55 protein-coding genes (1 of these 55 running past the window's edge) are annotated in these 55167 nt (G+C 73.0%); 24 read left to right on the top strand and 31 right to left on the bottom strand.

Going from position 1 to position 55167, the window contains the following annotated elements:
* The 7 genes from pafA to arc form a co-directional block, all read right to left on the bottom strand.
* Window positions 1-1078 carry the 5' portion of a Pup--protein ligase gene (pafA, locus tag AB0B02_RS23945; RefSeq protein WP_107155591.1) on the bottom strand. The gene continues 281 nt to the left of window position 1, outside the view, so the window shows 1078 of its 1359 coding nt (coding positions 1-1078); it begins with the start codon at window positions 1076-1078; its stop codon lies off the left edge, out of view.
* A gap of 123 nt (window positions 1079-1201) precedes the next feature.
* Window positions 1202-2035, bottom strand: a complete 834-nt coding sequence (gene prcA / locus AB0B02_RS23940; protein ID WP_281940763.1) for a proteasome subunit alpha — start codon at window positions 2033-2035, stop codon at window positions 1202-1204.
* Between the two features lie 63 nt (window positions 2036-2098).
* Window positions 2099-2938: a proteasome subunit beta gene (prcB, locus tag AB0B02_RS23935; protein WP_199199544.1), complete on the bottom strand. Its 840-nt coding sequence runs from the start codon at window positions 2936-2938 to the stop codon at window positions 2099-2101.
* Window positions 2857-3525: an endonuclease VII domain-containing protein gene (locus tag AB0B02_RS23930; protein ID WP_281940761.1), complete on the bottom strand. Its 669-nt coding sequence runs from the start codon at window positions 3523-3525 to the stop codon at window positions 2857-2859. Before AB0B02_RS23930 ends, prcB begins: the two co-directional genes overlap by 82 nt.
* Before the next feature lie 5 nt (window positions 3526-3530).
* Window positions 3531-3737: a ubiquitin-like protein Pup gene (locus tag AB0B02_RS23925; protein WP_073836803.1), complete on the bottom strand. Its 207-nt coding sequence runs from the start codon at window positions 3735-3737 to the stop codon at window positions 3531-3533.
* Window positions 3738-3843: 106 nt separating this feature from the next.
* A complete protein-coding gene (gene dop / locus AB0B02_RS23920; RefSeq protein WP_357303636.1) occupies window positions 3844-5361 on the bottom strand; it encodes a depupylase/deamidase Dop in 1518 nt (505 codons plus the stop codon).
* A 141-nt stretch (window positions 5362-5502) separates the two neighbouring features.
* A complete protein-coding gene (gene arc / locus AB0B02_RS23915) occupies window positions 5503-7284 on the bottom strand; it encodes a proteasome ATPase (protein WP_107155587.1) in 1782 nt (593 codons plus the stop codon).
* Window positions 7285-7460: 176 nt separating this feature from the next.
* Between arc and AB0B02_RS23910 the strand changes: the two genes are divergently transcribed.
* Entirely contained in the window at window positions 7461-7754 is a 294-nt protein-coding gene (locus AB0B02_RS23910) for a ferredoxin (RefSeq protein WP_107155586.1), read from the top strand.
* A 130-nt stretch (window positions 7755-7884) separates the two neighbouring features.
* Here AB0B02_RS23910 and AB0B02_RS23905 read toward each other — a convergent pair whose 3' ends face one another.
* The 3 genes from AB0B02_RS23905 to AB0B02_RS23895 all read right to left on the bottom strand — a co-directional run bounded on the left by AB0B02_RS23905 (window position 7885) and on the right by AB0B02_RS23895 (window position 10606).
* On the bottom strand, window positions 7885-8457 hold the full coding sequence (locus tag AB0B02_RS23905; RefSeq protein WP_281940757.1) for a hypothetical protein: 573 nt from the start codon (window positions 8455-8457) through the stop codon (window positions 7885-7887).
* Window positions 8458-8606: 149 nt separating this feature from the next.
* The gene (locus AB0B02_RS23900; protein ID WP_281940755.1) at window positions 8607-9551 is read right to left on the bottom strand and encodes a tRNA (adenine-N1)-methyltransferase; all 945 of its coding nucleotides are present in this window, start codon (window positions 9549-9551) and stop codon (window positions 8607-8609) included.
* Entirely contained in the window at window positions 9548-10606 is a 1059-nt protein-coding gene (locus tag AB0B02_RS23895; protein WP_281942644.1) for a M50 family metallopeptidase, read from the bottom strand. The genes AB0B02_RS23900 and AB0B02_RS23895 overlap by 4 nt, the downstream gene beginning before the upstream one ends.
* A 166-nt stretch (window positions 10607-10772) precedes the next feature.
* On the opposite strand from AB0B02_RS23895, the gene AB0B02_RS23890 reads away from it, so the two are divergent.
* The 4 genes from AB0B02_RS23890 to AB0B02_RS23875 all read left to right on the top strand — a co-directional run bounded on the left by AB0B02_RS23890 (window position 10773) and on the right by AB0B02_RS23875 (window position 16297).
* On the top strand, window positions 10773-11690 hold the full coding sequence (locus AB0B02_RS23890; RefSeq protein WP_281940752.1) for a PD-(D/E)XK nuclease family protein: 918 nt from the start codon (window positions 10773-10775) through the stop codon (window positions 11688-11690).
* A gap of 352 nt (window positions 11691-12042) precedes the next feature.
* The gene (locus AB0B02_RS23885) at window positions 12043-12726 is read left to right on the top strand and encodes a response regulator transcription factor (RefSeq protein ID WP_107155581.1); all 684 of its coding nucleotides are present in this window, start codon (window positions 12043-12045) and stop codon (window positions 12724-12726) included.
* Window positions 12727-12983: 257 nt separating this feature from the next.
* Window positions 12984-13751: an ABC transporter ATP-binding protein gene (locus AB0B02_RS23880; protein WP_107155580.1), complete on the top strand. Its 768-nt coding sequence runs from the start codon at window positions 12984-12986 to the stop codon at window positions 13749-13751.
* Complete coding sequence (locus AB0B02_RS23875) at window positions 13751-16297, top strand: ABC transporter permease (RefSeq protein WP_281940747.1); 2547 nt, start codon at window positions 13751-13753, stop codon at window positions 16295-16297. The genes AB0B02_RS23880 and AB0B02_RS23875 overlap by 1 nt, the downstream gene beginning before the upstream one ends.
* Before the next feature lie 52 nt (window positions 16298-16349).
* Here the strand turns inward: AB0B02_RS23875 and AB0B02_RS23870 are convergent, their stop codons facing one another.
* From AB0B02_RS23870 to AB0B02_RS23860, 3 genes are all read right to left on the bottom strand, one after another.
* Window positions 16350-16988 (bottom strand): HAD family phosphatase, encoded by a 639-nt coding sequence (locus tag AB0B02_RS23870; protein WP_281940745.1) that lies wholly within the window; start codon window positions 16986-16988, stop codon window positions 16350-16352.
* Window positions 16989-17103: 115 nt separating this feature from the next.
* Entirely contained in the window at window positions 17104-17853 is a 750-nt protein-coding gene (locus AB0B02_RS23865; protein WP_281940743.1) for a neutral zinc metallopeptidase, read from the bottom strand.
* Window positions 17854-17938: 85 nt separating this feature from the next.
* Window positions 17939-18436 (bottom strand): hypothetical protein, encoded by a 498-nt coding sequence (locus AB0B02_RS23860; protein ID WP_281940741.1) that lies wholly within the window; start codon window positions 18434-18436, stop codon window positions 17939-17941.
* A 56-nt stretch (window positions 18437-18492) separates the two neighbouring features.
* Here AB0B02_RS23860 and AB0B02_RS23855 point away from each other — a divergent pair, with 56 nt between their 5' ends.
* Window positions 18493-18909 (top strand): hypothetical protein, encoded by a 417-nt coding sequence (locus AB0B02_RS23855; protein WP_281940739.1) that lies wholly within the window; start codon window positions 18493-18495, stop codon window positions 18907-18909.
* 4 nt (window positions 18910-18913) lie between these two features.
* On the opposite strand, the gene AB0B02_RS23850 is transcribed toward AB0B02_RS23855, so the two are convergent.
* Window positions 18914-19093, bottom strand: coding sequence for a hypothetical protein (locus AB0B02_RS23850; RefSeq protein WP_281940737.1), 180 nt, complete (start codon window positions 19091-19093; stop codon window positions 18914-18916).
* Window positions 19094-19354: 261 nt separating this feature from the next.
* Between AB0B02_RS23850 and AB0B02_RS23845 the strand changes: the two genes are divergently transcribed.
* The 3 genes from AB0B02_RS23845 (at window position 19355) to AB0B02_RS23835 (ending at window position 21425) form a co-directional block, all read left to right on the top strand.
* Window positions 19355-20014 (top strand): HNH endonuclease family protein, encoded by a 660-nt coding sequence (locus AB0B02_RS23845; protein WP_281940735.1) that lies wholly within the window; start codon window positions 19355-19357, stop codon window positions 20012-20014.
* A gap of 140 nt (window positions 20015-20154) precedes the next feature.
* Window positions 20155-20490, top strand: coding sequence for a YnfA family protein (locus tag AB0B02_RS23840; RefSeq protein ID WP_357303622.1), 336 nt, complete (start codon window positions 20155-20157; stop codon window positions 20488-20490).
* Between the two features lie 5 nt (window positions 20491-20495).
* Window positions 20496-21425, top strand: coding sequence for an alpha/beta fold hydrolase (locus tag AB0B02_RS23835; protein ID WP_357303619.1), 930 nt, complete (start codon window positions 20496-20498; stop codon window positions 21423-21425).
* A gap of 65 nt (window positions 21426-21490) precedes the next feature.
* Here AB0B02_RS23835 and AB0B02_RS23830 read toward each other — a convergent pair whose 3' ends face one another.
* Window positions 21491-22315, bottom strand: a complete 825-nt coding sequence (locus tag AB0B02_RS23830) for an alpha/beta hydrolase (protein WP_357303615.1) — start codon at window positions 22313-22315, stop codon at window positions 21491-21493.
* A 32-nt stretch (window positions 22316-22347) separates the two neighbouring features.
* Entirely contained in the window at window positions 22348-23043 is a 696-nt protein-coding gene (locus tag AB0B02_RS23825) for a DUF4097 family beta strand repeat-containing protein (RefSeq protein WP_357303612.1), read from the bottom strand.
* A gap of 203 nt (window positions 23044-23246) precedes the next feature.
* On the opposite strand from AB0B02_RS23825, the gene AB0B02_RS23820 reads away from it, so the two are divergent.
* A complete protein-coding gene (locus tag AB0B02_RS23820; protein ID WP_281940727.1) occupies window positions 23247-24002 on the top strand; it encodes a helix-turn-helix domain-containing protein in 756 nt (251 codons plus the stop codon).
* A 23-nt stretch (window positions 24003-24025) separates the two neighbouring features.
* Here AB0B02_RS23820 and AB0B02_RS23815 read toward each other — a convergent pair whose 3' ends face one another.
* Complete coding sequence (locus AB0B02_RS23815; protein ID WP_357303608.1) at window positions 24026-25528, bottom strand: FAD-binding oxidoreductase; 1503 nt, start codon at window positions 25526-25528, stop codon at window positions 24026-24028.
* A 487-nt stretch (window positions 25529-26015) separates the two neighbouring features.
* Here AB0B02_RS23815 and AB0B02_RS23810 point away from each other — a divergent pair, with 487 nt between their 5' ends.
* A complete protein-coding gene (locus tag AB0B02_RS23810; protein ID WP_357303604.1) occupies window positions 26016-27629 on the top strand; it encodes a cellulose binding domain-containing protein in 1614 nt (537 codons plus the stop codon).
* A 125-nt stretch (window positions 27630-27754) separates the two neighbouring features.
* Here AB0B02_RS23810 and metH read toward each other — a convergent pair whose 3' ends face one another.
* Window positions 27755-31270 (bottom strand): methionine synthase, encoded by a 3516-nt coding sequence (gene metH, locus AB0B02_RS23805; RefSeq protein WP_357303601.1) that lies wholly within the window; start codon window positions 31268-31270, stop codon window positions 27755-27757.
* A 240-nt stretch (window positions 31271-31510) separates the two neighbouring features.
* Here metH and AB0B02_RS23800 point away from each other — a divergent pair, with 240 nt between their 5' ends.
* Entirely contained in the window at window positions 31511-32380 is an 870-nt protein-coding gene (locus AB0B02_RS23800; protein WP_030504102.1) for a PAC2 family protein, read from the top strand.
* Between the two features lie 114 nt (window positions 32381-32494).
* On the top strand, window positions 32495-33286 hold the full coding sequence (locus tag AB0B02_RS23795) for a GntR family transcriptional regulator (RefSeq protein WP_281940721.1): 792 nt from the start codon (window positions 32495-32497) through the stop codon (window positions 33284-33286).
* A 67-nt stretch (window positions 33287-33353) separates the two neighbouring features.
* Here the strand turns inward: AB0B02_RS23795 and mshC are convergent, their stop codons facing one another.
* The 4 genes from mshC to AB0B02_RS23775 form a co-directional block, all read right to left on the bottom strand.
* Window positions 33354-34592, bottom strand: coding sequence for a cysteine--1-D-myo-inosityl 2-amino-2-deoxy-alpha-D-glucopyranoside ligase (gene mshC, locus AB0B02_RS23790; RefSeq protein ID WP_357303597.1), 1239 nt, complete (start codon window positions 34590-34592; stop codon window positions 33354-33356).
* A gap of 67 nt (window positions 34593-34659) precedes the next feature.
* Window positions 34660-35478 (bottom strand): SCO1664 family protein, encoded by an 819-nt coding sequence (locus AB0B02_RS23785; protein WP_357303594.1) that lies wholly within the window; start codon window positions 35476-35478, stop codon window positions 34660-34662.
* Window positions 35475-36065 (bottom strand): DUF3090 domain-containing protein, encoded by a 591-nt coding sequence (locus AB0B02_RS23780; RefSeq protein WP_281940717.1) that lies wholly within the window; start codon window positions 36063-36065, stop codon window positions 35475-35477. Before AB0B02_RS23780 ends, AB0B02_RS23785 begins: the two co-directional genes overlap by 4 nt.
* Window positions 36066-36161: 96 nt before the next feature.
* Entirely contained in the window at window positions 36162-36875 is a 714-nt protein-coding gene (locus tag AB0B02_RS23775; RefSeq protein WP_281940716.1) for a histidine phosphatase family protein, read from the bottom strand.
* Between the two features lie 412 nt (window positions 36876-37287).
* Here AB0B02_RS23775 and AB0B02_RS23770 point away from each other — a divergent pair, with 412 nt between their 5' ends.
* Complete coding sequence (locus AB0B02_RS23770; RefSeq protein ID WP_281940715.1) at window positions 37288-37869, top strand: hypothetical protein; 582 nt, start codon at window positions 37288-37290, stop codon at window positions 37867-37869.
* 54 nt (window positions 37870-37923) lie between these two features.
* Here the strand turns inward: AB0B02_RS23770 and AB0B02_RS23765 are convergent, their stop codons facing one another.
* Entirely contained in the window at window positions 37924-38760 is an 837-nt protein-coding gene (locus AB0B02_RS23765) for an undecaprenyl-diphosphate phosphatase (RefSeq protein WP_281940712.1), read from the bottom strand.
* Window positions 38757-39809 carry an LLM class F420-dependent oxidoreductase gene (locus AB0B02_RS23760; protein WP_357303589.1) on the bottom strand — a complete coding sequence of 351 codons (1053 nt, stop codon included), beginning with the start codon at window positions 39807-39809 and terminating at the stop codon, window positions 38757-38759. Before AB0B02_RS23760 ends, AB0B02_RS23765 begins: the two co-directional genes overlap by 4 nt.
* Window positions 39810-39971: 162 nt before the next feature.
* Here AB0B02_RS23760 and AB0B02_RS23755 point away from each other — a divergent pair, with 162 nt between their 5' ends.
* Together AB0B02_RS23755 and AB0B02_RS23750 are read left to right on the top strand one after the other, a co-directional pair.
* The gene (locus tag AB0B02_RS23755) at window positions 39972-40943 is read left to right on the top strand and encodes an aldo/keto reductase (protein WP_107155557.1); all 972 of its coding nucleotides are present in this window, start codon (window positions 39972-39974) and stop codon (window positions 40941-40943) included.
* Between the two features lie 80 nt (window positions 40944-41023).
* Window positions 41024-41215, top strand: a complete 192-nt coding sequence (locus AB0B02_RS23750; protein ID WP_107155556.1) for a DUF5703 family protein — start codon at window positions 41024-41026, stop codon at window positions 41213-41215.
* Between the two features lie 54 nt (window positions 41216-41269).
* Here the strand turns inward: AB0B02_RS23750 and AB0B02_RS23745 are convergent, their stop codons facing one another.
* Together AB0B02_RS23745 and AB0B02_RS23740 are read right to left on the bottom strand one after the other, a co-directional pair.
* Complete coding sequence (locus AB0B02_RS23745; RefSeq protein ID WP_107155555.1) at window positions 41270-41923, bottom strand: hypothetical protein; 654 nt, start codon at window positions 41921-41923, stop codon at window positions 41270-41272.
* Window positions 41924-41984: 61 nt separating this feature from the next.
* Window positions 41985-43304 carry a M20/M25/M40 family metallo-hydrolase gene (locus AB0B02_RS23740; RefSeq protein ID WP_357303584.1) on the bottom strand — a complete coding sequence of 440 codons (1320 nt, stop codon included), beginning with the start codon at window positions 43302-43304 and terminating at the stop codon, window positions 41985-41987.
* Window positions 43305-43436: 132 nt separating this feature from the next.
* Between AB0B02_RS23740 and AB0B02_RS23735 the strand changes: the two genes are divergently transcribed.
* The 3 genes from AB0B02_RS23735 to AB0B02_RS23725 are packed head-to-tail and all read left to right on the top strand — an operon-like array spanning window position 43437 to window position 45347.
* Window positions 43437-44054, top strand: coding sequence for a hemerythrin domain-containing protein (locus AB0B02_RS23735; RefSeq protein ID WP_357303581.1), 618 nt, complete (start codon window positions 43437-43439; stop codon window positions 44052-44054).
* Between the two features lie 49 nt (window positions 44055-44103).
* Entirely contained in the window at window positions 44104-45090 is a 987-nt protein-coding gene (locus AB0B02_RS23730; protein ID WP_281940703.1) for a LysR family transcriptional regulator, read from the top strand.
* Between the two features lie 20 nt (window positions 45091-45110).
* Window positions 45111-45347, top strand: coding sequence for a hypothetical protein (locus AB0B02_RS23725; RefSeq protein WP_281940701.1), 237 nt, complete (start codon window positions 45111-45113; stop codon window positions 45345-45347).
* A 52-nt stretch (window positions 45348-45399) separates the two neighbouring features.
* On the opposite strand, the gene AB0B02_RS23720 is transcribed toward AB0B02_RS23725, so the two are convergent.
* Genes AB0B02_RS23720 through AB0B02_RS23710 form a run of 3 tightly spaced genes read right to left on the bottom strand, consistent with a single transcriptional unit; the run spans window position 45400 to window position 48512 of the window.
* On the bottom strand, window positions 45400-45750 hold the full coding sequence (locus tag AB0B02_RS23720) for a DUF3140 domain-containing protein (protein WP_281940699.1): 351 nt from the start codon (window positions 45748-45750) through the stop codon (window positions 45400-45402).
* Entirely contained in the window at window positions 45750-45923 is a 174-nt protein-coding gene (locus tag AB0B02_RS23715) for a hypothetical protein (RefSeq protein WP_281940697.1), read from the bottom strand. The genes AB0B02_RS23720 and AB0B02_RS23715 overlap by 1 nt, the downstream gene beginning before the upstream one ends.
* Before the next feature lie 36 nt (window positions 45924-45959).
* A complete protein-coding gene (locus AB0B02_RS23710; RefSeq protein ID WP_281940695.1) occupies window positions 45960-48512 on the bottom strand; it encodes an ATP-dependent Clp protease ATP-binding subunit in 2553 nt (850 codons plus the stop codon).
* Window positions 48513-48625: 113 nt separating this feature from the next.
* Between AB0B02_RS23710 and AB0B02_RS23705 the strand changes: the two genes are divergently transcribed.
* The 5 genes from AB0B02_RS23705 to AB0B02_RS23685 all read left to right on the top strand — a co-directional run bounded on the left by AB0B02_RS23705 (window position 48626) and on the right by AB0B02_RS23685 (window position 53672).
* A complete protein-coding gene (locus tag AB0B02_RS23705) occupies window positions 48626-49003 on the top strand; it encodes a hypothetical protein (protein ID WP_357303575.1) in 378 nt (125 codons plus the stop codon).
* A gap of 186 nt (window positions 49004-49189) precedes the next feature.
* Window positions 49190-49450: a hypothetical protein gene (locus AB0B02_RS23700; protein ID WP_030504016.1), complete on the top strand. Its 261-nt coding sequence runs from the start codon at window positions 49190-49192 to the stop codon at window positions 49448-49450.
* 10 nt (window positions 49451-49460) lie between these two features.
* Window positions 49461-50339 carry a hypothetical protein gene (locus tag AB0B02_RS23695; protein WP_357303572.1) on the top strand — a complete coding sequence of 293 codons (879 nt, stop codon included), beginning with the start codon at window positions 49461-49463 and terminating at the stop codon, window positions 50337-50339.
* The gene (locus AB0B02_RS23690; RefSeq protein ID WP_357303568.1) at window positions 50332-53004 is read left to right on the top strand and encodes an FtsK/SpoIIIE domain-containing protein; all 2673 of its coding nucleotides are present in this window, start codon (window positions 50332-50334) and stop codon (window positions 53002-53004) included. The genes AB0B02_RS23695 and AB0B02_RS23690 overlap by 8 nt, the downstream gene beginning before the upstream one ends.
* Window positions 53001-53672, top strand: coding sequence for a hypothetical protein (locus AB0B02_RS23685; RefSeq protein ID WP_281940689.1), 672 nt, complete (start codon window positions 53001-53003; stop codon window positions 53670-53672). Before AB0B02_RS23690 ends, AB0B02_RS23685 begins: the two co-directional genes overlap by 4 nt.
* Before the next feature lie 9 nt (window positions 53673-53681).
* Here AB0B02_RS23685 and AB0B02_RS23680 read toward each other — a convergent pair whose 3' ends face one another.
* Both AB0B02_RS23680 and AB0B02_RS23675 read right to left on the bottom strand, forming a co-directional pair.
* Window positions 53682-54959 carry a cupin domain-containing protein gene (locus AB0B02_RS23680; RefSeq protein WP_357303564.1) on the bottom strand — a complete coding sequence of 426 codons (1278 nt, stop codon included), beginning with the start codon at window positions 54957-54959 and terminating at the stop codon, window positions 53682-53684.
* 3 nt (window positions 54960-54962) lie between these two features.
* A partial coding sequence (locus AB0B02_RS23675) for a hypothetical protein (RefSeq protein ID WP_357303560.1) occupies window positions 54963-55167 on the bottom strand: 205 nt, incomplete at its 5' end.

The following is a 55167-nucleotide window of genomic DNA, read 5'->3' as shown; positions in this document are numbered from 1 at the left end:
GGTCGTGATAGGCCAGATCCATCTGCGCCACCCGGGGATGTGACAGCGGCAGGTCGTGCTTGCGCTGGTAACGCTCGATCAGCTTGAGCTTGCTCACCCAGTCGATCTCGCGTGCCACCGGGTCCAGATCGCCCGTCTCCACCGCCCGCAGCACCCGCCCCCACAGTTCCACCACCCGCTTCGCGGTCTGGTCCCCGCCCCGGCGCTCCACGAACTCCGTCGCCTTCGCGAGGTATTCCTGCTGGATCTCCAGCGCCGAGACCTCCTTGCCGGAGGACAGCCGGACCTTGCGCCGGCCGGTGATGTCGTGCGACACCTCCCGGATGGCCCGGATCGGGTTCTCCAACGTCAGGTCCCGCATCACCACGCCGGCCTCGATCATCCGCAGCACGATGTCGGCGGTGCCGACCTTCAGCAGCGTGGTGACCTCGTTCATGTTGGAGTCGCCGACGATGACGTGCAGCCGGCGGTAGCGCTCCGCGTCCGCGTGCGGCTCGTCCCGGGTGTTGATGATCGGCCGGCTCCGGGTGGTCGCCGAGGAGACGCCCTCCCAGATGTGCTCCGCCCGCTGCGACAGGCAGTAGACCGCGCCGCGCGGCGTCTGCAACACCTTGCCCGCACCGCAGATCAACTGCCGGGTGACCAGGAACGGAATCAGCACGTCGGCCAGCCGGCCGAACTCCCCGTGCCGGGACACCAGGTAGTTCTCGTGGCAGCCGTACGAGTTGCCGGCCGAATCGGTGTTGTTCTTGAACAGGTAGATCTCGCCCGCGATGCCCTCGTCGTGCAGCCGCTTCTCCGCGTCGACGAGCAGCCCCTCCAGGATCCGCTCGCCGGCCCGGTCGTGCGCCACCAGATCGGTCACCGAGTCGCACTCCGGCGTCGCATATTCCGGATGCGAGCCCACGTCCAGATAGAGACGGGCTCCGTTACGCAGGAAAACGTTGCTCGACCGGCCCCACGACACCACCCGTCGGAACAGGTACCGCGCGACCTCGTCGGGGGAAAGCCGGCGCTGCCCGCGATAGGTGCAGGTGACGCCGTACTCGGTCTCGAGGCCGAAGATTCGCCGCTCCATGATGAGACATTAGCCGCCCGGAGCCCTCGATGGGCAGCGCCCGCCGTCAGCGGCGTACGCCGGGCCCCCGGACGACGACGAACCCCGCCACCTCAGCGACGTGGCGGGGTCCGGAAACCGGTGTCACTCGCCGGGCGCGTCCTCCCGATTGCCCTCCAGGTCGGCCGAACCCGCCGACGTGGTCGGCTTCTTCGCCTCCTCGGTCGGCACGGTCGGCGTCTTCGCCCGGCCCGGCGCCGGCGCGACGTCACCCTCCGCGTCGCCGTCCAGCAACGCGGTCAGCGCCGCGCCGGTGATCCGCCGGAACGTCCGGCCCACCCGGCGCCGGTCCAGGACCGCCACCTCCAACTGGTTCGCCGCGATCGTGCGGGCCGCCCCGCCCTCGCCGCCGACGCTGCTCAGCGCCTTCATCGCGGCGCGTACCGCCTCCGACAGCGACATCTCCGGCCGGTGCTCGTTCTTCAGCACCCCGGTGATCGCCTCGGCCTGACCGCCCATCGCCATCCGGCCCGGCTCGTCGTTGACCGAGCCGTCGTAGGTCACCCGGTAGAGCGAGTCGTCGTCCGGCGAGGCAGCCACCTCGGCCACGCAGATCTCCACCTCGAACGGCTTCGACTGCTCGGTGAAGATGGCGCCCAGCGTCTGCGCGTACGCGTTCGCCAACGCCAGCCCGGTCACGTCGCGCCGGTCGTAGCTCAGGCCGTTGAGGTCGGCCATCCGCACCCCGGCGCGCCGCAGGTTCTCGAACTCGTTGTACCGGCCGACCGCGGCGAAGCCGATCCGGTCGTAGATCTCGCTGACCTTGTGCAGCGTGCTGGACAGGTTCTCGGCGACGAAGAGCACCCCGCCGGCGTAGCTCAGGACCACCGCGCTACGACCCCGGGCGATGCCCTTGCGGGCCAACTCGGAGCGGTCGCGCATGATCTGCTCGGGCGAGGCGTAGAACTGCATGGCCACGGCGGCGGTTCTCCTTCGTACCTGTGGTGCGGGACTGCTGACTCGGTGGACGTGCGAGCGGGGTCAGCCGCCGGGGTTCTCCATCCGACCGGACACCACGCTCTCCGCGATCGCCGCCGTCTCGGCGTCGGTGAGCCGGTGGGTACCCTCGGCCGTCGCGGTCATCACGACCGGGTAGATCCGCCGGGTCAGGTCGGGGCCGCCGGTGGCGGTGTCGTCGTCCGCGGCGTCGTAGAGCGCCTCGACGGCCAGCCGCGTCGCGTCGTCGACCGACAGGCCGGCCCGGAAGCGCTTCTTCAGCGCGGACTTGGCGAACAGCGAACCGGAGCCGATCGCGTCGTAACCGGTCTCCTCGTAGGGGCCGCCGGTCACGTCGAAGCTGAAGATCCGGCCGGCCCGCGCCGGGTCGCTCGCGGCCAGGTCGAAGCCGGCGAACAGCGGGACCACGGCCAGGCCCTGCATGGCCGCGCCCAGGTTGCCCCGGATCATCGAGGCCAGCCGGTTGGCCTTGCCGTCGAGCGAGAGCATCGCGCCCTCGATCTTCTCGTAGTGCTCCAGCTCCACCTGGAACAGTCGCATCAGCTCGATGCCGATGCCCGCCGTGCCCGCGATGCCGACAAGCGAGTACGCGTCGGCCGGGTGCACCTTCTCGATGTCGCGCTGGGCGATCAGGTTGCCCATGGTGGCGCGACGGTCGCCGGCCATGACCACGCCGTTCGCGGCCGCGATCGCCACGATGGTGGTCGCGTGCGGCGCCAGGTCGGCGGCCATGCCGGGCGGCAGCGGCCGACGACCCGGCAGCATCTCGGGGGCCGCCTTGCTCAGGAACGTGGTGAAGGAGGACGTCCCCGCGTTGGTGAACACATCTGGAAGACGCCCGGATGGATCAAAACCCGCTGCCACGTGGTTCCTCTCAGGTATGTGATCGCCCCGGCCAGGGTGTCGAGGTTGTCCTTGCACTGGCCGAGACCGCCGTTGCAGTTGAAGCAGAGTATCCCGCGGACCCATCCGGTGCGATGATCGTGGTCCAGATGTTCCGGATCGGGACGCCGACAGATCGCGCACACGCCGCCCTGCTCGGCCAGGAGCTCCTGGAACTCCTTCTCCCCGACCCCGTAGCGGCGACGCAGGTGGTACTCGCGATTGCCGCCGTAGAGCCGCTGCTTGCTCTCGTTGCCCCGTGCGATGTGGCAGGGCTTGCAGTAGCTGTGGCGACCGCTCGCGCTGGTGGTTCGAGGAAAGTCGTCGACCGGCTTGATCTGCGCACAGTCGGGGCACCACTTCAGGCCGTCCGCGACCGGCACGGCCGCCTTCTTCTGCGGCGTGATCCCGCGCCTACGGCGGCTCGCCTCCGAGCGCGCGAGTGCGCAGGTCTTGCAGTAGAAGGCCAGGCCATCTGGCCGCCGCCGGTTACGGTGAAACGCCGACGCCGGCAGCGACCGACCACACTGGGGGCAGAGCTTGTCCGAAGCCTGCGGCAAATCGGACATAAGCCTCATTGACCCCCCTTCTGCACATATCCTCTCACGAACTCTTCCGCGTTCTCCTCCAGGACGGAGTCGATCTCGTCGAGCAGGTCGTCGACGTCCTCGGTGATCTCGGCGTGCCGCTCGGCCACCTCGGGGTTGGCCTGCGCGGTGACCTCCTCGACCTCCTCGTGGGACTTGCCGGACTGGGTCTGACCACCCTCTTGCGTCGCCATGGTGGTGCCTCCTCCACGATCGCCTGCGATCAACTTACCTCGCGCGGGCGACGAAAAGCCCGCCGCGCGCCGGGTTCGGCACGCAACGGGCCTTCCGGCAACCGGCTCAGCCGCCGGTCAGCAGCTCCAGCAGATCCTTGGCGCTCTCACACCTGTCGAAGAGCTGGCCGACGTGGGCGCGGGTGCCCCGCTCGGGCTCCATCATCGGCACCCGGACCAGCGACTCCCGGCCCACGTCGAAGATGACCGAGTCCCAGCTCGCGGCCACCACCTCGGAGGCGTACTGGGCCAGGCACCGGCCGCGGAAGTAGGCCCGGGTGTCCTCCGGCGGCTCGGTCATCGCGGTGCGGGTCTGCTCGTCGGTGAGCAGCGTCTTCATCGAGCCGCGCTGGACCAGCCGGTGGTAGAGGCCCTTCTCCGGCCGCACGTCGGAGTACTGCAGGTCGACCAGTTGCAACTTGTGCGAGCCCCAGCCGAGCTTCTCCCGCTCCCGGTAGCCCTCCAGCACCCGCAGCTTGGCCACCCAGTCCAGCTCGTCGGCGCACTCGAAGGCGTCGCGGCCGAGCCGGTCCAGCACGCTCTCCCAGCGGTCCAGCACGTCGGCGGTCTGCGCGTCCACGTCGGGGCCGTACCGCTCGTCCACGAAGGAACGGACCCGCTCGTGGTAGGCCCACTGCACGTCCAGCGCGGTCAGCCGGCGACCGTCGCGCATCCGCATGAGGTGCTTCAGGGACGGGTCGTGGCTGACCGCGCGCAACTCACCCACCGGGTCGGCGATGCCCAGGTCGGCGCCGAGCGCCTTCTCCTCGATCATGGCGAGGATCAGCGACGTGGTGCCGACCTTGAGGAACGTGGAGATCTCGGAGAGATTGGCGTCGCCGATGATGACGTGCAGGCGGCGGTACTTGTCGGCGTCCGCGTGCGGCTCGTCGCGGGTGTTGATGATGGGCCGCTTGAGCGTGGTCTCCAGCCCGACCTCGACCTCGAAGAAGTCAGCACGTTGGGAGATCTGGAAGCCGCTCTGGCCGCCGTCCTGGCCGATGCCCACGCGGCCCGCGCCGCAGACGATCTGCCGGGTCACGAAGAACGGCGTCAGGTACGCCACGATGTCGGCGAACGGGGTCTGCCGGCGCATCAGGTAGTTCTCGTGGGCGCCGTAGCTGGCGCCCTTGTTGTCGGTGTTGTTCTTGTAGAGGTGGATCGGGTGGGTGCCCGGGATGGTGGCGGCCCGTCGGGCCGCCTCGGCCATCACCCGCTCGCCCGCCTTGTCCCAGCGGACCACGTCGAGCGGGGTGGTCACCTCCGGGGTGGAGTATTCGGGGTGGGCGTGGTCGACGTAGAGCCGGGCGCCGTTGGTGAGTATCACGTTGGCCAGCCCGAGGTCCTCGTCGGCGAGCGCCTCGGCCGGGTCGTACGCCGCCCCGGAGTAGGTGAACCCGCGGGCGTCGCGCAGTGGCGACTCCTCCTCGTAGTCCCAGCGGGCCCGTCCGCCCCGGTTGAGTTCCGGTCGCGCCCCGTAGGCGTTGACCACCTGCGAGGAGGTGACCATCGGGTTGGCTCCGGCCTGGCCGGGCACGGAGATGCCGTACTCGACCTCGGTGCCCATGATCCGTCTGACGCTCATCGACCTGCCCGCTCCGCTCGCCGTCCCGGTCCCCGTCACGTCGAGCGTAGTCGGCACATCGACGGTAGGTGGCGCGCCGTCCCGCTCGGAGACGACCGACCGGGGCGGCGCCGGTGTGGCGCCGCCCCGGTCGGGCCGGTCTCAGAGGTACTGGCCGGTGTTGCTGGCGGTCTCGATGGACCGGCCGGCCTCGGTGCCCTTGCCGCCGGAGACGAGCGTGCGGATGTAGACGATCCGCTCGCCCTTCTTGCCGGAGATGCGGGCCCAGTCGTCCGGGTTGGTGGTGTTGGGCAGGTCCTCGTTCTCCCGGAACTCGTCGACGCACGCGTCGAGCAGGTGCTGCAACCGCAGCCCCTTGCGCCCGGAGGTGAGGAACTCCTTGATGGCCATCTTCTTGCCCCGGTCGACGATGTTCTGGATCATCGCGCCGGAGTTGAAGTCCTTGAAGTAGAGGACTTCCTTGTCGCCGTTGGCGTACGTGACCTCGAGGAAGCGGTTCTCCTCGGTCTCGGAGTACATCCGCAGGACGACGGCGTCGATCATCGCGGCCACGGTGGCCTGCGGGTCGCTGCCGTGTTCGGCCAGGTCGTCGGCGTGCAACGGCAGGTCGGCCAGGACGTACTTCGTAAAGATGTCCTTGGCCGCCTCGGCGTCCGGCCGCTCGATCTTGATCTTCACGTCGAGCCGGCCGGGCCGCAGGATCGCCGGGTCGATCATGTCTTCCCGGTTGGAGGCGCCGATGACGATGACGTTCTCCAGCCCCTCCACGCCGTCGATCTCGCTGAGCAGCTGGGGAACGATGGTGTTCTCCACGTCGGAGGAGACGCCGGAGCCGCGGGTACGGAAGATCGAGTCCATCTCGTCGAAGAACACGATCACCGGGGTGCCCTCGCCGGCCTTCTCCCGGGCGCGCTGGAAGATCAGCCGGATGTGCCGCTCGGTCTCGCCGACGTACTTGTTGAGCAGCTCGGGACCCTTGATGTTGAGGAAGAAACTGGTGTGCCGGTCCTTGCCCAACCGCTCGGCGATCTTCTTGGCGAGCGAGTTGGCCACCGCCTTGGCGATCAGCGTCTTGCCACAGCCGGGCGGACCGTAGAGCAGGATGCCCTTCGGCGGCCGGAGCTGGTGCTCGCGGAACAGGTCGGCGTGCAGGAACGGCAGCTCCACCGCGTCGCGGATCTGCTCGATCTGCGCCTGGAGGCCACCGATGTCCTCGTAGTCGACGTCGGGCACCTCCTCCAGGACCAGCTCCTCGACCTCGCTCTTCGGGATCCGCTCGTACGCGTACGCCGAGCGGGGCTCGATCATGAGTGAGTCGCCGGCCCGGATCGGGCTGCCGATCAGCGTCTCGGCGAGGTGCACGATGCGCTCCTCGTCCGAGTGGGAGACCACCAGCGCCCGGTCACCCGGCGCGCCGTCCGGACCGACCAGGATCTCCTTGAGCATCACCACCTCGCCGACCCGCTCGAAGCCGAACGCGTCGACGATGTTGAGCGCGTCGTTGAGCAGGACCTCCTGCCCACGGCGCAGCTCGTCGGTCTCCAGCGAGGGCGAGACGGCGACGCGGAGCTTGCGCCCGCCGGTGAACACGTCCACCGTGCCGTCGTCGTGCTTCGCCAGGAAGACGCCGTAGCCACTGGGTGGCTGGGCGAGCCGGTCGATCTCCTCCTTGAGCGTCACGATCTGCGCGCGAGCCTCCTTGAGGGTGCTCACGAGCCGCTCGTTGTTCTCGGTCAGCCGCGCCAACTGTGCCTGGGTGGCCGCCAGCCGCTCTTCGAGCTGCCGGACGTGTCGGGGGCTTTCGGTCAACTTGCGCCGCACCAGAGCGAGTTCCTCTTGCAGGAACGCGACCTGCGTGGAGAGATCGTGGGCTTCCTTTTCCCACCGTGCGGCGCGCGAGTCCGCGTCGTCGCTGCGTGCCACGTCCCACCTCCCCGGGGGGCTTGAACGTTCTGAGCTAACACTAGCCGCTATGAGCCCGATTCGGTCCTCCGCAACGCGCTCGTCACCGAAGCTTGATCGCCAAGGGCTGGTCGACGGGCGGGTACGGGCGTTCGGGTACCGTCGGAGTCCGGGACGGGAGAACATGGGGGGTGCTTGTGACGGACGTCGCGACCGACCAGTTGCAGGTCTGGGTCGACCAGGACCTCTGCACGGGTGACGGGCTGTGTGTGCAGTACGCCCCGGAGGTCTTCGAGTTCGACGTCGACGGCCTGGCGTACGTCAAGGGCCCGGACGGCGAGCTGCGGCAGGCCCCGGGCGCCCGGGTGGACGTGCCGGAGCACCTGCGCCTCGAGGTGATCGACTCGGCGAAGGAGTGTCCGGGCGAGTGCATCCACGTGACGCGGGGCAGCGACGGCGTCGAGGTGGCCGGCCCGGAGGCCGAGGACTGACGCACGGCTGACGCGGGCCGGGGACGCCGTCCCCGGCCCGCGTCGTGCCGCCTGGGCCGCCTGGGCCCGCCACCGACTCAGAGTCCCGGTCGGCTTCAGAGCATGGGCCGCGCTCGGAGCACGGGCCGGCTCAGAGCATGGGCCGGCCGACCACCGAGGCCACCAGCCGGGCGAACTCCTCCAGCCGGGTGATCTGCCCGGCGCCGCCGTCGTCGAGCGTCTTGCCGAAGCGCAGCGCGTCGTGCCGCGGGGTGCCGGCCGCGTCGTCGCTCGGCGGCGCCTCGTCAAGTGAGCTGAGCAGCAGGTACACGTCGATGCTGTCGACCCGGACCGTGCCGTCCTCGGCGCGGGTGAGCCGGCGCCGGCAGCCGACTTCGGTGACCGTGGAGACCGGCACCACCCGCAGCGACGAGGTCATCGCGCCGGGCGGCCCCTCCCCCGGCGGCACGTCCTCGCCGTGCCACAGCACCAGCCGGCTGCCGTCGCAGACGACGACCTCCTGCCACACCCCGTTGACCTCGTTGACGAAGCGTTCCAGCGTGAAACCGAGCACGGAGGCCCCGCGCAGCACCCCGCCGAGCGCCTCCAGGGCGATGTCGGGGTCCCGCAGGTAAGCCCGGGCGGCCGATTCCAGGTCGGCGTAGGGCGACCAGTCGGGGAAGACGGCGGGCATCTCGCCGTTGCCGTAGCCGGGACTGCTCACGCCACCTCCCGTCGACCGGTACCGCCGGGGCCGGGACGGACGCGCCCACCGCGCGTCCCGGTCCGCTCTGTCATGCTTACCGTCTCCGGTGTCGTCGTCCCCACGGGCACACATGATCCGCCCGACCGTGGCGGTTCGCGCGGCGGGGGTCAGGACTGGTCGGGCTCCTCCGCCGGCCGGGCCGCCGCCGCGGCGCGCAGGGCGTCGCGGCGCTGCGCGTACGCCTCGGCGCCCTTGCTGGGCTTGCGCCGGCGCGGCGGCGCGGTGACCCCGGGGGCGAGCTTGCGCGCGGAGACCAGGAACGCGGTGTGCGCGATCATGCGGTGGTCCGGCCGGACCGCGAGACCCTCGGCGTGCCAGTCGCGGACCATCGACTCCCAGGCGCGCGGCTCGGTCCAGCCGCCGCGCTCGCGCAGCGCCTCGACCAGCTCGGAGAGCTGCGGCGTGGTGGCCACGTAGCCGATCAGCACGCCGCCGGGGACCAGCGCCCGCTCGACCATGTCGAGCATCTCCCACGGGGTCAGCATGTCGAGGATGATCCGGTCGAAGCCGGTCTCGGCGCAGTCGGCGACGTCGCCCACGTGCAGCCGCCAGGCCGGGTGCGGGCCGTTGAAGAACGCCTCGACGTTGCGCCGGGCGATCTGGGCGAAGTCGTCGCGCAGCTCGAAGGAGTGCAGCTCCCCCTCGGTGCCGACGGCGCGCAGCAGCGAGCAGGACAGCGCGCCGGAGCCGGCGCCGGCCTCCAGCACCTTGGCGCCGGGGAAGATGTCCCCCATCGCGACGATCTGCGCCGAGTCCTTCGGGTAGATCACCTGCGCGCCGCGGGGCATGGAGAGCACGTAGTCGGAGAGCAGCGGTCGCAGCGCCAGGAAGGCGGTCCCGCCGCCGGCGGTGGTGACCACGCTGCCGTCGGGCAGGCCGATGAGTGTGTCGTGCTTGAGGATGCCGCGGTGGGTGTGGAACTCCTTGCCGGGCTCCAGCGTCACGGTGTGCATCCGGCCCTTCGGGTCGGTGAGCTGGACCCGGTCGCCGATCCGGAACGGCCCGCGGTGGACCGGGGGCAGCGCCGGGACGGTGGAGTTCTCTGCGGTCACGTGTTCGTCTTCCGTTTCGGTTCGAGGAGCTGGGCGAGGTCCGCGACGTGGAGCACGCCGACCACATCTTCGCCTGCCGTCACCAGGTACTGCGCGCCCGGGTGGGTGCGGACGGTCTCCAGCACCCGCTCGCCGTCCGCGCCGACCGGCAGGGTGGGCAGCGCCGCCAGGCCGCGCGCCACCTCGTCCACCGCGAGCCACGGCCGCCGTTCCGGGGGTACGGCGGCGGCGCGCGCCGGGTCGACAAGCGCCACGGTCCGGCCGGCGGAGTCGACCACGGCGAGCGCGGCGTCCGGCGTGCCCGCCTCGGCGCGGCGGCGCTGCGCCTCGGCCAGCGGGGTGCCGGTGGGCACCGGCAGCAGCGGACGGGCCAGCCGGGTGAGGTCGACCAGGTGCAGCCGGCGACCGATGCGGGCCAGCCGGATGGACTGTCCGGCGCCCCGCCACAGCGTCAGCGCGACCAGCAGGAGCAGTGGCAACGCCAGCGGGGCGAGCGCCCGGCGCAGCGTGAGCGCCACCACCAGGGCCAGCGTGCCCAGCGCCACGGCCCGGCCGACCCAGCCGGCCACCTCGGTGCCCCGGTGCCGGTCCCGGGTGAGCGCCCAGACCGCGGCGCGCAGCGCGCGCCCGCCGTCCAGCGGCAGCCCGGGCAGGCTGTTGAAGATCGCCACCACCACGTTGCTGACCGCGAGCTGGAAGGCGAGCTGGTGGCCGAGGGTGCCGGCGGGCAGCGTGAGCGTGGCGGCGACCGCGCCGGCGCCGAGCACCGCGGACACGGCCGGGCCGGCCAGGGAGATCAGCAGCTCGGTCCGGGGGTCGGGGGCGTCGGAGTCCATCTCGGTGTAGCCGCCGAGCAGTTCCAGCGTGATGCCCCGCACACCGATGCCGAACCGGCGGGCGGTGAGCGCGTGCCCCAGCTCGTGCAACAGCACGGAGCCGAGCAGCGAGACGACGAAGCCGAAGCCGACCAGGTATCCGCCGAGCGGGCCGAGGTCGAGCTGGCGGCGGGCCAGCGCCGCGTAGAGCACGGTGACCACGACGGTGAGCAGCAGCATCGACGCGTCGGCGCGCAGCGGCACGCCGAAGACCCGGCCGAGGCTCAGCCCGGGCCGGCGCGGCCGTCGGGTCCGCTGGTCCACCCCGGCGATGCTACGCGTCTGAAGATCATGGTCCGGCACGGCGACGGTGGCGGTGTCACACCGGTGGCCTAACCTTCCGGGCATGACGGCGGAACCGGTGATCGACACGCAGGGCGACCCGACGGCGACACCGACGCCGGTCACGGTGCGGGCGTCGTTGTCGCCGTCGCGGGCGGCCGACTTCAAGACCTGCCCACTGCTCTACCGGTTCCGCAGCATCGACCGGCTGCCGGAGCGCCCCACGGTCGAGCAGGCCCGGGGCACGCTGGTGCACGCCGTGCTGGAGCGGCTGTTCGACCTGCCGGCCCCGGCGCGCACCCCGGAGTCGGCCGGCGATCTGGTCGCCCCGCAGTGGGACCGGCTGGTCACCGAGGAGCCGGAGCTGGCGACGCTGTTCGCCGACGACGACCCGGCCGGCGTGGAGGGGTTCCTGCGCTCGGCGGCGGGGCTGCTGGAGGGCTATTTCGCGGTGGAGGACCCGCGCCGGCTGGAGCCGGCCGAGCGCGAGGCGTTGATCTCCGCGGTGGTCGACGACGAGCTGCTCATCCGCGGCTATCTCGACCGGCTCGACGTGGCCCCGGACGGCGCGCTGCGGGTGGTCGACTACAAGACCGGCGGCGCGCCGCGCGAGGCGTTCGAGGCGCGGGCGCTGTTCCAGCTCAAGTTCTACGCGCTGGTGCTGTGGCGGACCCGGGGCGTGGTGCCGCGGGTGCTGCGTCTGCTCTACCTCAAGGACGCCGAGGTCTGCGACTACGCGCCCGACGCCGACGAGCTGGTGCGCTTCGAGCGCACGGTGGTGGCGCTGTGGCGGGCGATCGAGCAGGCCACCGCGCGGCAGGATTTCCGGCCCCGGCCGAGCCGGCTCTGCGACTGGTGCAGCCACCAGGCGCTCTGCCCGACCTTCGGCGGCACTCCGCCGCCGTTCCCGGTGGCCGCCGCCGCGCCCGACCCGCTGGTGGACGCGCGTTCCCGGCCGGCCAGTCCCGGGGCCGACGAGTGAGGCCCGTCCCCGCCGAGTGAGCCCCACCCGATGAGGCCGCTTTCCGGGAAAGCGGGCGTCAAAAGACCTCGATGGGCCCGCTTTCCGTGAGAGCGGGCGCCCAGGAACCTCGTGGGCCCGCTTTCCGTGAGAGCGGTGGGTGGAGCGGGCGGGGCGGGTGAGCGCGGGGCGGGGTGGGTGGGGCGATTGGATCGGGATCCGGTGCGTCGGCGTGCGGGAACCGGTCGCCCTCTACGGTGGTTCCTGCGGACCGGTCGACGCCGGCGGTGGTCTCCGGGTGTGCGCCCGGCGCCCGCCGGGCCCGGCGGACCCGGTTCCGGGCTGACCGCCGTCCAGCACGACGAGGGAGACGATGACCGACGCCGCCGCGCCCCGACCGGTTCGGGTCCTGCTCGCCGACGACCAGCCGCTGCTGCGTGCCGGGTTCCGGATGGTGCTGGGGGTCGAGGACGACCTGGACATCGTGGGCGAGGCGGGCGACGGCGTGGAGGCGGTGGAGCTGTCCCGACGGCTGCTGCCCGACGTGGTGCTGATGGACATCCGGATGCCGCGGATGGACGGGGTGGCCGCGACCCGGACGATCGTGGACGCCCGACTGCCGGTACGGGTGCTGGTGCTGACCACGTTCGAGCTGGACGAGTACGTGGTCGGCGCGTTGCGCGCCGGGGCGAGCGGTTTCCTGGCCAAGGATGTGCCGGCGGAGGACCTGGTGACCGCGATCCGCACGGTGGCGGCCGGGGAGGCGGTGGTGGCGCCGCGGATCCTGCGCCGGCTGTTGGACCGCTTCGCCGACGTGCTGCCGGATCCGGCGGCCAGCCGGCCGCGGGTGCTGGACCCGTTGACCGACCGGGAGCGGGAGGTGCTGGTGCAGGTGGCGCGCGGGCTGTCGAACGCCGAGATCGCCCGGGCGCTGTCGGTCAGCGAGACCACGGTCAAGACGCACGTCGGGCACGTGCTGACCAAGTTGAAGCTGCGGGACCGGGTGCAGGCGGTGGTCCTGGCGTACGAGACGGGGCTGGTGCGGCCCGGGAAATAGGTGGCGGCGCTCACGTACCGTGACCAACGGCGGCGGCGTGGGGTTGACCGTGACGCGGCGTGAGGTTCTACCGTCGGCGTCGCCGGCCGGTCAGGGATCACCCTGAGCCGGCCTGGGGGGCGACCCTCACCGGAAATTCGGCACGGGTTCCGCCCGGGGTCGGACGGATCCGGGGCCGGCGGCACCGAGGATGGAACTGCCGCACCGACCAGCGGGGGCGGTGCGGATCAGCAAGCCAGACGGAAGAGGTAGATGACGTGACCGCGACGGTAGGCCGGCAGGCGCAGGCCGCGGCCCGGGCGAACGACGTGTGGAAGGTGTACGGCAGCGGCGAGGCGCAGGTCATCGCGCTGCGGGGGGTGAGCGCCGAGTTCGAACGCGGCCGGTTCACCGCGATCATGGGGCCGTCGGGCTCGGGCAAGTCGACGTTGATGCACTGCCTCGCCGGTCTGGACTCGGTGACCCGGGGCACCGTGATGATCGGTGAGACGACGGTGACCGGGCTCAACGACTCGGGCCTGACGAAGCTGCGGCGGGACAAGGTCGGTTTCATCTTCCAGCAGTTCAACCTGCTGCCCACGCTCACCGCGCAGGAGAACATCCTGCTGCCGCTGTCGATCGCCGGCCGCAAGGCCGACCCGGCCTGGTACGACACGGTGATCGACACGGTCGGGCTGCGGGAGCGGCTCGGGCACCGCCCGGCGCAGCTCTCCGGCGGCCAGCAGCAGCGAGTGGCGTGCGCGCGGGCGCTTGTCGCCCGCCCCGAGGTGATCTTCGCGGACGAGCCGACCGGCAACCTGGACTCCCGGTCCGGCGCCGAGGTGCTGAACTTCCTGCGCAGCTCGGTACGCGAGCACGGCCAGACGATCGTCATGGTGACCCACGACCCGACCGCCGCCGCGTACGCCGACCGGGTGGTCTTCCTGGCCGACGGGCAGATCGTCTCGGAGCTGATCGAGCCGACCGCCGACACGGTGCTGGACACGATGAAGAAGCTGGACGCGCCGGTCGAGGTGGGCAACTGATGTTCCGGGCAACGCTGAAGAGCCTGCTGGCGCGCAAGCTGCGCCTGCTGCTGTCCGGGCTGGCGGTGGTGCTCGGCGTCATGTTCGTCTCCGGCGCGTTCGTGCTCACCGACACGCTGGGCCGCTCGTTCGACGCGGTCTTCGCCGACGCCTACGCCGACGTGGACGTGAACGTGGCGGCGAAGCCGAAGGTCGAGGTCTCCGAGACCGAGGGCGAGCAGGTGGCCGGCCCGGTGCCGGCGTCGCTCGTGGACCGGGTGAAGGCGGTGCCGGGCGCGGCGGACGTGCGCGGCGTGGTGGCGGCCGACGGCGCGCGGCTGATCGGCGGCAACGGCAAGGTGGTCACCTCGTTCGGGCCGCCGCAGCTCGGCGAGAACTGGCTGGGCGAGAGCGACCTGGTGACGTTGCGCGAGGGGCGCGGCCCGCAGGCCGACGACGAGATCGTGGTCAACGCCGCGCTGGCGAAGGCGGCCGGCGTGAAGGTCGGTGACCGGGTCGGCGTGTTGACCCTGTCACCGAAGAAGGAGTTCACGCTGGTCGGCGTGTTCGGCTACAGCGGTGGCCGGGACTCCGTGGGCGGCGCGAACGAGGTCGCTTTCACCACGCCTGTCGCGCAGCGGTTGATGCTCGGCAAGCCGGACGTGTTCTCCAACGTCACCGCGCGGGCGGACGGCACCACGCCGGAGGCGCTGCGCGACGAGGTGTCCGGCGCGCTGGGCGGAGCCTACGAGGTCAAGACCGGCGACCAGCTCGCCGACGACGCCTCGGCCGGGCTGAAGGAGGGGTTGTCGTTCTTCAACAAGATCCTCCTCGGGTTCGCCGCGGTGGCGTTGCTGGTCGGCACGTTCCTGATCCTCAACACCTTCTCGATCATCGTGGCCCAGCGCACGCGTGAACTGGCGCTGATGCGGGCCATCGGGGCCAGTGGCCGGCAGGTCATCGGCTCGGTGGTGCTGGAGGCGGTCGCGGTGGGCCTGATCGCCTCGGTGCTCGGCCTGGCCGCCGGCATCGGGGTGGGCGCGCTGCTGGCGTACCTGTTCGGAAAGCTCGCCGGCGGTCTGACGCTGGCCGGGCTGGGGGTGCCGCCGGCGGCGGTGATCGGCGCGTTCGCGGTCGGCCTGCTGATCACGGTGGTCGCGGCGCTGCTGCCGGCGCTGCGCGCCGCGCGGATTCCTCCGATCGCCGCGATGCAGGACGTCGCCACGCCGGACCGGCCGTTGACCAAGGTGACCGTCGGCGGCGCGGTGGTCACCACGGTCGGCGCGGTGCTGCTCTTCCTCGGCCTCAGCGGCAACGCCGGCGACAACACGCTGGCGACCATCCTCGGCGGTGTGCTGTTCGCGTTCATCGGGGTGGCGCTGCTGACGCCGGTGATCAGCCGGCCGGTGGTGTCGCTGCTCGGCGCGATCTTCTCCTGGTCGGTGCCGGGCAAGCTGGGCCGGTTGAACTCGGGCCGCAACCCGCGCCGGACCGCGATCACCGCCGCCGCGCTGATGGTGGGCATCGCGCTGGTGACCGGCGTGACGGTGATCCTGGACTCGGCGAAGGGCAGCATCAGCGCGCTCGCCGAGGACCGGATCAAGGCCGAGCTGGTGATCTCCGGCGCCTCGGCCGGGCCGCGTCCGGCGAGCTTCGACGCGGCGGTGCTGGAGAAGACCGCCGCGATCCCGGGCGTGAAGTTGGTCGACGGCGAGTACGGCGACATGGCCACGGTGGGCGGCGAGCGGACCTGGGTGGCGGCGTCGAGCAACGTGGCGGCGCTGGAGCGGATCTTCGGGGCGAAGGCCACCGCCGGTGACATCAGCCGGCTGGCCCCGGACCAGATGCTGCTCAGCTCGGACACCGCGAAGTCCCGCAACCTGTCGGTCGGCTCGACCGTGCCGGTGCAGTTGTCCCGCGGCGAGGCCCGCACGTACACGGTCAGCGGCATCTACGAAAGTTCCCAGCTCACCAACCCGGTGGTGCTGCCGCCGCAGGCGACCGCCGACTTCGCCATCCCGCAGCCCATCCAGGGCTTCGTGCAGCTCGCCCCGGGTACCTCGGTGGGCGCGGTGCAGCCGCAGGTCGAGCGGCTGCTGGCGGACAGCCCGGAGGTGTCGGTGGCGGACCGGGCGGCGTTCATCAAGCAGCAGACCAGCCAGCTCGACACGCCGCTGCGGATGATCCAGATCCTGTTGGCGCTGGCCATCGTGATCGCGGTGCTGGGCATCATCAACACGCTCGCGTTGTCGGTGCTGGAGCGCACCCGTGAGCTGGGCCTGCTGCGGGCGATCGGCCTGCGTCGGGCCCAGACCATGCGGATGATCACGGTCGAGGCGGTGGTGATCTCGATCTTCGGCGCGCTGCTCGGCGTGGTGGTCGGCACCGGTCTCGGCGCGGCGGTGGTCCGGGCGCTCAAGGACGAGGGCATCACCGACCTGGTTCTGCCCTGGGGCCAGATGGTGACGTTCCTGGTGTTGGCCGCGATCATCGGCGTGGTCGCGGCGGTGCTGCCGGCGATCCGGGCCGCGCGGATCAACGTGCTCGGCGCCATCGCCCACGACTGAGGTGCAAGGAAGGGCCCCTTCTTAACGCCAGGCGTTAAGAAGGGGCCCTTCCTTACCGGTTCAGCAGCGCGGCGAGCAGTTCCAGGTCCGCCGCGGTCAGGCTCTCCACCTGGTGTACGCCGTCGGTCGGCGGCAGCGGCACCTCGGCCGGTACGGCCAGCACCGCCGCGCCGGCGGCCAACGCGCTCGCCACGCCGGTCGGTGAGTCCTCGATCGCCACGCACCGCTCGATCGGCACGCCCAGCAGCCGCGCGGCGGTCAGGTACGGCTCCGGGTGCGGCTTGGCCTCGCCCACCTCGTCGCCGCAGACCACCGCGTCGAAGCTGTCCCGGCCCAGGGTCTCCAGCGCGACCTCGACCAGGGACCGGCCGCTGGAGGTGACAAGCGCGGTGGGAATGCCGGCGGCCCGGACGGCGCGCAGCAGCGCCAACGCGCCGGGACGCCAGCGCAGCCCGGTGCGGAACAGGTCGAGGATCCGCGCGCTGATCCAGTCGGCGCTGGCCTGCGGGTCGCGTTCCGGCTGGCCCAGGTCGGCGTGCACGATCCGCATGGAGTCGGCCATCGCGGTGCCGATGATCGCGTGGCGGGCCTCGGCGGAGAGCGTGCCGCCGTAGACGGCGGCCAGCTCCTGCAACGCGACGTCCCACAGCTTCTCGCTGTCGACGAGCGTGCCGTCCATGTCGAAGAGCACGGCGGCGGGGTGTGGGCTGCTCAGCGGGGGCCTCCTTCGGTGGGCGTACCCCACCGATCCTGCCAGCCGGACCCGGCCCGGCCGGCGGCGCCGCCGGCCGGGGTGACCTGTGGCATCAGCCGAGGTCGCACGCCTTCAGGGAGTTCTCGTAGCCGGCGAAGAACTTCTCGCTGCGTTGCTCGGCGGTGCCGTGCGCGCCCTCGGCGAACCACGGCTGGTCGGGGTCGTCGCCGACCGCGAGCAGCCCTTCCCGGAACTCGTCCAGGTCGCCGTCCTCCACCTTCAGCGTCCCGGCTCGCACGCTGTCGCCCAGGTAGGCCCCGGCCATGCAGTCGGCCTGCAACTCCTGCTGGATGGTGTAGTCGTAGCGGATGCCGAGCCGGGTCTGCACGCCGTGCGCGTACTCGTGGCCGAGCAGGTAGAACAGGAACGCGTCGCCGATCTGCCGGAACGCCGACACCGACCAGTTCACGTCGTAGGCGATGAAGTCGCCGGCCGAGCAGTAGACGGCGTTGTTGCGCGGCAGCGGCTGCCCGCCGCAGGACACCTCGCCGGCCCGGGTGTACGCCACCACCCGCCGGATCGGCCGGAAGCGTTCCCCGGAGGAGCGGAACTGCGTGGTCCAGTACTGCTCGGCGCCGGCCACCGCGTCGGAGAAGTCCTGCTTGAACTCGGCGACGCTGGTGGTGCCGTCGGCCCGGGTGGTCTCCGCGCCGGGGGACGCCGCTCGCCCGCTGCGCTCGGGGGCGGGCTGCTGCGGCTCGCCCTGGTCGAGTCCGCCGCCCATGCAGCCGGCGGCCACCACCACGGCCGCCACCAGCCCGGCGAGCGGCCCGAGCCGCCGACGTCCCGTCCTGTCCCCCACGACTACCTCCCGGCTGTCCGACCTGTGTTCCGCGCAGTACCCCGGTATCCACCGGCTCTCACGCATCGGCGGCGGCGAACGTTCATCAGGTGTCGACGGCGGTGATCAGCAGCAGCGCCGCGCCGGGGTCGAAGCGCACCTCGGCGGCGCCCGCGTCGTGGTCGGCGCTGCGGTGCCAGCGCACGCCGGCCGGCACGTACCCGGCGAGCGCCGGCCACACCTCGGTCGCCGCGCCGGTCACCGGCGTCCAGGTGTACGCGGCGGCGAGCGCGCGGGCGTCGGCCGGTGCCAGCCGCACCACCGCCTGGTAGCGCCGATCGGTCGGGCCGGGCGCGCGGGAGCAGGCGAAGCTCGGATAGTCGACCTGCCAGTGGATCTCCGGGTACGCGCCGATGCCCGGCACGTCGGCGTCGGTCCACCGCCGGTCGGTGCGGACCTTCGCCTCCTCGGCGGCGACCCGTGCCGCGCAGTCCCGCTCCTCGCCGTCACCGGTGCGGGCCAGCCAGGTCACGCCGCCGCAGGCGGTCAGCAGCGCGACGCCGAGCGCGGCGGCGAGCACGAGGAACCATGATCGTCGGGTCACGCCGGCAGGGTAGCCGCCGCCGGCCACCGTGGAGCGCCCCCGGTACAGTCCCGGCCGTGGATCCCGACGTGACGCTCGCCAGCGTCGTCTACTGGCGGCGCAGCCTCTGGAACGGCCGGCGGTGCGTGCCGGTGCTGATGACGCTCGACCAGGGCCGGCTGCGCGCCCGGGACCGGCACGGCGCGGAGGTGTTCGCGGCGCCCGTCGGCCAGGTGCGGGGGCGGTTGACCCGGCTGGGCACGCTGCTGCTGACCGTCGACGGCCGGCGGTACGACGTGGTCGGGCGGGGGTCGGACATCTCACCGTCGCCCAGCCCCGACCAGCGGCGCGGGCTGGACGAGTTCTGGGCGCACCGGACGCCGCCCTCCGGCGACGGGCCGGGCTTCCTCGACCTGGCGTTCAACGGGGCCGCGGCGTTCCACACCCGGTCCTGGCGGGACGCGCTGGCCCGCGCGGGCGCGGCGGTGCGCTGAGCGGCTAGTCCAGGCCGCGCATGATGTGCGGCTCGCCGTCGTCGTCGCCGAAGCAGCGGTGCAGGATCTGGGCGCGGGCCCACAGGTCCAGGCTGCTCGGCGGGCCGGCCGGCGTCGACCTGACCGGCGCGGCCAGGACCGGGCCCTGGTCGGGCGGCACCTTCGACGTCACCTCGTCGGCCATCTGGCGCCCCTTTCGTCGTACCCCAGGCTCGTCACCGGCCGTCTCGACCGCGTCAATCGGACGGCGCGGGCGTGGACGCGGCGCTGCCACCCCTTCTGCGAAGGTAGCCCGCCGGGCCGGCCGGCACAGTCGAATTCGTGTCGTCCTCGGGGCGCGGCGCCGATGGTCAGGCGATGTTCACCGAGATCGACCTGGACCATGACGTCCACATCTGTCTATATGGATGGGACACTCGCGCCAGTCCCGTACGGATGGAGTCCCATGTCCCGCAACCTGCGCGCCACGGCCATCAGCCTCGCCGCGATCCTGGCCGCCACCCTCGGCCTCGCCCGGCCCGCCCCCGCCGCCGGCTACTCCGCGTCGCTCACCACCGCGGTCGCCGGCCTGTCCGTCGCCACCGAGGTCCGCACCGGCTACAGCCGTGACCTGTTCCCGCACTGGATCGACGCCGACGGCGACGGCTGCCACACCCGCAACGAGGTGCTCTACGCCGAGGCCACCACGAAGCCCACGATCAGCGGCACCTGCACGCTCTCCGGCGGCCGGTGGTACTCCTACTACGACAACGCCACCTGGACGGCCACCGGAGACCTGGACATCGACCACATGGTCCCGCTCGCCGAGGCCTGGGACTCCGGCGCCCGGAACTGGTCCACCAGCCGCCGCCAGGCGTACGCGAACGACCTGGGGGACGCGCGCGCCCTGGCCGCGGTGACCGACAACGTCAACCAGGCCAAGGGCGACCAGGACCCGGCCACCTGGCTGCCGCCGTACGCCTCGGCCCGCTGCCGCTACGTCGGCGAGTGGGTGGCCGTCAAGATCCGCTGGCGGCTCACCGTGGACAGCGCGGAGAAGAGCGCGCTGACCAGTTGGGCGAACAACTGCCCGGCCGCCACCATCTCGGTCACCTACGCGTACTGACCGCCGTCGGCGCCCCGGGCCGGCAAAGGCCCGGGGCCGCTGGAATGACGGCCGGCGATGGCGGAGCACGAGGAGCTGACCACCGCCGGCCGCTGGCCGGCCGACCACCCCGGCAAGATCTCCACGGTACGGTCGGACGTATGACGGTCGCCCGCTCCATCCTGCTGTTCCTGGTCGCCGCGCTGGCCGAGATCGGCGGCGCCTGGCTGGTCTGGCAGGGCTGGCGGGAGAACCGTGGGCTGCTCTGGATCGCGGGCGGGATCATCGCGCTCGGCGTCTACGGCTTCGTGGCCACGTTCCAGCCCGACCCGAACTTCGGGCGCATCCTCGCCGCCTACGGCGGTGTCTTCGTCGCCGGGTCGCTGGCCTGGGGGATGCTCGTCGACAAGTTCCGGCCCGACCGCTACGACCTCGCCGGCGCGACCATCTGCCTGGTCGGCGTCGCGATCATCATGTACGTGCCGCGCGCGAGCTGACCGCGGTGCTGTTCCTTCCGGAGACCGAGGAGCTGTCGTTCCGTCACGGCGACGACGTGCTGGTCGGCGACCTGGTCCGGCCGCCCTGGCCGGGGCCGTACCCGGCGGTGGTCTTCGTCGAGGGCTCCGGGCCCGGCGGACGTGACCAGCGGGACTGGCAGACCCGGCTGGCCGCCGCCGGCTTCGCCAGCCTCGCCTACGACAAGCCCGGCTCCGGAACGTCCACCGGCGACTGGACCCGGCAGAGGCTGACCGACCGGGCCGGCGAGACCCTGGCCGGGGTGAACGCGCTGCGGAAGCGGCCGGACGTGCACGCGGACGCCGTCGCGTTGATCGGCGGCAGCCAGGGTGGATGGGTGGCGCCGCTCGCCGCGTCCCTCTCCCCTGCTGCCGTCGCCGCGGTGGTGAGCGTGTCAGGTCCCGGCGTCGGCGTGGTGGCGCAGGAGGAGTACCGGCTGCGTCGCCAACTCACCGCGACGGGCTTCACCGTCGACGACGCCCGTCAGGCGCTGGCGCTGTTGCACGAGCAGATCGATCGGGTCCGGGCCGGCGACGATCCGGCCGCTGTGCACGCCGCGCAGGCCCGATGGCACGAGGCGCCCTGGTACGCGTTGCTCGCCGGCACCTCGCCCGCGTCGATCGCCTTCCTCGCCGGCATCGCCGACCACGACCCGGAGCCGGCGCTCGCCGCCCTGCGCTGCCCGTTACTGGCGATCTTCGGCGCCGACGACGTGCAGGTCCCGGTCGGGGCCAGCGTGCGCGCCCTGGACCGGATCCTCGGCGACGCCGGGCACGCCGACCACACGATCGTGGTGTTCCCGGACGCCGACCACGGCATCCGGGTACGGGGCGCGCGGGCGCCCGGCTTCGACGAGCTGGTCGTGACCTGGCTCCAGCGCCGACTGTCCGCGCCGCCGCGACGACTCCGCGCCTGACCGCTGATCGTGATGGTGGCGGCGACCGCCGTCCGACCCGCCGCCGCCGCCATCACGGTCGCTCGTCACCGGTCGGTCGTCGCCGCGTCGTCGAGGGCGGCGACCTCGCGGACCGCCGTGACGATGGCGGGCGCGTCCTTCTTGAGCAATGCGCCGTGGTTGCTGGCGACCTTCGCGCTGACCCGGATGTGCGGGTTGCGGGCGGTCACCGCGTCGAGTCCGGCGCGGATCCGTTCCTGCTCGTCGCCGCGGCTGCCCAGCGACGTGCCCGACGCGACCACGTACCGCACCGGGACGGTGATCCGGTCGAGCACCGGGCCGAGTTCGCGTTCCCGGGACAGCCGGCCGAGCTCGATGTTGCTCTCGGCCTGCTGCGCGGCGGTCATCCGCGGCGTCAGGCCGGTGGGGCGCAGCAGCGGCGTGACCCAGCCCAGCCGCCTGAACAGCTTCCGGATCCGCTGTTCCATGGCCTCGTCGAGCCAGTCGTAGGGAAACGCGCCGTCGACCAGGACCGCGCCGATCGCGCGGTCGGGGTTGCGCTCGGCCCAGTGCGCGCCGACGACGGCACCGTAGGACCAGCCCACCAGCAGCGCCCGGTCCACGCCCCGGGCGGCGAGCACGGCGTCGACGTCGCGAACGGCGGCGTCGAAGGAGTAGTCCGCCGACCGCTTCGACCGGCCGCGCGCCCGTTCGTCGTAGGTGATGTGCCGCCACCCGTCGCCCAGGCCCGCGACGACCCGCCGCCAGTAGCCCTGGGTGGCGAACTGGCCGTTGAGGTAGAGCACGGGGAGGCCGGCGCCGCCGGTGTCGGTGACCGCCAGGGCGGTGTCGTCGACCGGCACCATGCCACTCCACGTCGAGCCGGTCGCGGGGGTGATGTTCTTCGTCATGTCTTCTCCTGCGGGGGTGGGGTCGGTCGGATTCAGAGGCTGCGGGCGGTGATGTCGCCGTGCGAGGTGGTGGCGCGGATGTCGAGCGCGGCGGCACCGTCGTTGCGCAGGGCGTTGCTGACGCGGCCGTGGTCGGTGCCGGCGTCCAGGGTGGCCGGGACGCCGCTGGCGGCGGCGACGGTGATGTCGCCGGAGCGGGTGCGGAGCACGAGCGTGCCGCGTAGCGCCTCGGCGATCCGGATGTCGCCCCGGGCGGTGCTGATCTCCGCGGCGCCGGTGAGCCGGCCGATCTCGACGTCGCCGTCGGTCGCGGTCAGGCGCACGCTGGCGGCCTCGTCGAGCTTGACCTGCCGGTACGCGCCGTCGACGGTGACGTCACCGAGGCGGCCGACGCCGCGTACCTCGACGGCGCCGGACCTGGCCTGGACGCGGGAGCCGGCAGGCAGCCGCACGGTGACCTCGACGGAGCCGGGGGCGCCGAGGAGCCGGTTGGTGGGCTCGGGGACGTGGATCCGCAGGACGCCGTCGGCGTAGCTGACCACCGCCTGCTCGGCGGTCCGGGCGTCACGCCCCTTGGCGGCGTCGGCGGGTCGGACCTCGACCGTGGTGTCGGCGCGGTCCGCCGCGATGACCTGGATGCGACCGGCGGGGACGTCCAGGACGGCGGCGATCGGGGCGGGGGTGGCGAACGTCTGCATCGAGCTCTCCCAGGGGTTTCCGTTGCTCATTTCCAACACCGGAAACGCTACGTTGCTTTCTATTGCACGGCAACAACCTCGTTGCATCCAAGCTGTATTTGTCCAGCTCAAGTTAGTGCAATCGTTGCAACGGACCTGGAATTAACGCAACACCGCAACCGACGTTCGTTGCAATAGCCTGGTGGTGAACGCTATGCTGCCCAGCGGACACGGCCGGACGGGAGGAGATCACGGTGCCGGGGGGCAGACTCACCCAGCAGGAACGCCAACGGATCGCGGCCGGGCTGGCCGAGAGCCTCGCCTACGCGGAGATCGCCCGACGCCTCGACCGGCCGACCTCCACGATCACCCGCGAGGTGATGCGCAACGGCGGCCCCACCGCCTACCGCGCCGAGCTGGCCCACCGCGCCACCGAACGTCGCGCCCGGCGGCGCACGACCGCCAGCTCCCGCGGGGCGGGGTCACTCCCCCAGCCGCGGGGGCGCGACGCCGAGGCCATGACCGAGTACGAGGAGACGCTGACCACCGTTCTCATGGCCTCGGGCCTGCCCACGATGGCGGCCCGGGTCCTGACCTGCCTGTTCACCAGCGACGAGGGCAGTCTCACCGCGGCCGACCTCACCCGGCACCTCCAGGTCAGCCCCGCCTCGGTCTCCAAGGCGATCACCTTCCTGGCGGGGCAGAGCCTGGTCCGGCGGGAACGCGACGACAGTCGCCGGGAGCGCTACGTCGTCGACGACGACCTCTTCTACCAGGCGACGATCGCCAGCGCACGGGCCAACGACCACCTCGTCGCCGTCGCCCGCCGGGGCGTCGCCCTGCTCGGACCCGACACCCCGGCCGCCGCCCGACTGGAGAACATCGCCCGCTTCCTCGACTTCATCAGCGAGAGCATCACCCGCGCCGCCGAACAGGCCCGCGACATCCTCCGCACCGCGCCCCGGGCCTCCGGGGAGGGCATGCCGGACGACGGGCCCGCCCGCGGCTAGTGCGGTGTCCACACCGCACCAGCTCAGCACGACGCGGGCGGGATGCTCTGCTCGTACTGGAAGACGTTGTGCGGGTCGTACATCGCCTTGATCCTGCGGAGGCGCTCGACGTTCGGCCCCCAATACGCGGTCTCCCACTCCTGCATGCCGATGTTCGGCACGTTGACGTAGGCGCCGTCGACGTAGGGGCGCAACGCCTGGCTGAACTCGGCGATCCACGCCTGGGCCGCCGGGGTGAGGGCGTCGCCGCTGTCCGGCACGCCCCGGGTCCCCCAGCCCGCGCCGGGCTCGGAGTAGAAGATCGCGTCGCGGTGCGGGAACGCCGAGCCGCCGACCGGCTGCTTCGCCTGCGCGCCGACACCGAACGCCTGGGTGAAGAAGTTGCTGGCATCGGTCGGCGCGACCGCCATGAAGGAGCGGATGGTCTCGATCGCCTCGGGCGGGAACGGCCGGCGGGTGAACTGGGAGAAGAACTTCCAGTTCGCGGGCTCGTCCTGGGTCGGAACCTGGAACCCGGCATAGATGTCGCCCCACCCGCCGATCTGCACCGTGACCTGCGGGGCGCCGACCGACAGGACCGGCTCCAGCAGCCTCCGCACCTCCGCCTCGGTGCCCTCGACGAGCACGCCGAACAGCAGGATCTGCGACCTGTGGATCTCCAGCTGGGAGCCGAGGCGGACGTCGGTGAACGGCGCGGTGCGCTGCCACCGGTCGAAGACGCCCCGCAGGTCGTCGAGGCCGGACCAGGTCGCCTGGAGGTAGGCGACGCCGCGCAGCGGGGCCACCCGGTAGGTCAGCGAGGTGACGATGCCGAAGTTGCCGTTACCCGCCCCGCGCAACGCCCAGAGCAGGTCCCGGCGGTTGCGCAGATCCACCTCGATCGCCTTCGCGCCGTTCGCCCCGGACGCGACGACGATCTCCGCCCCGATCAGGTTGTCGCAGGCCATGCCGAGCCAGCGGGTCAGGAAGCCGAAACCCCCGCCCAGGGTCGCCCCGGACAGGCCCACGCTGCCCTCCGTACCGGTCGTCACCGCGAGGCCCCGCTGGGCGAGCGCGGTGACCGCCTCCAACTGGTTGAGCCCGGCGCCGACGCGCGCGGTGAGCGTGGCCGGGTTGATGTCGGCAGACTTCAGCTCACTGACGTCGATCACGATGCCGTTGTCCACGTTCGACCAGCCCTCAAGGCTGTGCCGGCCGCTGCGTACCCGCAGCGCGACGTTGTTCTGCCGCGACCAGGCGAGCGCGTTCACCACGTCCTGGGTGTTCTGCGCGAACACGATGACCAGCGGGTTACGGACGAACAGCTCGTCCCAGCCGAGGCTCGCGGTCGGATAGTCGGGGTCGCCGAACCGCACGATGCGGCCGGTCAGCTGCGCCGGCGGGCACTCGGCCCAGACGGGCGCCCCGGAGCCGTCGGTGCCGGTGACCGCATGGGCGGGCCCGCCGAGCACGGCCGGTGCGACGACCGCCCCGGCGCCGACGGCGGCGGTGGCCTGGAGCAACGTGCGTCGCGAAATGTCGGGCATGGTCGTCGCCTTTCGGACGGGCCGACGGGCTTCGGGCCCTTGCCGGCATGCGACCTCACGTTAAGACCGGACACTTCTTCACATAGCCGGAAGAGAGCACCAAAACACGTCCGGGTGACCATCCCGGTCAGGGATCGAGGGCCGCGCGCCCCGGCCAGGCAGTCCAGTCGTGACCGGAATCGAAACGGGTGTCTGTTCACCTGCACAGTGACCCGCCGCGCGCTTGACCCGCATTGGGCCGGAACCTAAACTAACGACTTGTTAACGCTAACAGCGACGTCAGTCGATGAGGGCCGACGGGTCATTGACGCCGGGGTCAAGGGCAGTCCCCAGGGCGACGCTGGAGGGGCGGTGCCGACCCGGTCCGGACAGGACCGGTGCACGCGCGTATCACCACCAGCCAGGAGGGCGCACAATGACGCACGACCAGAACAGGCCGGTCAACGGCGAGCGGCGAATGCTGAGCCGGAGAGCCGTCCTGATAACCATGGGGGCCGTACCGGTCTCGGCAGCGGCGACCACGCTGCTGGGAGCCACCGGAGCCTCGGCCGCGCCGGCGACCATCAACCTGTCGGCGCAGCGGCAGACGATCAAGGGTTACGGCGCCATGGCCCACGCGGCCTGGATCGGCGACCTGACGGCCGCCCAGCGGGAAACGGCGTTCGGCACCGGCGAGGGTCGGCTGGGCTTCTCCATTCTGCGGATTCCGGTCGGCGAGAGCTCGGCTGACTTCGGCCGTGACCTCGCGACGGCGAAGCGCGCAGCCGAACTCGGGGTGACCGTCTTCGCCTCGCCGTGGAACCCGCCCGCCAGCATGATCGAGACCTTCACCCGCGGCAGCCAGACCAACGCGAAGCGGCTCCGCTACAGCTCGTACGCCGCCTATGCGCAGCACCTCAACGACTTCACCACGTACATGCGCAACAACGGGGTGCCCCTGTACAGCATCTCCGTGCAGAACGAGCCAGACTACGCACACGACTGGACGTGGTGGACCTCCGCCGAGATGGTCAAGTTCCTGCGGGAGAACGCCGGCTCGATCAGCACTCGGGTCATGGCACCCGAGTCGTTCCAGTACATCAAGTCCATGTCCGACCCGATTCTCAACGACCCCACGGCGCTGGCCAACGTTGACATCGTCGGGGCCCACCTCTACGGGACGTCGTACTCGAACTTCCCGTACCCCCTCTTCAAGCAGAAGGGTGCGGGCAAAGAGCTGTGGATGACCGAGGTCTACTACCCCAACAGCAACACCAACTCGGGCGACGCCTGGCCCGAGGCGCTCGATGTGGGCGAGCACATCCACCGCGCCATGGTGGACGCCGAGTTCCAGGCGTACGTCTGGTGGTATCTGCGGCGCAGCTACGGCCCCATGCGGGAGGACGGCCAGGTCAGCAAGCGTGGCGCGATGATGGCGCACTTCGCCCGGTTCGTCCGGCCCGGGTACACCCGGATCGACGCGACGGCGAACCCGGCATCGAACGTCTACGTCTCGGCGTACCGGGGCGGCAACACCGTCGTCATCGTCGCCGTCAACAAGAACACCTCCTCGGTGAGCCAGCAGTTCACCCTGTCGGGCACCACCGCTACCGGCAGCGTCTCGAACTGGCTGACCGACGCGAGCCGGACCGTCGCACCCCAGGGCGCGCTCACCATGTCGAACGGCTCCCTCACCGTCACACTGCCCGCCCGGAGCATCACGACCTTCGTGACCAGCGTGAACGGCACGCCGCCCCCCAGCCCGACCCCCACGCCCACCGTCACCCCGACCCCGGGTGGGGGTACCGGTCCCCGGGTCGCCTACACGATGAACTCCTGGGGCTCCGGCTTCACGGCCAGCATCGACATCACCAACACCGGCACCTCGGCGATCAACGGATGGACGTTGGCCTTCAACCTGCCCTCGGGCCAGTCGATCACCTCGGGCTGGGGTGCCACCTATTCGCCGTCCAGCGGCCAGGTGAGCGCCCGCAACGTCGACTACAACGCCGCGATCGCCCCCGGGGCCACCATCAACATCGGCTTCCAGGCCAACACCAGCGGCAACACCACTGAGCCGACCGCCTTCACCCTCAACGGCATCGCCTGCACGGTCGTCTGACCGTTACGGCGCAGGGCCACCCCACCCCTGAAGATTGACCAGAACCGGGTGTGGCCCCTCCGGCGACGGAGGGGCCACACCCTTCTCCGGCGAGGCGGAGTGGATCAAGGACGAGGGCGCGAACCCTATTTGGCGTTGAAGTAGTTCGCCTCCGGGTGGTGCACCACGATCGCGTCGGTGGCCTGCTCCGGCACGAGCTGGAACTCCTCCGACAACTGCACGCCGATCCGCCCCGCGCCGAGCAACTGCACCACCTTCGCCCGGTCCTCCAGGTCCGGGCAGGCCGGATAGCCGAACGCGTACCGGCAGCCGCGGTAGTCGTTGCGCAGCAGGCCGGCCAGGTCGGCCGGGTCGTCGTCGGCGACCGTGCCGCCGCCCGGCAGCACCAGCTCCGACCGGACCCGCCGGTGCCAGTATTCCGCCAGCGCCTCGGTGAGCTGCACCGACAGGCCGTGCACCTCCAGGTAGTCGCGGTACTCGTTGGCGGCGAACATCTTCGCCGTGTACTCGCTGATCGGCTGCCCCACGGTGACCAACTGCAACGCCACCACGTCCAACTGGTCGCCCTTCGGGCGGAAGAAGTCCGCCAGGCACAACCGACGCTCCTGCCGCTGCCGGGGGAAGGAGAACCGGGCCCGCTCGCTGTGCCCGTTCTCGTCCAGCACCACCAGGTCGTTGCCCTCGGAGTACGCCGGGAAGTAGCCGTACACCACGGCCGCCTCCAACACCTGGTCGGCGATCAGCCGATCCAGCCAGTAGCGCAAGCGGGGCCGACCCTCGGTCTCCACCAGCTCCTCGTACGTCGGGCCCGTGCCGCCCCGGGCGCCGCGCAACCCCCACTGCCCCAGGAACGTGGCCCGCTCGTCGAGCAGCGCCGCGTAGTCGGCCAGCGGCACACCCTTGACCACCCGGGTGCCGAGGAACGGCGGCGTGGGCACCGCCACCTGAACCGCCACGTCCGAGCGCACCGAGGCGTCGTCCAGCTCGGGCAGCGCCTCGCGCACCTGCGCGCGCTGCCGCTCCCGGCGCTCCCGGCGGGCCGCCAGCGCGGCCTCCCGCTCCGGGTCCACCACCGGCGCGCCGCCCCGCTTGGCCGTCATCACCCGGTCCATCAGCGACAGACCCTCGAACGCGTCCCGGGCGTAGTGCACCTGCCCCGGGTAGATCGACCGCAGGTCGTCCTCGACGTACGCCCGGGTCAGCGCCGCCCCGCCGAGCAGCACCGGCCAACGCTCGGCGACGCCGCGCGACGCCATCTCGGCCAGGTTCTCCTTCATGATGACCGTGCTCTTGACCAGCAGCCCGGACATGCCGATGGCGTCGGCCCGGTGCTCCTCGGCCGCGTCGAGGATCGCGTTGATCGGCTGCTTGATGCCGATGTTGACCACGTCGTAGCCGTTGTTGGACAGGATGATGTCGACCAGGTTCTTGCCGATGTCGTGCACGTCGCCCTTCACCGTGGCGAGCACGATCCGGCCCTTGCCGTCGTCGTCGGCCTTCTCCATGTGCGGCTCCAGGTAGGCCACCGCGGTCTTCATCACCTCGGCGGACTGGAGCACGAACGGCAACTGCATCTGGCCCGAGCCGAACAGCTCGCCGACCACCTTCATGCCGTCCAGCAGCAGGTCGTTGATGATGGACAGCGGCGTGCGACCCTCGGCCATCGCGGTGTCCAGGTCGGCCTCCAGGCCGTTGCGCTCGCCGTCGATGATCCGCCGCTTGAGCCGCTCCTCCAACGGCAGCGCGGCCAACTCCTCGGCCCGGGTGGCGCGCGCCGACGCGGCGTCGACGCCCTCGAACACCTCGATGAACCGCTGCACCGGGTCGTAACCCTCGCGCCGGCGGTCGTAGACCAGGTCCAGCGCCACCTCGCGCTGCTCGTCCGGGATCCGCGACATCGGCAGGATCTTGCTGGCGTGCACGATGGCCGAACTCAGACCGGCCTGGACGCACTCGTGCAGGAACACCGAGTTGAGCACCTGCCGGGCCGCCGGGTTGAGCCCGAACGAGACGTTCGAGATGCCGGCGGTGAAGTTCACCCCCGGATAGCGGGCGACGATCTCCCGGATCGCCTCGATCGTCTCGATGCCGTCACGGCGCGTCTCCTCCTGCCCGGTGGCGATCGGGAACGTCAGCGCGTCGATGAGGATGTCCTCCCGGCGCATCCCCCAGCGGCCGGTCAGGTCGTCGATCAGCCGGCTGGCCACCCGGACCTTCCACTCCCGGGTACGCGCCTGGCCCTCCTCGTCGATGAGCAGCGCCACCACGGCGGCGCCGTGCTCCCGCACCACCGGCATGACCCGCGCGTAGCGGGAGTCGGGGCCGTCGCCGTCCTCGAAGTTGACGGAGTTGACCACACACCGGCCGCCGAGCATCTCCAGCCCGGCCTCGATCACCCCCGGCTCGGTGGAGTCCAGCACGATCGGCAGCGTGGACGCGGTGGCGAACCGGCCGGCCAGCTCCCGCATGTCCTGCGTGCCGTCCCGGCCGACGTAGTCGACGCAGAGGTCGAGCAGGTGGGAACCGTCGCGGGCCTGGTTGCGGGCGATCTCCACACAGGCCTGCCAGTCGGCGGCGAGCATCGCCTCGCGGAACGCCTTCGAGCCGTTGGCGTTGGTCCGCTCCCCCACCATCAGGACGCTGGCGTCCTGCGCGAACGGCACGTGGTGGTAGATCGAGGAGACACCCGCCTCCGGCTCCGGCGCCCGGGCCGAGGGGCGCCGCCCGCCGAGCCGCTCCACCAGCACCCGGATGTGCTCCGGCGTGGTGCCGCAGCAACCGCCGATCAGGCCCACGCCGTAGTCGTCGACGAACTGCTCCAGCGCGTCGGCCATCTCCTCCGGGCCGAGCGGGAAGTACGCCCCGTCGGCGGTCAGCACCGGCAGTCCGGCGTTCGGCATCACGGACACCGGGATGCGCGAGTGTCGGGACAGGTAGCGAAGGTGCTCGCCCATCTCGGCCGGGCCGGTGGAGCAGTTGAGGCCGATCAGGTCGACGCCGAGCGGCTCGATCGCGGTCAGCGCCGCGCCGATCTCGCTGCCCAGCAGCATGGTGCCGGTGGTCTCCACGGCCACCTGGCAGATGATCGGCACGTCCCGGCCGGCCGCGTCGCGGGCCCGCTTCGAGCCGACCACCGCGGCCTTGACCTGGAGCAGGTCCTGACAGGTCTCGATGATCAACGCGTCGGCCCCGCCGGCGATCAGACCGGCGGCGTTCTCCTGGTACGCGTCGCGCAGCGAGGCGTAGCTGGCGTGCCCCAGCGTGGGCAGCTTGGTGCCGGGGCCCATCGAGCCGAGCACGAACCGGGGCCGCTCCGGCGTCGTGTACGCGTCGGCGGCCTCACGGGCGATCCGCGCGGCGGCCTCGGACAGCTCCCGGATGCGCTCGGCGATGCCGTACTCGGCGAGGTTCGGCAGGTTCGCGCCGAACGTGTTGGTCTCCACGCAGTCCGCGCCGGCCGCCAGGTACGCCTCGTGCACGCCGCGGACCACGTCCGGCCGGGTGACGTTGAGGATCTCGTTGCAGCCCTCGAGGCCGTCGAAGTCGTCGATGGTGAGGTCGGCGGCCTGGAGCATCGTCCCCATGGCCCCGTCGGCGATGAGGATCCGGTCCGCCAGCAGGTCGCGCAACGAAGTAGCCACCCGGTCAGGTTAGTGCGCCGAGCGACGCCACGGTCACTCCCATCACGCCATCCCACATAATGTCGGCCGGATCACCGCGTACCTTTCATCCGGTTCGGCCGGGTGGTCCGGCCGAGTGACCGGCGCGGCCGACGGGCCGGCTCCAGCGGCGACACGTAGGCTGGCGGACGTGAAGGACATCAGGGACGCGACCGTGCGACGGGGCGGCACCGCTCCCGACGAGCAGGGTGAGGTGACGGCGTGACCGAGTTCGACGGGCTGCCGGTACTCCGCTCACCGGTCGCGATCGCGGCCTTCGAGGGCTGGAACGACGCCGCGGACGCCTCCACCGCCGCCGTGGAGCACCTCGAACAGGTCTGGCAGGCCCGGCAGGTGACCGAGTTGGACCCGGAGGACTTCTACGACTTCCAGGTGAGCCGGCCGACCATCACCATGGCCGACGGGGAGACCCGCCGGGTCGAGTGGCCCACCACCCGGTTCATGGTGGCCAGCCCGGAGGGCACCGAGCGGGACGTGGTGCTGATCCGCGGCATCGAGCCGAGCATGCGCTGGCGCACGTTCTGCGAGCAGGTGCTGGAGATCTGCCACAGCCTGGAGGTCGAGCGGGTGGTGCTGCTCGGCGCGTTGCTGGCCGACGTGCCGTACACCCGGCCGCTGCCGATCAGCGGCAGCGCGTCCGACGCCGACGCGGCCAAGCGCTACCAGCTCACTCCCACCCGCTACGACGGGCCGACCGGCATCGTCGGGGTGTTGCACGACGCGTGCACCCGCGCCGAGGTCGACGCGGTGTCGTTCTGGGTGCACGTGCCGCACTACGCCAACAACCCGCCCTGCCCGAAGGCGACGCTGGCGCTGCTGCACCGCGTCGAGGAGGTGCTCGACCTGCCGGTGCCGATGGCCGACCTGGCCGAGGAGGCGGCCGAGTGGGAGCAGCGGGTGCGCAGCGCCGCCGAGCAGGACGCCGAGCTCGGTGAGTACGTCCGTGAGCTGGAGGAACGCGTCGGCGACGCGGGCATCACGCCGTTGACCGGGGACGAGATCGCGCAGGAGTTCGAGAAGTACCTGCGCCGTCGGGGCGGTTCCGCCGGGCCCACCGCGGGTTCCTGGTAGCTGGTTCGTTCGAAGGCCGGGTCCCCCGTGGGCCCGGCCTTTTCGCGTGTTCGGGGTGGCGGCGTCACGTCCGGTAGGGCATCCTAGGAACCTAGCTGTTCTGAGGAGGCGGACATGCAGATCAACCCCGGCGCGGCCGAGTTCCCGCACCGGCAGATCGCCGCGCAGCTCAAGGACCGGGTGCGCCGCGGCGACTGGGCGCCGGGCGAGCGACTGCCGTCCATCCCGGCCATCGCCGAGCTGTTCGGCGTGGCCAAGCAGACCGTCCAGCGCGCCGTCGACCAGCTCCGGGTCGAGGGCATCCTGATCACCAAACCGGGCTCCGGCACGTACGTCCGGGGCACCCGCCGCCGACTCAACCGCCTGGCCCGGGGCCGGTACGGCGGCTTCCGCGGCTACCACACCGACCTGGCCGCCCGGTACCGCCAGCAGCTCGTCTCCGTCGGTCGCGCCGCCGCCCCGCCGGAGGTCGCCGACGCGTTCGGCGTCGCCGACGGCACCGAGCTGCTCTGCCGGCGGCACCTGGTCCGCACCGAGGACTCCCCGGTCGAGGTCGGCGCGTCCTGGTTCCTGCCCGCCGACACCGCCGGCAGCTCACTGGAACGGGCCGAGGCGTTCGGCCGGCCGCTCTACCAGGAGGCCGAGGAGGCCACCGGCCGCCGCTACGTCACCGCGACGGACACCATCAGCGCCCGCCAGCCCAGCCGGGAGGAGGCGGAGATCCTCCAGATCCGCCCGGACACGCCGGTGCTGCACCTGTTGCACGTCGCGTACGACGAGCGGCGCAAACCGATCGAGGTCGCCCAGGCCACCTGGCCGGGCCCGATGACCACGCTCACCGAGGAGTACAAGATCCCCGCCCCGGCCCCCGACCCCAGCCCCGACCCGGGTCTCGTCCTCGGCTGATCCGCCCCGCCGGTGAGGTGGTGAGAAGGGGCCCCCTCTACCGGAGGCGTTAACCGGGGGCCCTTCCTTACACGCGGATGCCGAGGAGGGCGTCGAGCGCGTCGGCGAACAGGGCGGGGGCGGACGGATCGTCGGCGACGCCGGCCAGCGTCTGGGTGGCCCAGGCGTCGGCCGCGGCCAGCGCGCCCGGTGTGTCGAGGTCGTCGGCGAGGCGCTCGCGTACCCCGGTCAGGAACGCCTCGCCCGACGGGCCGGACGGCGCGGCGGCGGCCCGCCGCCAGCGGTCCAGCCGCTCGTGCGCCTCGACGAGCAGCTCGTCGGTCCAGGACCGGTCGGTGCGGTAGTGCCCGGCGAGCAGGGCCAGCCGCACCGCCATCGGGTCGACCCGGTCGGCGCGCAGCCGGGACACGAAGACCAGGTTGCCCTTGGACTTCGACATCTTCTCGCCGTCCAGGCCGATCATGCCGGCGTGCACGTAGTGGTCGGCGAACGGCGCCGCGCCGGTCAGCCGCTCGGCGTGCGCCGCGGAGCACTCGTGGTGCGGGAAGATCAGGTCGTTGCCGCCGCCCTGCACGGAGATCCGGTCGCCGAGCAGGTTCAGCGCGATGACGGCGCACTCGATGTGCCAGCCGGGACGGCCGGGGCCGAGGTCGCCACCGGGCCAGGACGGCTCGCCCTCGCGGGCGCCGCGCCACAGCAGCGGGTCGAGCGGGTCCCGCTTGCCGGCGCGGTCCGGGTCGCCGCCACGCTCCGGGAAGATCTCCCGCATCTGCGCCCGGGACAGGTTGGACTCGTAGCCGAACGTGCCGGTGGCGGAGATGTCGAAGTAGACGTCGCCGGTGCCGTCGTCGAGCCGGTAGGCCGCGCCGTCCTTGAGCAGCACGAGCACCCGGTCGGCGATGTCCGGGATCGACTCGACCGCGCCGACGTAGTGCGCCGGCGGGATGATGCGCAGCGACTCCATGTCCTCGCGGAACAGCGCCGTCTCCCGCATGGCCAGGACCTTCCAGTCCTCGCCGTCGCGCTCGGCGCGCTCCAGCAGCGGGTCGTCGATGTCGGTGACGTTCTGCACGTACCGCACGGTCAGGCCGGCGTCGCGCCACATCCGCTGCACCAGATCGAACGTGATCATGGTGGCGGCGTGCCCGAGGTGGGTGGCGTCGTACGGGGTGATGCCGCAGACGTACAGGGTGGCGACGCCGTCCGGCCGGGAGGGGTGGACGCCCTGCCGCGCCGAGTCGTACAACCTCAGCGGCACGCCTTCACCGGGCAGCCGTGGCACCTCGTGTCCCGTCCAAGACTCCATGACCGCCAGCCTAACGATCCGTCAGGCGCTCGGGTGCCGCCCCTCGGGTGATCAACGCGACACCGGTTCACATCGGCGGCCAGGGCATGGCCGGCCACTCCTCCGGCGGCAGCGGGAACCGGCCGTCGGCCCGCAGGCGCTCCACCCGGGCCGCGACCGCCGCGACCTCGCCGAGCGTGAGGTGCTCGGCCAGCTCCTCGCCGAGCGCGCCGTCGAGCCGGCCGGCCAGCGCGTCGAGCATCTCCACCGCGTCCGGTGGGAGCAGGCGACCCGCCCAGCCCCAGAGCACCGTGCGCAGCTTCTCCTCGACGTGGAAGCTGACGCCGTGGTCCACGCCGTAGATGCGGTCGTCGGCGCCGACGAGCACGTGCCCGCCCTTGCGGTCGGCGTTGTTGATCACCGCGTCGAGCACGGCCAGCCGGGCCAGCCGCGGGTCGTCGGCGTGCGCCAGCGCGTACGCCGCCCCGTCGTCGTCCCGGGCCGCGGCGATCGGGAACCAACGCGGCGGCACCGCCTCGGCCGGGACGAAGCCGACAAGCGGCTCGGCGTCCGCCGGCTCGTCGATCCAGAGCTGACAGGAGCCGGGGCCGAACGGGCCGTCGCGCAGCACGGTCGGCGGCACCAGGTCCCACCCGGTGGCGCGGGAGACCAGGTAGGCGGCCACCTCCCGGCCGGCGAGCGTGCCGTCCGGAAAATCCCAGAGCGGGCGCTCGCCGCGGACCGGCTTGTAGACACAGTGCGCGGTGATCTCGCCGAGCGCGACCGCGCCGCGCAGCGTGGCGTTGGAGGCGTCGACCAGCCGCCCCTCCAGGGTCAGCTCGCCGTCGGCCAGCAGCCGCAGCGCCTGCGCGGCGTCCTGTCGGGGTTGCAGTTCCGACGAGGTCACCGGTGATAGCCGTTGTGCCGGGGGCAGAGGTGACCGGCCGGGTCGAGCGGCTGGCCGCAGAGCGGGCAGGGCGGCCGGCCGGCGTTGACCACCCGCTTGGCGCGCTCGATGAACTCGCGGGTCGCCTCGGGGGTCAGCCGCACCCGGAGCCGGTCGAGGTCGTCGTCGGGCTCGTCCGGCTCCTCGTCGATCTCGACCTCGTCGGTCTCCGCGTCGCCCAGCTCGACCTCGGTCTCCGCCTCGCCCACGGCGATCGCCTCGATCACCACGGTGGCGGTGTCCACGTCGAACGCCAGGCCGAGCGTGCCGACCCGGAACTCCTCGTCGACCGGGGTGTCGAGCGGTTCGTTGTCGCCCAGCACCACCGGAGCGGCCTCCGGCAGCTTCACCCCGAACCGGCGTTGCGCCTCGGAGAGCAGCTCCTCCAGCTTCTCGGCGAGCAGCGACACCTGGACCTTCTCCAGCGCGACGCTGACCAGCCGGCCACCGCCACGCGCCTGGAGGAAGAAGGTGCGCTCCCCAGGCGGGCCGACCGTTCCGGCGACGAACCGCTCCGGCGGCTCGAACGCGTGCACCTGGTGCGTCATACCCACGACCCTATCCGGAGCGCGGAAGCACCGCGCAGCCCACCGACGCCGAATCCGCCCAGAGCGCAACACGCCGGGCCGCCGCGGCCGGCCGGCTCACCGCGCCGCCCCCGCGCCGCCGCCCACCGCCGCGTCCGACTCGGTCGCCCGCACCGCCCGCCGACGCCGCTTGCGCGGCGGCGGGACCAGCGTCGACAGGTCGCCGCCGGTGTCGTTGAGCCGCACCAGGAACGGCCGCAACGGCGTGTAGCGGATCGCCGTGACCGACGCCGGGTCGGCCACGATCCGTTGGAAGAGATCCAGGTGTACGCCGAGCGCGTCGGCCACGATCGCCTTGATCACGTCGCCGTGGCTGCACGCCAGCCAGACCGCCTCGGGCCCGTGCTCCGCCGTGACGCGCGCGTCCCACGCCCGCACCGCCGCGACCGCCCGCGCGGACATCGCCGCCATCGACTCGCCCTCCGGGAAGGCGGCGGCGCTGGGGTGCTGCTGCACCACCGGCCAGAGCGGCTCCTTCGCCAGCTTCTTCAGGGCCTGCCCCTCCCAGGCGCCGTAGCCGCACTCGATCAGGCCCTCCTCGACCACCGGCTCGACGCCGGGCAACGCCAGGTCGAGGGTCTGCCGGCAGCGGATCAGCGGGCTGCTCACCACCGCCGCGAGCGGCAACCCGGCGAGGCGCCCGCCGACGGCCGCGGCCTGGGCCCGGCCGGTGTCGTCCAGCTCGACCGGTTGCCGGCCGGCCAGGCCGCCGTCGGCGTTCGCGGTCGTCCGGCCGTGTCGCAAGAGCAGAAGGGTCGCCACGCTGACCACCCTAGGCCGTGCCCACCCCCGACAGCGGACCCGCCACCGCGCACCCCCCACCCGACGTCGCCGCTGCGGTGATCATGAGGTTGACGGTGACGAAACGGACACCGCACGCCGCCAACCTCATGGTCACCGGGGCGGACGGGCCGTTTGGGGTGGGTGTCCGATTCGGGGGTGGTGGGTGACACCCGCCGGGCGGAATCGGCGGGGGGTGGGCGGCGTTGTAACCGGGTGAACGGCCGCGCAGCTATCCCGCCCCCGGGCAGACCCCGGGAATGACGGTGGGGCGCCGGTCGTTGCACCCGGTTCGGCAGCCACGACGAGGCCCCCGCCCCGTGGCCCGGCCGGATCCCCCGAGACGAGCGCCTGACGGTGCCACGCACCCCGCCCGGTGCGTCGACCCCCGAACGGAGCCCCCATGAACACCATGCTGCGCAAGAGCATCCTCGGTATCGCCGGTCTGACCGTCGCCGGTGGCCTCGCCGCCGGCCCGCTGAACCACCAGGACACCACGCCCACCCCGCGCGAGAGCGCCGTGGCCGTGCAGACGAAGCTCGACACCGCCGCGCTCATCCCGCACGGCGTGCAGGGCGCCCAGTCCCGCATCGACCTCGACGACGAGCAGACCGCCAACGTCAAGGCGATCATCGCCGCCACCAAGAAGGCCGGCATGGACGAGCGCGCCGCGGTCGTCTCCATCGCCACCGCCCTGCAGGAGTCGAAGCTGGAGAACCTCGGCCACCTCGGCGACCGCAACGACCACGACTCGCAGGGCCTGTTCCAGCAGCGCCCGTCCTCCGGGTGGGGCACGGTCGAGCAGATCACCGACCCCGAGTACGCCACCCTGGCCTTCCTCAAGGGCCTCAAGCAGGTCGACGGCTGGCAGGACATGCCGCTGACCCGGGCCGCGCAGACCGTCCAGGTCAGCGCCTACCCCGACCACTACGCGCAGTGGGAGCAGCAGGCCGCCGACCTCGTCGCCGAGCACTGGAACAGCTGACACCGCGAAGGCCGGCACCCCGGGTGGGGTGCCGGCCTTCGGCGTACGTCCGGATCAGGTGGCGCTGATCGTGCCGGTGAGCAGCAGGCAGAGCACCAGCGTGCCGAGCGCCACCCGGTAGATCACGAAGAGGTAGAGCGTGTGGTGCGCGACGTAACGCAGCAGCCAGGCGATGGCCGCGTACCCGATGGCGAACGCGATCAGCGTGGCCACCGCCATCTGGGCCACGCTCGGTGCGGCGGTGCCCGGCGCGGACGGCTCGAAGACGTCCGGCAGGCTGAACACGCCGGAGATCACCACGGCGGGAATGGCCAGCAGGAACGAGTAGCGGGCCGCGGTCTCCCGGGTGAGGTTGAGGAACAGGCCGACGGTCAGTGTGCCGCCGGACCGGGAGACGCCGGGAATGAGCGCCATCGCCTGCCCCAGCCCCATCGCGACGCCGTCACGCATCCGGAAGTTCTCCAGCGTGCGGGTCTGCCGCCCCCAGTACTCGGCGAACGCGAGCACCAGGGCGAAAAAGATCAACGTGAAGGAGATGAGGTAGAGGTTGCGGCCGGCGGTGCGGATCTGGTCCTTGAAGAGCAGCCCGAGGATCCCGATCGGGATCGTGCCGACGATGACGTACCAGCCCATCCGGTAGTCGAGGCTGGAGCGCACCGAACGGTCCACCAGGCCCAGGCACCAGGTCCGGACGATCCGCCAGATGTCCTTGAAGAAGTAGATCAGCACCGCGGCCTCGGTGCCGAGCTGGGTCACCGCGGTGAACGACGCGCCCGCGTCGCGGCCGAAGAAGATCGCCGAGGTGATCCGCAGGTGGCCGGAGGACGACACCGGCAGGAACTCCGTCAGCCCCTGGACGACGCCCAGGACGATGGCCTCGATCCAGGTCACTCGCCGACCCCGGACAGGTCGAGGGCCTCGGCGACGGTACGCAGCGTCTGCACGCCGCTGTCCCGGTCGGCCACGAACAGCGTCACCGACAGCGTGGTCACGCCGGCGGCGGCATACTCCCGCATCCGCTCGGCGATGCGCTCCTTCGGGCCGAGCAGCGACGTCCGGTCGATGAACTCGATCGGCACCGCGGCGGCGGCGTCCCGCTGCCGCTTGGCCAGGTAGAGATCCTGCACCTCGCGGGCCGCGTCGCCGTAGCCCATCCTCGTGGCGAGCTGGTTGTAGAAGTTCTGCTTCCGGCTGCCCATCCCGCCCACGTAGAGCGCGGCGTACCAGCGGACCAGCTCGGCGCAGGTGGCGACGTCGTCACCGACCACCACCGGCACGGACGGCACCACGTCGAAGCCGGCCAGCTCCTTGCCGGCGGCGGCCCGCCCGGCCCGGACCGAGGCGAGCTGCTCCTCGGCGAACTCCGGGGCGTAGAAGACGGCCAGCCAGCCGTCGGCGATCTCGCCGGCCAGCTCCAGGTTCTTCGGGCCGACCGCGGCCAGGTAGATCGGGATGTGCGCGCGCGGCGGATGGAAGCCCAGCCGCAGCGCCTTACCCGGCCCGTCCGGCAGCGGCAGCGTGTAGTGCTCGCCGTCGTAGGCGACCTCCTTGCGGGCCACCGCGAGCTTGACGATGTCGACGTACTCCCGGGTGCGGGCCAGCGGCTTGGCGAACCGCACGCCGTGCCAGCCCTCGGAGACCTGCGGGCCGGAGACGCCCAGGCCGAGCCGGAACCGGCCGCCGGAGAGCGCGTCGATGGTGGTCGCGGTCATCGCGGTCATCGCCGGGGTGCGGCCCGGGATCTGCATGACCGCGGAGCCCAGGTCGATCCGCTCCGTCTGCCCGGCCATCCAGGCCAGCATGCTCGGCGAGTCGGAGCCGTACGCCTCCGCGGCCCACACCACCGAGTAGCCGAGGCGGTCCGCCTCCTGGGCGAGCGCCAGGTGGTCGGCGGGCGTGCTCCACGCCGTCTGGTATCCGAGGCTGAGCCCGAGTCGCATGATCCTCCCACCGTCCGCACCACAGGTCGCATCAGGTTACGCAATGCCGCTGGGGGCACCGACGACCGGCTCGCCCGAACACGTCACACCCGGTTGCGGTCGCGCGGGAAGTTGACTGCGGCGAGGATATCCGTGACGCCGGCTTCGAAATAAGGTTCACGCATGCAACAGCGACCGCTCGGCCGAAGCGGGCTGGCGGTTTCGCGGCTCGCGCTCGGCACCATGACCTGGGGACGGGACACCGACGCGGACGACGCGGCCGCCCAGCTGAAGAGTTACCTCGACGCGGGCGGCAACCTCGTCGACACCGCCGACGTGTTCGCCGACGGCGACGCCGAGTCGGTGATCGGCTCCCTGCTGGGCAGCCTGGTGGACCGCGACGAGCTGCTCATCGCCACCAAGGCGGGGCTGCGGCCGGGCAGCGGCCGACGCCGGGACGGCTCGCGCGGGCACCTGCTGCGCACGCTCGACGCGTCGCTGCGCCGGCTCGGCACCGACCACGTGGACCTGTGGCAGGCGCACGGGTACGACCCGGACACGCCGCTGGAGGAGACGCTCGCCGCGCTGGACCACGCGGTCTCCAGCGGCCGGGCCCGGTACGTCGGCGTGTCGAACTTCTCCGGCTGGCAGACCGCCCGGGCCGCCGCCTGGCAGGCCGCCTGGCCGGGGCGCGCCCCGGTGGTCGCCGCCCAGGTGGAGTATTCGCTACTGGAGCGCGGCATCGAGCGCGAGGTGCTGCCGGCCTGCGCCGAGATGGGCCTCGGCGTGCTGCCCTGGTCGCCGCTGGGCCGGGGGGTGCTCACCGGCAAGTACCGCAACGGCCGCCCGGCGGACTCGCGGGCGGTGTCGCCGCACTTCGACCGGTTCGTCGGCAGGTACCTGGAGCCCCGCTGCTCCAGCATCGTGGAGGCGGTGGCGATCGCCGCCGGCGGGCTCGGCGTGTCGCCGCTGGAGGTGGCGCTGGCCTGGATCCGGGACCGACCGGGCGTGACCGCGCCGATCCTCGGCGCCCGCACGGTCGGGCAGCTCCTCGGCGCGCTCCAGGTGGAACGGATGACGCTGCCGGACGAGATCGTCACGGCGTTGGACGACGTCTCCGCGGTGCCGATCGGGTATCCGGAGCGCGACGGCTGACCGGTCGGGGCGGCGGCGGGGCGACCGGGGTCACCGTCCGGGGGTGGCGGAGCGCCGCCGGGCTGGGCAGCATGGATGTCATGGACTACGAGTACGCGCCGCTGCGGTTGCCTTCGAATGTCGATCGGTTGACCGCCGCGGCGCAACTGGCGATCCAGGCGGAGTTCTCCGGTTGGGAGTTGGCCCGGGTGCGGCTCTACCGGGACGGCACCCGGCAGGTGATGCTGCGACGCCGGGTGGTGAACAAGCCACAGCCCGGCCTGTCGTACTGAGCCGGGCCGTCCCCGGGGCCACGCCGTGCGGTGCGGCCCCGGGGCGAGCACGGCCTAGTGGGCGTGGTCGTGCTCCTCGTCGACCTCCAGGAACGGGTGCTCGTCGAGCCGGCCGACCAGCCGGTCGTCGACGGCCGGCTGGAACGGGCCGACCGGGTCGTCGTCGTCGAACGACTCCAGGTCGACCGGGGTGCCGACCTCGCTGACCATGACCACGCCGTCGAGCGGCTCCAGTTCCGGCACGTCGAGCGCGGACAGCGAGCCGTCGCCGCTCTGCAACAGCTCCAGCACCGCCTCGCCGACGCCCTCGACCGGCGCCGGCTCGTCCTCCTCCGGGGTGCCCTCCCGGCGGGCCGCCTCGGCGACCCGGAGCAGCGCGGCGACGCTGGGGACCCGGTAGTCGCGGCGCTGCCGCACCGAGATCACCCGGGGGTGCGGGTCGGTGGGCTCGCCGCCCTCGACCGCGCCGAAGCGCTCGTCGGCCTCGTCCGGGTCGATCGACTCGACGTCCCAGGGCGTCACCTCGCCGAACGCGTCGAGCAACTGCTCGTCGTAGGCGAAGGAGGCGTTGTTCAACGCGACGTACGCCTGCCAGACGGCGTCGTCGTCGATCCGGCCCTGGGCGGCCCGGACGGCGGCCAGGTGGGCGCGGGCCGCGTCGATCACCCGCTCGAGGGCGGCGTCCAGCTCACCGTGCTGGTCGGTCATGTGAGGCAGTCCCTTCGCGATGGGGGCAGGTTCCGCGCCGACGGCGCCGCGGCGGGCGCGGTCAGCAGTTGCGGAGGAAGCGGTCGAGAACCCGCACGCCGAACTGTAGTCCGTCCAGCGGAACCCGCTCGTCGATGCCGTGGAACAGGCCGGAGAAATTGAGGTCGGCCGGCAGCCGCAGCGGCGCGAACCCGAAGCAGCGGATGCCGAGCTGGGAGAACGCCTTGGCGTCGGTGCCGCCGGAGAGCATGTACGGCACCGGGTGCGCGCCCGGGTCCTCGGCGCGCAGCGCGGCGGACATCTGCGCCACCAGGTCCCCGTCGAACGTGGTCTCCAGGGCCGGCTGGCGCTGCACGTACTCGATCGCGATGTCCGGCCCGACCAGCTCACGCAACTGCCGTTCCAGCTCCTCGCTCTGCCCGGGCAGGCTACGGCAGTCGATGGTGGCGGTGGCCCGGCCGGGGATGACGTTGTCCTTGTAGCCGGCGGCCAGTCGGGTCGGGTTGGCGGTGTTGCGGATCGTCGCGCCGATGATGTTCGCGATCGGGCCGAGCTTGGCGATCGCGGTCTCCGGGTCGTCCGGGTCGATCTCGATGCCGAGCACGTCGGAGACCTCGGCCAGGAACGCGCGCACCGTGTCGGTCATCACCACCGGGAAGCGGTGCCGGCCGATCCGGGCGACCGCCTCGGCGAGCGCGGTCACCGCGTTGTCGTCGTGCATCATCGAGCCGTGGCCGGGCCGCCCCCGGGCGTGCAGGCGCAACCAGTCGATGCCCTTCTCGGCGGTCTCGATCAGATAGAGCCGGCGCTGCTCGTCGACCGAGTAGGAGAAGCCGCCCACCTCGCCGATCGCCTCGGTGCAGCCGTCGAACAGGCCCCGGTGGCGCTGGGCCAGGAAGTGCGCGCCGTAGTCGCTGCCGGCCTCCTCGTCGGCGGTGAGGGCGAGCACGATGTCGCGGCGGGGTCGGACGCCGGCGCGCTGCCAGTCACGCACCACGGCCAGCACCATGGCGTCGAAGTCCTTCATGTCGATCGCGCCGCGGCCCCACAGGTAGCCGTCGCGGATCTCGCCGGAGAACGGGTGCACCGACCACTCGTCGGGGTCGGCGGGCACCACGTCGAGGTGGCCGTGCACCAGCAGCGCGTCCCGGTCGGGCTCGGTGCCGGGGATGCGGGCGACCAGGTTGGCCCGGCCGGGCGCCGACTCGTGGATCTCGGCGGCCACGCCGACCTCGGCGAGCTTCTCCGCGACGTACTCCGCCGCGCGCCGCTCCCCCACGCTGGTGTCGTTGTCCCCGGTGTTGGTGGTGTCGATGCGCAGCAGGTCCCGGCAGAGGTCCACGACCTCGTCGGTGGGCTCGGGTGAGGCGGAGGTCGTCATCGCTTCCTTATACCAGTCGGACCGGTCGCGGCGACCGGCGCGGTGCGGCCCGGTTTCGCCCGACGCGCGGCAGGGTAACGCCGAACATCGATTCCGGCCACCACGATTCCGGCCATCCACGAGGAGGGCACCATGACCGTCCCCCTGCCGCCGCTCCCACCCGCCGCCGACGACCGGTACCGGCCGGGTGGGCGGAGCCTGGCCGACCTCGTGGACGCCGAGCACCGCGCGCTGCTCGACCTGGCCGACCGGGTGACCGACGCCGGGCAGGACCCGGCCGACCGCACTCGGGTGCTGGACGTGCTGACCGCCGCGGTGTCGCGGCACCTCTCCGCCGAGGAGCAGTACCTCTTCCCCGCCGCCCGGGCCGCGGTGCCGGAGAGCGCCGAGCTGGTCACCCGGGAGATCGAGGCGGACGCCGCGCTGCTGACCGCGTTGAAAGGGCTGTCCGGTCCGGACGACGCGGCGCTGGCCGACGTGGCGGAGCGGGTCCGCCGGCACGTCAGCCGGGTGGCCGCGCTGGTCACGCCGCTGCGCGAGGTCGCCAGCGACGCCGAGTTGATCCGGCTGGGCAACCGGTGGGAGATCGCGGAGGAGGCGGCGCCCACCCGGCCGCACCCGGGCACCCCGGCCACGCCGCCGTGGAACAAGATCGTCGAGCCGGCGGTGGGGGTGCTGGACAAGGTGCGCGACGCGGTCAGCGGGCGGCGGACCCGCCTGGCCGACCTGGAGCCCCGCCGGGAGGCATGAGCCGATCCGCCCCTTCCCGGACACCCGTTCGTGGTCCTACCGTCACCGTATGAATCTGGAGCTGCGACACCTGCGGGTGGTCTGCGCGATCGCCGAGACGGGGAGCGTCACCAAGGCGGCGTCCCTGCTCGGGTTGGCCCAGCCGGCGCTGACCGCCCAGCTCCAGCGGATCGAGCGGGTCCTCGGCGGGCCGCTGTTCGAACGGGACCGCCGGGGCGCCCGGCCCACCGCGCTGGGTGAGCTGGTGCTGGACCGGGCCCGGGTGCTGCTGCCGGCGATGAAGGGCCTGCAGGACGAGGCGGCCCGGCTGGCCGGCGCGGGCGACCCGCTGCGCCGCTACCGGTTCGGCGGGGTGAACAGCCCGATCCTGGGCCGGCTGGTGCACCGGCTCGCCGCCGAGCGCTCCGACGCGCAGATCTCCACGTACGCGTCGTGGTCGGTGGACGAGCTGGCCCAGTTGGTGGCCGGCGGTCGGCTCGACTTCGCCCTGGCCGGGGTGTGCGGGGACGCCACGCCGTCACCGGTGTTCGGGTTGAGCTGGCGGGAGGTGGCCGTCGACCCGGTCTTCGTGCTGCTGCCGCAGACCCATCCGCTGGCCGCCCGCGACGAGATCGACCTGCTCGACCTGCGCCGGGAGCAGTGGGTGGCCGCGCCGGGCGACGGCTGCTTCGGCGACTGCTTCGCCGCCGCGTGCGCGCGCGCCGGCTTCACCCCCCGCAAGGTGTACGAGGCGGACGTGCGCGCCGCGCTGGACCTGGTGGACGCGGGCACCGCGGTGGCGCTGTGCCAGGCCACCTTCCGTCCGGTGGCGGGGCTGGTGACCCGCCGGCTGGCCGGGGTGCCGCTGCGCTGGCGGCTGCTGTTCGGCTGGCATCCGGAGGCGCCGGCCGCGGTGGTGGCCGAGCCGGTGCTGGAGCAGGCGGTGGCGGCGTACACCGACGCGTTGGCCAACCATCCGGACTATCTGGGCTGGCTGTTGGCCCATCCGGACTTCGGCGTGCAGCCCACCGGCACCGGTGGGGTGCGAACCGCCTGAACGCGGGTATCACCGGCGGCATGACTGATCTGTATCCGGCCGCCGACCAGCGGGAGCTGCTGCGTCAGGCGGCTGCCGCGCACACCGCCGCCGCCGCCGACGTCGAGGCGTTCCTGCGCCGGCTGCCCGAGGTGCCGGACCCGGCGGACGTCACCGAGTACGCCACCCTGCTCAGCCGGGAGGAGCGGGCGCGGATGGACCGGCAGGCCGCGGCCGACGCCGCCGGCCTGGAGCTGCCCAGCATGGAGTCCGAATAGGCCGAACCCGGTCGGCCCGGGCGGGGTGTCCGCCCGGGCGTCCGGCGACGGCTCAGCGTTCCACAAGCACGTCGTGACCGAGGTCGAGCAGCGCGTGCCGCCACTCGTCGTCGGCGGCCCCCCGGTCCGGCCGGTCGGCGGCGAGTTCCCGGATCCGGGTGATCGCCTCGCGCATCACCTCGATGTCCTCCGGGGTCAGGTCCACCTTGCGCTTGCGCAGCACGGCGAGGATCTGCCGGCCGGGTTCGGGCAGGTCCAGGTCGGGGTCCGGGCCGAACGCCTCCTCCCCCGACCCGCGGGTCAGCAGCCACTGCCGTAGCTGCTCGGAGGGAACATTCACCTCGGCGTGGAAGTCGTCCCAGATGATCTCGACCTCGGGGTCGAGTCGCGCCTCGCGTACCATCACGCCTCCTCTCCCGGCGGCGGCCCGGACGGTTCCGGCTCGCCCTCGCCGCTCGGTGTCTGCGGGGTCAGTCCCTCCGGTGGCACCCGGACCCGGGACGGGTTCGCCGTCGGCGGCGCCTCGATCGGTTCACCGGCCGCGGCGTCCTCCCGGGTCTCCTCGGGTTCGGTCATGTCCGCCCTCCGATCCTTGCGCGACGGGCCGTCCCCTCACCGGGGATGGGAGGTGGTGGCGGCCGAGTAGCCGCGCTCACCGGCGGACACGTCGAGGACGAGCTGGTCGTCGCGGGCGTCGACGGTGACCTTCTGCCCCGGCGAGATCTCGTTCTCCAGCAGCATCCGGGACAGCCGGTTGTCGAGTTCGCGCTGGATCACCCGGCGCAACGGACGGGCCCCGAACTCCGGCTGGTAGCCGTGCTCGGCGAGCCAGTCGACGCCGGCGGTGCTGATCTCGACCTGGATGTCCTGGGCGTGCAGCCGGCGGCGGGTCTCCTCCAGCAGCAGGCCGGTGATCTCCCGGAGCTGCTCGGCCTCCAGCCGCTGGAAGATGATCACCTCGTCGATCCGGTTGAGGAACTCCGGGCGGAAGTTCTCCTGGAGCCGGCGCATCAGCCGTTCCCGCAGCTCGGTGGACTCCTGCTCGCCCGGCTCGCCGGTGGCGAACCCGACCGTGCGCTGGGTGCCGGTGATCAGCTCGGAACCGAGGTTGCTGGTCATGATCAGGACGGTGTTCTTGAAGTTCACGGTCCGGCCCTGGCTGTCGGTGAGCCGGCCGTCGTCGAGCACCTGGAGCAGGATGTTGAACACATCGGGGTGCGCCTTCTCGATCTCGTCGAGCAGCACCACCGCGTACGGGCGGCGGCGGACCGCCTCGGTGAGCTGGCCGGCCTCCTCGTAGCCGACGTAGCCGGGCGGGGCGCCGACCAGCCGGCTGACGGTGTGCCGCTCCTGGAACTCGCTCATGTCCACCCGGACCATCCGGTCCGCCTCGCCGAACAGCGCCTCGGCCAGCGCGCGGGCCAACTCGGTCTTGCCGACGCCGGTGGGGCCGAGGAACAGGAAGCTGCCCATCGGCCGGTTCGGGTCGGCCAGGCCGGTACGCGAGCGCCGGACCGCCTCGGCGACCGCGCCGACCGCGTCGTCCTGCCCGATCACCTTCTGGTGCAGGTGCCCCTCCAGGCGCAGCAGCCGGTCGCGTTCCTCCTCGGTGAGCTGGGTGACCGGGATGCCGGTGGCCCGGGACACCACCTCGGCGATCTCCTTCGGACCGACCTCCGGCACGTGGTTGGGCCCCTCGTCGCCGCGGGCGCGGCGGATCTGGTCCTCCAGCTCGGCGAGCCTGTCGCGCAGCGAGGAGGCGCGTTCGTACTGCTCGTCGGAGACCGCCTGTTCCTTGTCCCGGCGCACCTCGTCGAGCTGCTGTTCCAGGTCCCGTACGTCGGAGGCGGGGGTGCGGGTGCGCAGCCGGACCCGGGCGCCGGCCTGGTCGATCAGGTCGATCGCCTTGTCCGGCAGGAACCGGTCGGTGACGTACCGGTCGGAGAGTTCGGCGGCGGCGACCAGCGCCTCGTCGGTGAAGCGGACCTGGTGGTGCGCCTCGTAGCGGTCGCGCAGGCCGCGCAGGATGGCGACGGTGTCCTCGACGCCCGGCTCGGGCACCAGCACCGGCTGGAACCGGCGGGCCAGGGCGGCGTCCTTCTCGATGGTGCGCCGGTACTCGTCGAGCGTGGTCGCGCCGATCACCCGCAGCTCGCCGCGGGCCAGCGCCGGCTTGAGCATGTTGGACGCGTCCATCCCGCCCTCGCTGCCGGCGCCGCCGGCCCCGACCAGCGTGTGGATCTCGTCCAGGAAGATGATCAGTTCCTCGCGGTGGGCCCGGATCTCGTCGATCACCTTCTTCAGGCGTTCCTCGAAGTCGCCCCGGTAGCGGGTGCCGGCGACCAGGCCGGAGAGGTCGAGCTGGATGACCCGCTTGCCGATCAGGGTCTGCGGCACGTCGCCGTCGCAGATCCGCTCCGCGAGCCCCTCCACGATGGCGGTCTTGCCGACGCCGGCCTCACCGATCAGCACCGGGTTGTTCTTGGTGCGCCGGGACAGGATCTCCACCGCCTGCTCGATCTCGTCGGCCCGGCCGATCACGGGGTCGATCTGGTCCAGCCGGGCCAGCTCGGTGAGGTCCTGCCCGTACTGGTCGAGGGTGGGCGTGCCGCGGTCCGGACGGGGGCCGTTCGCGGCGCCACGCTCGGCGCTGGCCGCCTGCAACGACTCCGGCTGGATCCGGCCGGCGGCCAGCATCCGGCCGGCCGGCGACTCCGGGTTGAGCGGCAGCGCCATCAGGATGTGCTCGGGGCCGATGTAGTTGGCGCCCATGGCGCGGGAGAGCTGGTGGGCGTCGAGCAGCGCCCGTTTCGCGGCCGGGGTGAGCGACAGGTTCGGCGGCACCTCGCCGCCGGGCGCGCCCCCCTCGGCGCGTCCGCCCAGCGCGTTGACCAGCGCGTCCGGGTCGGCGCCGGCGCGGCGGACCAGGTCCCGCAGCGGCTCACGCTGCAACGCGGCCCAGAGCAGGTGGTCGGTGTCCAGGTCGTTGCTGTGCTTCTGGGCGGCCCGCCGGGCCGCGTCGGCCAGCATCTCCCGGGCGTCGGCGGTCATCAGGCGGGTGATGTCCACCCGGTGGGCCGGCCGGCGACCGCCCTCGCCCCGACCGAAGTACCGGGCCAGGAACTCGTCCCACGGGTCGTTGCCGAAGTCGCCGGGTCCCATCATGTTTCGTCCTCCGCAGTCGGTCGGCACGACCGGGACGCGGCACGCGCGGCACGGTCGGCGGTGGCTACCCGGCGGTGTGCGCGACAAACGCCCGCGGATGGCAGGCTGGGCGGATGGAGAGCAGGCCGCTGCTGGTGGTGGACGGCGCGAACGTGGTGGGCTCCCGGCCGGACGGCTGGTGGCGCGACCGGGCCGGCGCGGCGGTGCGGCTGCGCGACGCGCTGGCCCCGCTGGCCGGCGTCGGCGTGCCGCCGGAGCTGCCGCCGCCGGTGCAGGTGGTGCTGGTGGTGGAGGGCGCGGCCCGGCACGTGGCGCCGGCGCCCGGGGTCGACGTGGTGTCCGCGGCCGGGTCCGGCGACGACACCGTGGTGGAGCTGGTCGCCGCCGCGCCGGAGCGCCGGCGGGTGGTGGTCACCGCGGACCGGGAGCTGCGGGCCCGGGTCAGCGCGCTGGGCGCGGAGGTACGCGGCCCGCGCTGGCTCGGCCGCTGACGCGCCGAGTCCCGTCAACGGGACCGAGCCGACCGTCGGCGGGACCGCCGACCCTGCCCCGGCCCGGCCTTCCCGCACGTCAGGGCCGCAATCGGACACCCGGGCAGGAACGGCGCGAGGGTGGATGTTCGCCCACCGGATGGGATGGGTTGTAATGGAGATCTCCCCTGCCCCCAGGAGGTCCTTGTGGCGAGCGTCGCCGAGCTGAAGGCCGCCATCGATGTCGCTCTCCAGCAGATCGGTGACGGCCAGACAGCGGTGCAGGCGGCCGGCGAGAAGCTGGCCGAGGCGCAGCAGACCCTGGCCGGCGCGCTGGAGGGCAGCGGCCACGAGACGGTCGAGGCGGCCCAGGCCTCGCTGACCCAGGCCAGCCAGGAGCTGGAGGAGTGCCTCGCCGCGACGCTGGTGGCGGTGGAGCAGGCACAGCTCTACGTCGCGACGCTCTGAAGGGCCGGCCGTGTCCATCGTCGAGGACATCGGCGCGCAGGTCCGCGCCGCCGCCGAGGAGCTGCCGCTGGCGCAGCTCGCCGCCGCGCTGGAGAAGCTCGGCCAGGCGCAGGAACGGCTGCGCTGGGTGCGCCAGGAGTCGGCCGACCCGATGGGCGTGCCGGAGCTGACCGCCGCCACCGAACACGCCGAGACCGCCGGCTACGCGCTGCGCGTGGCCCAGGAGCAGCTCAGCGCGTACCTGGCCGCGATCGGGCTGGCCGCCGACGGCGCGCCGGCCGCGACGACGGGCGAGCGGCGACCCCGGCACGACGCGCCACGCGGCGAGGCGACGCCCGCGCCCGGCCCGGCGCCCGAACCGGGCGAGCAGCCGGCGGTACGCCGCTGGTGGGCGGTCCGGGTGGCGGAGCTGACCGGCGGACGGGAGGGCGCGCCGGACGAGCCGGACGAGCGCGTCGAGAACGCCCACGAGCTGCTGCGCCGGGTGGTGGTCGGCATCCGCTCCGGCGACCGGGACCGGCTGCACGCCGAACTGCGGCGGGCCCACGCCGACGTCGGGCTGGGACTGGCCGCGATCGCCCCGCCGATGCTGCGCGACCTGGCCGGCGAACTACTCGGCCACCCGCCCCGCGCGGACGACCTGGCCCGGCTGCGCCGCGAGCTGGACGGGCGGGTCCGCGACCTGCTGCCCGGGCTGCCGCCGCCGGTGCTGGACACGCTGCTCACCCGGATCTGCCGGATGCCCCCGCCGCGCCGCGACGACGGGCAGGAGCAGCCGCACGCGGCCGACCCGGCGGTCACCGCCGGGGTGCTGACCGGCGTACTGCTCGACCGGCTCGGCCGGGACCTGCCGAAGGACACCGAGGAACGGGAGCCGTCGCGTGGCTGACGTCCGCGCCCAACTGGTGACGCGGGTCCGGGGCATGCTCTCCGAGGCCCTGGGCGCCACCCGGAACCGGCTCACCGCCGCCGAGGCGGAGCTGGCCGCCGGCCGGGAACGGCTGACCCGTACCCGGCGTGCCGCCGCGGCGGTGCCCGGCCGGGTCGGCGCGGCCCGCGACCGGCGGCTCGCCGAGATCGACGCCCGGCACACGGCCCGCCTGGCCGAGCTGGCGCGCCGCGCCGCCGCCGCGGCCCAGCGGGAGGCGCCGGGCGCGGCGTCCGCGCCCTGGGACCGGTGGACGGTCACCCCCGCCGGCCGGGCCGAGCCGCCGGGCGCGGTCCGGATCGGCACGGTACGCATCGCCGGCGCCGAACCGGTGCCGGCGCTGGTCCCGCTGCTCGACGCCGGGCACGCGCACCTGGCCGGCGGCGACCGGGACGGCCTCGCCGCGGTGGTGCCCGCGCTGCTGCTGCGCTCCGTCGGCCGGGCCGACCCGGGCGCGGTCCGGCTGCACGGCTACGACCCGGAGCACCTGGGCGGCGGCCTGGCCGGGTTCGCGCCGCTGGGCACCGCCGGCCTGCTCACCTTCGTCGGCCCGGGTGGGCTGGGCCGGCTGCTGGACGACCTGGTGGAGCAGATCCGCCGGATCAACGCCACGGTGCTGGCCGGCGAGTACGCGTCCCTGCGCGAGCTGGCCGCCGCCACCGGCCGGCGCCCGGAGCCGTGGCGGGTGGCGGTGCTGCTCGGCGGCGACGAGCTGTCCCGGCACGAGCGCGGGCAGCTCGACCGGGTGGTCCGCACCGGGGCCGCGTGCGGGGTGCACCTGGTGGTCCGCGGCATCGACCTGCCCGACGACCCGACCGTCACCCGGATCGTGGTCGACCCGGACGACGCCCGCATCGCCGGGCTGCCGGTGGTGCTCGACGCCCCACCACCGCCCACGCTGGTCACCGAGACCTGCCGGACGGTCGCCTCCCGGGTCGCCGCCGGGCCGCCACCGACGCCCTTCACCGATCTGCTGCCCCCGCCGGACGACTACTGGCGGGAGGACTCGGCGCACGGGCTCACCGCGCCGATCGGCGAGGGCCCGCACGGGCGGCCGGTGCTCCTGACGCTCGGCGACTACCCGCCGCACGCGTTGATCGGCGGCCCGTCCGGCACCGGCAAGACGAACCTGATCTTCGCGTGGATCGGCGCGCTCGCCGCCCGCTACTCCCCCGCCGAGCTGGAGTTCTATCTGCTCGACTTCAAGGAGGGGGTGTCCTTCGCTCGGTTCGCCCAGGGTCGGCGCGATCCGAGCTGGCTGCCGCACATGCGGCTGGTCGGCATCAACGTCAACACCGACCGGGAGTTCGGCCTGGCGCTGCTGCGGTTCCTCGCCGAGGAGCTGCGCCGGCGGGCCGACGCGGCGAAGAAGCACGAGGTCACCAAGCTGGCCGAGCTGCGGGCGGTGGACCCGACCGGGCACTGGCCGCGGATCGTCGCGGTGGTCGACGAGTTCCAGGCGCTGCTCGCCGGCCGGGACGTGGTCGCCCGGGAGGCCGCCGACCTGTTGGAGGACCTGGCCCGGCGGGGTCGCTCGCAGGGCATCCACCTGGTGCTCGCCTCCCAGGACGTCCGCGGCATCGAGGCGCTCTGGGGCCGGCCCGCGCTGGTCGCCCAGTTCACCCTGCGGATCGCGCTGCCGAAGGCGCTGCGCATCCTGGCCGAACGCAACGACGCCGCGCAGTCGCTGCCCCGACACCACGCCGTGGTCAACGCCGAGTCCGGCCTGACCGAGGGCAACGAGGTGGCCCGCATCCCGTCGGCGAGCGACTGGGAGACCTGGAGCGAGCTGCAACACCGGCTGTGGCGGATGCGCCCGCAGGACGCCGCGCCGGCCCGGCTCTTCGACGGCGACGCGATCCCCCGGCTGGCCGAGGCGCCGGACTTCCGTGCCCTGGCCGCGCCGGAGCAGGGCGCGCCGCGCAGTCCGGTGGCGCTGCTCGGCGAGATCATCGACGTGCAGTCGCGCTCGGCCGCGCTGCGGCTGCCCCGGGCGCCGGGCCGCAACCTGGCCGTGCTGGGCACCCGGGTGGACGAGGCGTGCGCGGTGCTCGACGCCGCCGCCCGCTCGTTGGCCCGGCAGTACCCGCCCGGCGCGGCCCGGTTCTCCATCGCCTGTCTCGACCCGGACGCCGACCCGGCCGCCCGCGCGCTCTACGAGGACCTGGCCGGCGACGCCTCCTGGTACGACGAGGAGACGGTCGCCGAGCTGATGGCCGAGGTGGGCGACGGGCTGGGCGCGCCGGGCACCCCGCGTACCCCGCACTTCCTGCTGTTGTACGCGGTGGACGCGGCGGCCGGCGCGCTGGCCGGCCGGGCCGGCGCCCGGAGCGGGCTGGAGCAGCTGCGCCGCATCCTGCACGACGGGCCGGAGCGGCGGACCCACGTGCTGGCCTGGTGGCGCGGCGTGGCCCGGATGCGGGCCGACCTGGGCGGCGCCGGCGCGCGCACGGACCAGATCGGCGCGTGGGTGGCGCTCGACGTGCAGGGCGGCGAGCTGGGCTCGTCGCTCTACCCGGGCAGCGGCGGGCCGGACTGGTATCCCCGACCATGGCGCGGTCTCTACTTCGACCGCGCGGTGCACCGCACCGGACAGGTGATCATCCCTTATGGTCCCTCCCGATGAACGAACCGGTCTCCAGTGAGACGTACCCTGCCCAGATCCGCCGGCTCGCCGAGTTGACCGCCCGGGTGGCCGCCCAGCGGGCCGAGGCGCACACCTGGTACGCCCAACAGGTCGCCGCCGCCGACCGGGCGGTGGCCGAGGCGACCGAGCAGGTCCGGCTCGCCGAGGCGGAGCTGGCCGACGCCCAGCGGATGGTGGACCGGGTGGACGGCGAGGTGACCCACCTGTGGGCGCAGCTACGGGCCCGGCTCGGCGGCGGCACCCGGCGCCTGGGCGACCCGCCCGGGCCGGTACGGGACGCCGCCGGTGACCCGGTGCCGCTGCTGCGCGGCGTACGCGAGCTGCTGGACCGCACCGGGACGCCGGGCGAGCTGCCCGGCTCGGTGAACCCGCTGCTGATCGCGTGCGGGGTCGGCGGCGCGCTGGTGGCGTTCCTGCTGGGGACCGGGGCGCGGGCGCTGGGCGCCGGCTCGGGCGGTGACCTGGCGGTCGGCCTGCCGGTGCTGGCGCTGGTGGTGACGCTGCTCGGGCCGCTGGTCGGCCTGGCGCCGGCCCGCCTGCTGGCCGACCGCCGGCACGCGGTGCTGACCCCCCGCCCGATGATCCTGGTGGCCGCCAGCGGCCTGGCCACCACGCTGCTCCTGCTGGCGGTCACCTACACCCGCTGACCCCCGCGGTCAGGCGGGGGTCAGGACCGCCTCCTTGAGCAGGCGGCGGGTGAGGACCAGGCGGTCGGCGTCGTCGTCCAGGCCGGGCAGGTCGCCGACCCGGGTGGCCGCGCCGGTGAGCAGCGCGCGCAGCGCCGGCTCGCAGGTGCCGGGCAGCGTGAGCGTACGGTCGGTCAGGCGCAGCGCGACCGTGCCGGCGTCGGTCCGGGTGAGCTGCCAGCGCAGGCCGTCCCGGAGCGCGACCCGGCTGTCCGGCACGAGCCGGGCCAGCGCGTCGGCCTGCGCGAGGGGGCGGATCGGGGCCGGTCGGGCGGCCGGCCACACCCGCGACCGCAGCCGCGCGGCCACCGCCCCCGGGTCGGCCCGCAGCAGCCAGTCGCGCAGCGCCTCGACGGTCTCGGTGAGTTCCGGCTCGATCGCGTCCGGGTCGGCCAGGTCGAGCCCGAACGGCAGGCCGGCGCGCAGCCGGGCGTCCTCGGCGGCCAGGGCCAGCAGTTCCTCCACCATGGCGTACCGGGTCAGCGCCCGGATGCCCACGGTCAGGTGCAGCGAGCTGGACTCCTGCGCCTGGGCGCTGTGCAGCCAGCCGCGCGGCAGGTAGAGCGCGTCGCCCGGCTCCAGCACCACGTCCAACGCGGGCCGGCCGTCAGCGGTGGCGGCGACCTCGTCGGCCCGGCCGCCCCACGGCTGGCGCTCCAGCGGGTCGGCGAGCACCGGCGGGTGGATGCGCCAGTGCTTGCGGCCGTCGACCTGGAGCACGAACACGTCGTGGGTGTCGTAGTGGGTGGCGAAGCCCTGGCTGCCGGCCGGCGTCAGGTAGGCGTTGACCTGCAACGGCTGGGCCAGCGCCGCGCCCAGGTCGCGGGCCAGGTCGACGATCGCCGGCCAGGTGCGGTGCAGGCCCTGGAGCACCAACGTGGCGCCGTCGGCATAGAGCGCCAGCACCTTCTCGTCCAGCACCTGGTCGCCGATCTCGGCGCCGGCGCCACCGCCGCCGGTGTACCGCGCCGCCGGCACGAGCTGGCCGTCCTTGGCCACCCGCAGGAACGGGGTACGCAGGCCGCGGCGGCTGAGCAGTTCGTCGGCGTCAGCGGGGCTGAGCAGGTCGGTGAAGCCGTCCGGGTTGGGCAGTTCGGCGGCCCGGGACAGCAGCGGGCTGCGCCCCCAGTGGTCGGCGGCGAACTTGGCCGGCTCGACCGCCACGCAGCGGGCCAACGCCGCGGCGGCGGAGGACGAACCCGCCGGGTGGCCGTGGCCACCCGGCGGGTCGACGTGCGTGAGGCTCATCGGTCAGGCGCTGCCGTCGGCGCCACCGTCGTGCTGACCCGGGGTCGCGCCGCCGTCGGCCGGGCCCTCCGCGCCACCGTCCGCGCCACCGTCGTGCTGACCCGGAGTGGCACCGCCGTCGGCCGGGCCCTCCGCGCCACCGTCCGCGCCACCGTCGTGCTGACCCGGGGTCGCACCGCCGTCGGCCGGGCCCTCCGCGCCACCGTCC

Source organism: Micromonospora sp. NPDC049240 (genome assembly GCF_040647835.1).
GTDB lineage: Bacteria > Actinomycetota > Actinomycetes > Mycobacteriales > Micromonosporaceae > Micromonospora.
The sequence above is the reverse complement of the archived record's forward strand: the minus strand, read 5'-3'. Positions and strand labels throughout refer to the sequence as shown.

What these genes read in the sequence shown, in the direction of transcription:
- AB0B02_RS23770 (WP_281940715.1), top strand. Translation starts at nt 37,288, where the DNA reads ATGAACACCATGCTGCGCAAGAGCATCCTCGGTATCGCCGGTCTGACC.
- AB0B02_RS23875 (WP_281940747.1), top strand. Translation starts at nt 13,751, where the DNA reads ATGTTCCGGGCAACGCTGAAGAGCCTGCTGGCGCGCAAGCTGCGCCTG.
- AB0B02_RS23925 (WP_073836803.1), bottom strand. Translation starts at nt 3,737, where the DNA reads ATGGCGACGCAAGAGGGTGGTCAGACCCAGTCCGGCAAGTCCCACGAG.
- AB0B02_RS23815 (WP_357303608.1), bottom strand. Translation starts at nt 25,528, where the DNA reads ATGCCCGACATTTCGCGACGCACGTTGCTCCAGGCCACCGCCGCCGTC.
- AB0B02_RS23750 (WP_107155556.1), top strand. Translation starts at nt 41,024, where the DNA reads ATGGACTACGAGTACGCGCCGCTGCGGTTGCCTTCGAATGTCGATCGG.
- AB0B02_RS23825 (WP_357303612.1), bottom strand. Translation starts at nt 23,043, where the DNA reads ATGAGCAACGGAAACCCCTGGGAGAGCTCGATGCAGACGTTCGCCACC.
- AB0B02_RS23845 (WP_281940735.1), top strand. Translation starts at nt 19,355, where the DNA reads ATGTCCCGCAACCTGCGCGCCACGGCCATCAGCCTCGCCGCGATCCTG.
- AB0B02_RS23685 (WP_281940689.1), top strand. Translation starts at nt 53,001, where the DNA reads ATGAACGAACCGGTCTCCAGTGAGACGTACCCTGCCCAGATCCGCCGG.
- AB0B02_RS23930 (WP_281940761.1), bottom strand. Translation starts at nt 3,525, where the DNA reads ATGTCCGATTTGCCGCAGGCTTCGGACAAGCTCTGCCCCCAGTGTGGT.
- AB0B02_RS23795 (WP_281940721.1), top strand. Translation starts at nt 32,495, where the DNA reads ATGCAGATCAACCCCGGCGCGGCCGAGTTCCCGCACCGGCAGATCGCC.
- AB0B02_RS23730 (WP_281940703.1), top strand. Translation starts at nt 44,104, where the DNA reads ATGAATCTGGAGCTGCGACACCTGCGGGTGGTCTGCGCGATCGCCGAG.
- AB0B02_RS23890 (WP_281940752.1), top strand. Translation starts at nt 10,773, where the DNA reads ATGACGGCGGAACCGGTGATCGACACGCAGGGCGACCCGACGGCGACA.
- AB0B02_RS23760 (WP_357303589.1), bottom strand. Translation starts at nt 39,809, where the DNA reads ATGCGACTCGGGCTCAGCCTCGGATACCAGACGGCGTGGAGCACGCCC.
- dop (WP_357303636.1), bottom strand. Translation starts at nt 5,361, where the DNA reads ATGAGCGTCAGACGGATCATGGGCACCGAGGTCGAGTACGGCATCTCC.
- AB0B02_RS23720 (WP_281940699.1), bottom strand. Translation starts at nt 45,750, where the DNA reads ATGGTACGCGAGGCGCGACTCGACCCCGAGGTCGAGATCATCTGGGAC.
- AB0B02_RS23705 (WP_357303575.1), top strand. Translation starts at nt 48,626, where the DNA reads ATGGAGAGCAGGCCGCTGCTGGTGGTGGACGGCGCGAACGTGGTGGGC.
- AB0B02_RS23680 (WP_357303564.1), bottom strand. Translation starts at nt 54,959, where the DNA reads ATGAGCCTCACGCACGTCGACCCGCCGGGTGGCCACGGCCACCCGGCG.
- AB0B02_RS23850 (WP_281940737.1), bottom strand. Translation starts at nt 19,093, where the DNA reads ATGGCCGACGAGGTGACGTCGAAGGTGCCGCCCGACCAGGGCCCGGTC.
- AB0B02_RS23895 (WP_281942644.1), bottom strand. Translation starts at nt 10,606, where the DNA reads ATGCTGCTGCTCACCGTCGTGGTCACCGTGCTCTACGCGGCGCTGGCC.
- AB0B02_RS23810 (WP_357303604.1), top strand. Translation starts at nt 26,016, where the DNA reads ATGGGGGCCGTACCGGTCTCGGCAGCGGCGACCACGCTGCTGGGAGCC.
- AB0B02_RS23745 (WP_107155555.1), bottom strand. Translation starts at nt 41,923, where the DNA reads ATGACCGACCAGCACGGTGAGCTGGACGCCGCCCTCGAGCGGGTGATC.
- AB0B02_RS23710 (WP_281940695.1), bottom strand. Translation starts at nt 48,512, where the DNA reads ATGATGGGACCCGGCGACTTCGGCAACGACCCGTGGGACGAGTTCCTG.
- mshC (WP_357303597.1), bottom strand. Translation starts at nt 34,592, where the DNA reads ATGGAGTCTTGGACGGGACACGAGGTGCCACGGCTGCCCGGTGAAGGC.
- AB0B02_RS23885 (WP_107155581.1), top strand. Translation starts at nt 12,043, where the DNA reads ATGACCGACGCCGCCGCGCCCCGACCGGTTCGGGTCCTGCTCGCCGAC.
- AB0B02_RS23830 (WP_357303615.1), bottom strand. Translation starts at nt 22,315, where the DNA reads ATGACGAAGAACATCACCCCCGCGACCGGCTCGACGTGGAGTGGCATG.
- AB0B02_RS23725 (WP_281940701.1), top strand. Translation starts at nt 45,111, where the DNA reads ATGACTGATCTGTATCCGGCCGCCGACCAGCGGGAGCTGCTGCGTCAG.
- AB0B02_RS23735 (WP_357303581.1), top strand. Translation starts at nt 43,437, where the DNA reads ATGACCGTCCCCCTGCCGCCGCTCCCACCCGCCGCCGACGACCGGTAC.
- AB0B02_RS23755 (WP_107155557.1), top strand. Translation starts at nt 39,972, where the DNA reads ATGCAACAGCGACCGCTCGGCCGAAGCGGGCTGGCGGTTTCGCGGCTC.
- AB0B02_RS23715 (WP_281940697.1), bottom strand. Translation starts at nt 45,923, where the DNA reads ATGACCGAACCCGAGGAGACCCGGGAGGACGCCGCGGCCGGTGAACCG.
- AB0B02_RS23780 (WP_281940717.1), bottom strand. Translation starts at nt 36,065, where the DNA reads ATGACGCACCAGGTGCACGCGTTCGAGCCGCCGGAGCGGTTCGTCGCC.
- AB0B02_RS23840 (WP_357303622.1), top strand. Translation starts at nt 20,155, where the DNA reads ATGACGGTCGCCCGCTCCATCCTGCTGTTCCTGGTCGCCGCGCTGGCC.
- AB0B02_RS23740 (WP_357303584.1), bottom strand. Translation starts at nt 43,304, where the DNA reads ATGACGACCTCCGCCTCACCCGAGCCCACCGACGAGGTCGTGGACCTC.